The organism is Spirosoma arcticum, assembly GCF_054779955.1.
In genome coordinates this window covers 1-56,837 of the sequence record NZ_BAAGXG010000004.1, presented here as the reverse complement: position 1 = coordinate 56,837, position 56,837 = coordinate 1, and the positions used below count along the sequence as shown (strand labels likewise).

The following is a 56,837-nucleotide window of genomic DNA, read 5'->3' as shown; positions in this document are numbered from 1 at the left end:
AGCGTACCACCCTCGATCATGGGCCGCATGGCGTCGTAATTGAAGAAGAAGAACACCGGCCGCATAATGGTGTAGGGCAGGCCACTGGCCCGGACGTAATCCTCCACCTGAAACTTGCTGTCGAAGTGCGGGATGCCGGTTTGCCGTTCGGCACTCCCCACCGAACTGTACACGAAATGCCCGATGCCAGCCGCTTTGGCCGCGTCGACAACCGCCTTGCCCTGCTTAATTTCGACGTCCATCCCGTCTTGGATGCCCTGCATCGAAAAAACGCCGTAGCATCCCTGCATCGCCTGACGGAGGGAATTGGGGTCGTTGAGATCACCAACTACCAGTTCGGCACCCGCTTGCCGTAGGGCCTGCGCGAGGGGTTTGCTTTCCTCCCCGTCACGCACCAGCCCGCGCACGGCGAATTTTTTCCGTTGCAGGAGCTGATGAGCTATGGCATTACCCTGATGACCTGTTGCACCGGTGACAAGAATTACTTGTGTTGTTTCCATTTTTTTGTGTGTATGTTGAGTTAGTCGTTTTCGACCATAAACGGGCTGATTTAAGCCCGTTTATACATTATTTTTTGGTAAAAAAACGGGACCTGCCTGGTTCAGATAAACGAACGCCCGCCGTCGACGTTGAGCGTTTGACCGGTCATGAAGGCCGATTCGTCCGACGATAAAAACAGCACCGTTCCCACGAGGTCCTCAGCCGTCTGGCGTCGCTTCAGGGCACCCATCTTGGCAACCATGTCGATCATCCCCTCCGGAAACTCCTTTATGGCAGCCTCGGTAGCCACCACGCCCGGCGTAACGGCATTGGCGGTGATGTTGTATTGCCCCAGGGCGTTGGCCAACGCCCGAGTGAAACCAATGACGCCCGCTTTGGACGCCACGTAGGGTACCTGCTCGCCCGGCCCCGCGAAAATGCTGCCCGAACTGATGTTGACGATGCGCCCTGCTTTGCTTTCTTTCAGCAGGGGCAGCAGGGCTTTGGTGATCAGAAACTGACTGTCGAGGTTGATGGCCATCGTCGTGCGCCATTCCTCGTAGGTAGTTTCCTCAAACGGCTTGAAGGGAAATTTGCCCGCATTGTTGATGATGACATCAACCCGTCCCCATGTCTTCTTCACCTGATCGGCCATCTGCTGACAGCTTTCTTCCTTACTGACGTCGACCTGAATGGGCAGCAGTTCCCCGGACCCGCCCACCTCGCCCACTAATTTATCCAGCCCCTCGACCGAATAATCAACCGCGCAGACCCGCGCTCCTTCCGCCAGAAAGCGTTGCGTAAACGCTTTTCCGATGCCACCGGCGGCACCCGTAATGACGACTGATTTACCTGAAAGATTCATAACGTTGTTTTTTTATTGGTTGTAAATACGTGTTGATTAGCGGTTACTCTATGACTAATCAGTGCATCGTCTCCCCCGTTGGCTGGCTGGCCAGTTCCTGAATGTACTGGCGCAGGGTCCGGGGTTCGCGGCCCAGAATAGTCCGCAGCACTACCGCGTTGCCACCGGGAAAACCGTATTGGTCGTAGTGGGCATTCATGACCTGCAAGCCCTCACGCAGGGGACCTTCCGGCATTTTGGCCCGGTCAGCCCACTCGGCGAAGGGAGTTTCCCCCGCTTCGACTGGTCGCCCCAGTGCATCGCTCATCAGAGCGGCCATGTCCAGCCGGTTGATCATGCCGGGGGCACACAACTCGAACGTACCGTAATCCAGCATATCGCCGGTCAGGGCAAGGGCCGCTGTTTCGGCTACATCGCGGTAATCGACGTAGCAAACCCTGGCCCGTGTTGAGTAAGGCATGGCAATCCGGCCACTTCGGGCAACCGCAGGCCAGCCACTTTCGAGATTCTGCATGAACATGGCGGGCTGCAGAACCGTAAACACCATCCCCGACTCGTACAGGGCTTCCTCCACCGGCTGCTTGGCCGCGTGATTGCGCATTTTGGCAATGGAGGGGTGGTAGACGCTCGAAAAAACGAACTTGCGTACCCCGGTCGCTTTCGCGGCTTCGACCATCGCCACGCCCATCTCGTCCTCGTCGGGCGCGAAGGCCGGGTTGATGTGGAATACCCCGTCCATCCCCTCAGCCGCCTTTTGCAGGCTGTCAGGGTTGTGCAGGTCACCCATCACCGTCTCGGCAGCACCACGTTCACGGGCGGTTTGTACCTGTTGTTCGTCCCGCACCAAAGCCCGTACCTGCACCCCGCGTTTGGTTAGTTCGGGTACGACCAATCCGGCGTAGTTACCGGCTGCGCCAATCATTAATACCTTCATGAGTTAATTTTTGATGTTTACAAACTATCCGCTCAGTGATCCGGCGCGGGAATACTCCGCCCGCCTATCGACCAGAAACACGACCACCTGTGCCTGTTGGGGAGCCTGTATGCTTACTTGTTCGTCGGCTATAATCGCCGAATCGCCTTTTTGCAGGTCCGAAGCAACTCCCTCTATTGCTACCCTGCCGCTAAATACGTACAGGAAGGCCGTGTGACCTGGCAGGACCGGCAGCGGCAGGGTATGTTGGGTTAGCTGCGCATCATAAAGCCACACGGCACTTCGGATGGTTAGGGGATTGGCTTCTTCCGGCCCGCCAATTAACCGCCACGCATTGGGTGAATCTGCTGTTTCAAACCGATGAAACGCGACCTGCGGAGCAAGATCGGCCTGACGGGGACGCACAAAAATTTGCAGCATCTCCAGCGGTGCGTTGGCCAACTGCACCGATTCTTTGTGAGATGTCCCCTGCCCTGAACTCATCATCATCAGGTGAGTCGAGGTGAGCAGTTCCCGCCGACCCGTTGTGTCTTCGTGCATGACCGAACCCTGCCGGATGTACGACAGAATTTCGTCGTTGCGGTGTTCGTGCATCGGTACAACCACGCCCCCCTGCACTGTGGCGTGATCAACCAGGCCCAGCGGTCCCAGCCCGGCATCGTCCGGGAGGTTCAGGCGCAGGCCGGGGTGAATGCGCCGAATCTGGAACGCGCCACCTCCTAACTGCGGGTGATCCGATTGGCGGGATATGGTTAGCATAAATTTGGGGAGATAAACGGGCGTAACTGAACCCTATTTTTTGAGTTTGTCGAAGTAGTCCGGCGGGTAGAGTTTTTGGCCGTAGCGTTCGGCAATCGCCTGTAGCCGCTTCTGCTCATCGGGTCCCATCGGCGGGGGGTGCGGTAGTAACACATCGGGAGCTACGGGCTTGCCGATTTCCCCGAAAAATTCATCTAATCCCGAAGGAACCACCGTACACATCATGCGGGCGTTGGCACTCGACACGTTCTTGAAGCGATGAACGCCCCCACCCTTTGGAATGCTGACGAGTTGCCCCTTCTTCGCTGTTATTGATTTGTCTTCAAACTGAAACAGGACTTCGCCGTCGAGCACGTAATACGTTTCGTGAAAGCCTGCGTGTTCGTGCGGGCCGGGCCCGCCCCCCGGTGGAATCAGCATGTCGATCATGGCGTAGTCGCCATTGGTTTGTTTGCCGGTCACGATCAGGCGGTACGTATCGCCGACGACCGAGAGGGTCTGCCCTTCCTGCGGGGCGGCTGTGAGCAATTGGTTCGTTGTGGTTTCCATCGTTTTTTTAGTTGGGGTTTGTGATTGAGCGGTGTGGCAAACGAGCATCAGGGCCACCATGAGTTGGCCGAATACCCGGCCATTTCCGGGAGAAACCGGGTAGACCAGATCAGGCGATACCAGGGTGTCTTTCCTGCGGATCGGCACCGCTGCTGTTCGAGGTGTGTAATCGGCCCTGAGGGGTTGGGGTTTGCCGTTGACTGCCCAGTTGCAGGTCATAGAGGCCAGTGATGCCCGGTTGGGCTGTTCGGGCTTTCCCAGCGTAAACAGCTTGGGAAGCGGTGCATTTGTCGTCATAACGCCAGTTGGTTTGCTTACTCTTTACGGCACAAACAAGGGACAAAATGCGTCCCGACAGTAGGTACGAATGGGTATGCAAAATTGGCGGGCGAATGGATGACAAAATAGTCGTATCCGTCTGAAGATTAGTCCGATATAACCGAGTGAAGATTGAGGGCCAGTTTGTTGTCGTACCGTTTGACGGTTGCCTGGTAGCGTTTTGGGGCTAACTGGTGGTGCTTCTCGAACAGACGGATAAAATGACTGAGTTTACTGAAACCCAGCCGGTATGCCGTCTCCGAAACGAAAACCGGATGAGCAGGCGGGCGGCTTCGGTCATGTGCCCGGCCTGATAATACGTATAGATACTATCGCCAAATACCTGCCGGAACAGTCGGGTCATCTTTGTTTGGCTCAGGCCGAAATTATGGCTCAGTTGCGCCAACGGGGGCGTTACGCTTAAATCGGCCAGGACGGCGGTCCGCAGCGCGTGAATGGTTTCGGCATCTGTGGCGTCGATGGGTAGTAACTCAACCGACGGGCGGGCCAGCAGCCTGGTAAACAGTAGGCAAATAAGTTCCTGCGTCTTCACCTGATACAGCAAATGAGCCAGTTCACCCGTGCCGTTGATTCCGTTTAGCTGGGTAAACGTGCGCTGCATCTCCGGGGTCATTATTTCGTGAAAAACAAACGATTGATTCGTCGCCAGAATAGCGATCAGCGGATGACTTTCGTGGCCTACATGCAACATATTCAGGAGTGCTTGCCGGGCGATGGTAAGCGCGATGAAATTTACGTTCTCCTTGGAGGGAAGTGTAATCTGGGCAAACAGGTTGCTGGTCGCCAGTTGAATCGCGTATTCCCGGCTGCGAAAGGGGGCAAACGCATCCAGTTCGTCGCCTGCATCGACTTGTACCTTACTGCCGCTGAAGCGGATTGTTAGCCGGTCGTGCTGCGCTGACGTAGCCAGGCGCCGAAGGGTAAGCGGTTGCTTGAGGCAGTACCGATGGAGACAGAGCTTAAGACCGTTCTCCAGATAAACCTCCTTAATAAATCCGGTTCCGAGCGTTTCGGGCAGGCATACCTGATTGTTGACAGCATTTACCCCGAAGTAGTTGGCGAATGTTTGCGCAAAATCGAAACCTTTCTCTACTTTAAATTCCAGTTCAACAGCCATATTCTTCGCGAATGATACAGTTAACTACCTCACAGGTAGACTATTGGCATCAACGAGGACAGGCCAACGTGTGTTTTTGTTTACGCTCTTTAATTGAGCGAACGAGAACAGTACCGGCTCTGAAACGTCGGATGGTCGGCCTGGTCCTGTTCCCGGATGGTGGTCAGCCAAAGCGATTTCAAGGTAGTTAGCGCACCCGGCGGGCGCGGCCAAACCGGGCAGTCAACACACTCAACGTGTCGAACCGACGAGAGTCATAAGGCCTGATGATGGTGGTCATATATTCTTCACGGGTAGTGGCTTACGTTTGTGCGGCACGGAGAGTGTGCTGGAGAATTGAAAAAGGTGGGTGATAATGTCACTAATGACCCGGCGATCAGGGGCTTTATCTGTAATGGAATCGAAACGAATTACGCCCGGCGTTTTCAACGGGTATCCAGCGCTGAACAGGCCCGGAACGTTAGTACTGCTTATTAATAGACAATCATGGGAAATCTGTTCAAAGGCGGGCTGGAGACCCAGCCCAACGAAATCACCATCGACCAGCTACCGGTGCGGGGAAAGCTACCCGCCTGGTTGACCGGCGCACTCCTCCGCACCGGACCAGCCCAGTTTGAGGTAGGCCCCGATTCGTACCGCCACTGGTTCGACGGGCTGGCGATGCTCCATCGGTTCGCCTTTGCCGATGGCCGGGTGTCGTACCGCAACCGGTTTTTGCAGTCGCTCGCCTTCCGCGAAAATAACGCGGAAGGACGGATTAAGTATGCCGATTTTGCGACCGATCCCTGCAAGTCGCTCTTCAAACGGGTGGTGTCCCTATTTACCGAGCCGGACTACGGCGGCAATGGTAATGTCAACATCTCGAAGTTTGGAGCTGATTTTGTGACCCTGACCGAGTATCCGCTGGCGATGGTTTTCGACCCCAAAACGCTCGACACGCTGGGCGTATATGATTACGACGGCACCGATGCCCAAAACAGCACCGCCCACCCGCACCATGACCGGGAGCGGGATTTGGGGTTGACCTACGCGGCTAAGTATGGCATCACCAACGAATACCGCTTTTATAGTATGCAGGGCAAGCAGTTGACTTCCCTGAGCACCCTCAAGGTGGACCATCCCGCTTACGTCCACAGTTTTGGCCTCAGCGGACGCTACGTCATCCTGGCCGAATCAGCCCTGCGGTTGTCGAGTTCGGTATCGCTGGCCCTGAGCGGCAAGCCGTTTATCGAAAATTTTGAGTGGACACCCGAAGATGGCTCACGCTTTATCGTGATCGACAAAGTGAGCGGGCAGGTGGTGGCCGATGCGCCCACGGAAGCCTTCTTTGTGTTTCACCACGTCAATGCCTTTGAGCGGGACGATGAACTGATCGTGGACCTGATCGCCTACCCCAATGATGACTTTGTGAAAGCGACCTATCTGGATCACCTGCTGGCCGACGGAGCCGGGATTCCTGCTGGTGAACTACGCCGGTACCGCATCCCCCTGAACGGCAAACGGGCCACCTACGAACTACTGACAGCCGAAAACGTGGAGTTACCCCGCATTCACTACGACAGCTACCACACGCGGGGGGACTATAACTATGTGTACGCGGCCAGCGTTCGGCGTGACACGGCCGATTTCTACAACCAGCTCACCAAAGTCAACTTGGTCGCCGGGACGGTATCGGTCTGGCACGAGGACGGCTGTTATCCCGGCGAGCCAGTGTTTGTACCAGCCCCCGACGGGCGGGCCGAAGACGCGGGCGTGATCCTGTCGGTCGTATTCGACAGCCAACTGGCTACCTCGTTTTTGCTGGTGCTGGACGCGCAGTCATTCGGTGAAATTGCCCGCGCTACCGTACCGCAGCACATTCCGTTTGGCTTTCACGGTCAGTATTTCACCGAACCCAATTAACAACTCACGTTAAACCAATTCAGGCACATGTCCATCAACAAGCATTTATCCGGTTTGCCCGACAATGGCCGGACCATTGAACAAATAGTCATCAGCCGAGCCGCCCTGAGCGCATTGGCGGTGGGAGCCGGAGCGATTGGTGCATTGGCCATCGGTGCGCTGGCTATCGGGGCATTATCCATCGGCAACCTGCGTATCCGGCAGGGCTATATCCATAAACTACGCATCGACGAACTGGACGTGGACCGGCTCACCATCCGAACCACCGAACCCGGTGTGAAATCCGCGTAGGACGTAGCAAGAAACCTACATCACCCAATAACGGTGATGTAGGTCACCTTCAGATAGTTGTATGATTCTTACTCTACAGCACACATTATAAACGGCAACCACCAAAAATAGGACTTACGTTCGCGCAAACTAAAAAAGCAAAGCAAATGGAAACCCAGAAGAAAGATACACAAGCACACGGGATGCCCTGGGAAGCGCAATATGGCTACGCCCAGGGCCTCAAACAGGACGGAACCGTGTGGTTATCCGGGCAATTAGGGCACGACGAGCACGGTACAGTTGCCGGCGACATGGAAACGCAGATGCGCCAGACGTACGCCAACATCCAGAAATTACTGGTCGGCTTTGACATGACTATGGGCGATGTCGTAGACGAAGTGGTCTATGTACTCGATATCAGCACGGCGTTTGCGGCTCGTCAGAAGTTGGGGCGGGAGGTGTATCCAGACCCGATGCAGGTACCGAGTACCCTGATTGGCGTGGTGGGTCTGGGCATACCTACTCAACTGGTGGAAATCAAGGTTGTGGCTAAGAAGCCAAACGACGCATCTAAATAAGCGGTCTTGTCACGAACGAAAATTCAACCAGGAAACGGCAATTTATGCAGACAGTATTGATTACCGGAGCGACTTCAGGCATTGGTTTGATGATTGCTAACCAACTCTATAAAAACGGCTTCAGGGTAGTTGGTACCAGCCGCTTTCCAGATCAGCATCAGGCCAACGTTCCCTTTGAACTTTTGGCCCTGGATGTAACGTCCGAAGCGTCTATTCGTGACTGTATCGCGGCATTATCGGCTAAAACGACTGTTATTGATGTGTTGATCAATAACGCGGGCAATGGTGTTAATGGCAGTGCCGAAGAAACCAGCCCGGCGTTGGCCCGCAAGCAGTTTGAGACGAATTTTTGGGGAACGGTTAATATGACGAAAGCCGTTTTACCGATGATGCGACAGCAGCGGAGTGGTAAAATCATCACCATCGGTTCATTGGCTGGCCTGATCGGTGTCCCGTTTCAATCTTATTATGCCGCTTCCAAGCATGCATTAGAGGGCTTTTTTAAATCGCTGCGGTTTGAGGTCAAACCGTTCGGGATCAGCGTTTCTGTGGTTGAGCCGGGCTTTTTCAAAACGAATCTGGCGCAGGCCTTCGAATATGCCGAACCCAGTATCGCCGATTACGATGCAACCCGCACGAAGGCCTTGTCCGTTTTTTCGCGTTCGATTGAAACGGCTCCCACGCCGGAACCGGTAGCTGACACAGTGGTAAAGATACTTCGCTCCAAGAGTCCGCGATTCAGTTACCGGGTTGGCACCGATGCGCGAACCCTGCCCATCCTGCAATTTATGTTTTACCGCCTGTTCGAGTGGGGAGCCGCCCGAAAATTCAATGGTTGAGCAACTTCTACCCTTCCAATTTATATGGACCAGCCGCCGTCCACATTTAACGTAGCCCCGGTAATATAGCTGGCCGCTTCGCTGGCCAGGAAGGCCACGACCTGCCCCACATCTTGCGCTGTACCCAACCGGCCTAAAGCTATCGGGGAAAGCAGCGCGGCCAGCACCGTGGGGTCTGTTGGGGTTAAGTCCGTCTCAATGATGCCCGGCTGAATAATATTGACCGTAATGTTACGCGGAGCCAGGTCGCGGGCCCACCCGCGCGTGTAGGCTGCCAGCGCGCCCTTCGAGGCTGCATAGTCGCTGGACCCCGCAAACGCCGTACGAACATTTGACATCGACCCAATCGTAATAACACGCCCACCCGCCGGGAGGTGCGGCACCGTAGCGCGTACGGCCTGGGCTACCCCCCACGTGTTCACTTGCCACAAGTGAGCAAGGGCAGCCTCGTCGGGCGCAACCTCGTCAACCGGGCTGTTGACAAATACGCCAGCGTTGTTGACTAAAATGTCGAGCTGCCCAAAATGCTGCACTACCGCGTTGATGGCGTTGCGCACTTCGTCTTTATTAGCCATATCCGCCTTCAGGGCCAGTGTTGTGCCACCGTCTTGCTCAATAGCCGTAGACAGGGCTTGCGCCTGCTCAGCCCAAAGTAGAGTACCACCTGACCAGCCTGGGGCGTTCCATTCTACCCGTTATTGGCACCATGGAACAGTGGGGCAACGACCACCGGGCGGAATTAGAAAGAACCTTCGCTGAAGTGCTGTCCGTGGCGCAAAAAGAATAAAAGCGTAGAACGGGAACGAGTAAGGCGCGAATATCTCGTATAAAGCTGCTTTTGGTTTTCGCCGGATGGTAGTTAACAGGCTGCGCTACGGCTCGGTGAAGGTGATAGCGTTTCATGCTTACGGCTGTAGCGACTTAGCCAGGAACCCGTTCAGTTTCAATTTTGTAATAGTGTACATGGCGAAGATCGAGACACTGGCTGAGTTCTACCAGCATAAATTCAACGGGGCGGCCCCCCGCTGGCTACCCGACAACCTGCAACAGGATTTGGGGCATTTTAATGTCTTCCGCATCGAAGATCATGTTGGTGCGGGATCAGTTCCGGTTCAATATAACCGTCGTGATTTTTACAAGATCAGCCTGATTTGGGGCAACAATGTGTATCACTACGCCGACAAGAGCATCGAACTAAACGGCCCGACGCTCATGTTTTTCAATCCGCAGGTGCCTTACACTTGGCAACCTGTGTCAGGAGTTATCACCGGCTTTTTCTGCATTTTCAGGGAAGCCTTTATCACCGACAAGATTCGGGAAAACCTGCACGAACTACCCATGTTTCAGGTTGGTGGCAAACCCGCCTATGTTCTCAGCGAGCAGCAGGCAGGGCAGGTTACTAATCTGTTTGAGAAGATGTTAGCCGAAATTGATTCGACTTATTCGTTCAAATACGACCTGCTCAGAAGCTACGTGTTTGAGTTGATTCATTCGGCCCTTAAGATGCATCCTTCCGATACGCTCTACCAGCGTATCGATGCTAAATCACGCATGACGGCCGTATTTACTGAACTACTGGAACGGCAGTTTCCCATTGAGTCGTCCGCTCAGCGGTTCCGGCTGCGGTCAGCCAATGATTTTGCCAAACACCTGTCGGTTCACGTCAATCACCTCAATCGCTCGATCCGCGAAACGACCGGGAAAACAACGACTGAGCACATTGCCGAGCGGCTCATCAACGAGGCTAAAGCACTGCTGCGGCACACCGACTGGAATATTGCCGAAATCAGCTATTGTCTTGGCTTCGAGGAACCGGCCCATTTCACCAACTTCGTCAAAAAGCAAGTTGGCACTACGCCATCGGCTCTCCGAAATGGTTGAATTTTGTAAGTATCCGCTTGAATAGCGCAAGCCCCTCCTCCTCAACTTCCCGTAATTTTGTCTCAGTCAAACAAGCAGAATTATGGCAAATCAACCACAACAGCAGACCAAAGTATGGTTTGTAACAGGTGCCTCGAAAGGCCTGGGCTTACTTTTAGTCAAACAACTCCTGGCGCAGGGCTACAGCGTAGCCGCCACCTCCCGCAACGTTGGCGAATTACAGCAGGCCGTCGGTGGTGACGACGATAGCGATGCCTTCTTACCTCTGGCGGTAGACCTGACAACGGAATCGAGCGTACAAGACGCGGTTCAGGCTACGATCAATCAGTTCGGACGGATCGATGTGGTCGTTAATAACGCCGGGTACGGTCAAATTGGTAGTTTAGAAGAACTCTCCGACCAGGAAGCCCGCACTAACTTTGATGTCAACGTCTTCGGTTCACTCAACGTGATCCGCCACGTGATGCCGCACCTGCGGAAACAACAGTCGGGCCATATTATGAACCTGTCGTCTATTGGTGGTTTCTACGGCGAGTTTCCCGGCTTTGGTATTTATTGTGCTACTAAGTTCGCCGTTGAGGGACTTTCGGAGTCACTTTCCGCTGAAGCCAAACCGTTTGGTATCAAGGTGACCATCGTTGAGCCGGGCTATTTCCGCACCGAGTTCCTGTCATCCGGCTCATTGAGCGTACCCCAGCATCCAATCGATGCCTACGAAGCCGTTCGCCAATCGCAGCAGGCGCATCAGGACGAAATCAACGGTAACCAACCCAATGATCCGGAAAGGGGAGTAGCCGCGCTGATTCGAATCGCGCAGGAGGAAAACCCACCGCTCCATCTATTCTTAGGTCAGGATGCCTACGATATGGCCTACGTAAAACTGAACGCAGTGGCGGAAGGCCTGGAGAACTGGAAGTCGGTAACGCTTTCGACGGCTTTCGATCTACCCGAGCCTGAGGTCAATAGCTAAAAGTTAACGTGCCTCAACTTTTGCGTTTACCCAAAGAAGCTCCTTCCGCCACAAGTTATGAGACTCATCAACGTATCGCTCATGGCTGCTCTTATTGGCACGAGCACGCTGTCAACCTTAAATCTGTCAACTGCACCCATGAATCAAAATCCGATAGTACCGACTGAATCAGCCCCGCAAGCCACCCAAACAAACGCTTACGTGGGCATGTGGGTGACCAAAGACGGGCACATCCGCCATGAACTGTTGCCCAATGGCCGCTACGACGAAGCGCGGGGCAACCGAAAGAGCGCTTATCAGGGCCGGTACACCCTCACCGGCAATCACATCGACTACGTGGACGATACCGGCTTTACCGCCGACGGCGACTTTCGGGACGGGGTACTCTACCACGCGGGCATGATTCTCTTTAAAGAAAAATCCTGACTTGGCCGCTGACAGGATCTGTCCGGTTTACTGGATAAAATGCGGCATAACTTCACGTTTGAACCAATAAAAAAACGACATGGCACAGGAAACCAATGCTGCGATCATCCAGGGTTTGTATGACGCAGTCAATCAGAAGAATTACGATTACCTAATGAATTTAGGCCATTCGTCAAGCGAATGGTTAGACGTTCCCTTCGGTCTGACGACAACGGGTGAGTCGGCCATCATTGACCCCTGGAAAAGCTGGTTTGAGATTTTTCCCGATGCCACCTGCGAAGTCACAAGCCTGGTCGCGCTGGGCGATCATGTAGTGGCGATGGGAAAAGGCCGGGGCACCCATCAGGGTGTATTTCATTCACCGGCCGGCGATCTCCCGCCCAGTGGTGTGACGATGGAAACTGACTTCTGTGATGTGTACCGCCTGGAAAACGGTAAAATCATGCGGGCGGATTCTTATTTTGATTTTTATAAGTTACTCGGTCAACTGGCACCCGATAAAGTCAAATAAACTTTTGGGTTTGCCGCTTTATGCAGCCTGAGCGATCCGACTTAAAGCGTGTCAGGGATTTTTGAAGTGTTGATCATCAAACAGTCGAAATTCCCTGACGCGCTTTAAACGACTGTAAGCATTGGTGCTGGGTATGCAGAAAGTAGCTAATAGCGTCTTAAATCAACGTAAACAAATGAAAAGTAACCGACTGATAACAAAATTTATTGTGCCTGCTATTGTTCTGCTTACTGTTGGCTTTTCGAAGGTGGCAGACGCACAGACAACGGGCAAGGCATCCCAAAATAAGCGAATTATAAAGCAGGCATTTGACCAGTGGGCGAGTGGCAGCGGCAACTTCTTTGATCTGCTTACCGACGATGTACAATGGACAATTACGGGTAGTTCCCGATTCTCAAAAACGTACACCAGCAAAAAGCAATTCATCGACCAAACGGTCACTCCCCTAACGGTGCGGCTGGCTAAACCCATCAAACCTACGCTGCAAAGTCTATACGCCGACGGAGATGTAGTCGTAGCTATATGGGACGGGGCAACCACAGCCAAAGACGGTAAGCCATACCGTAACACCTATAGCTGGGCAATGACCCTAAAAAACGGACGCATCAATAGGGTCACTGCCTTCTTGGACCTGATTATGTACGAAGACGTGTTCAAACGCATACCTGCGGTAATTAAGTGACCAGGGTCCAACTTAATTTTATGGCAACAACGCCAACGGCCGCTTTGAGTCCCGAGACCGCCCCTATCTTCTTAGTCGGTTTATATATCAGACCCTACTTGTTTGCCTTGCTCTGATTCCGGGTATCTCGCTGCTGGTTAGTCTCGCCAATTACACCGATGCCCCTTTGTTCATCATGGAGCTGGATGAGCCGGTTCGGTTTACCCTCAATTTTTACACCCTGGCCCTCACACATTACAGCATTTCCAACGTCAAGACGGTTCTGCCAATCTGTTCAAGGTTCGGTATGGTTGCCATTGTCCCGGGACCATGCGTTTGCTCATTCCGACGGCTGACGAGCATCATAGTTCAGGCCATAATGGTCATCTACTTTTGTAGCGTTACGGCAGCAGACTCAACTCCTATTAGCATGGTGGTGAACAGCGTGAAGCAAATCCAAGAATTTGACCAAAGTATCTGGCTCGATTTTATTGACCGGAAATTACTCGACACCATCGCAACCCAGTGGGCTAAAGACCTGGCCTAATCCACATCGATTATGAAAACGCCTGAACTGAAAATTCTCCTGTTTGACATCGGCGGGGTGCTGCTCAACAACGGGTGGGGCCACGAGTCGCGCGAAAAAGCGGCCCAACGCTTCGCCATCAACTACGAGGAGATGAACGTGCTGCACACGTTCATCTTCAACACCTACGAAACGGGGAAGATCACCCTCGATGAGTACCTCGATACGGTGGTGTTCTCTCACCCGCGCTCGTTCAGCAGGGACGAATTTAAGGCGTTCATGTTTGCCGAATCCGTCGAACTGCCCGGTATGCTGGCCTGGCTGATGGAATGGAAACGTACCCGGTGCCACTTCCGGGTCATCGCCGTCAACAACGAAGGCCGCGAACTGAACCAGTACCGCATCGCCAAATTTAATCTGCACGAGGTGTTCGACGCCTTCGTTTCGTCGTGCGAGGTGGGCATGGTCAAACCCGATCCCGGCATCTGGCGGCTGGCAATGGGTATTGCACAGGCCAAACCGGAGCAGTGCGTGTTCATCGACGACCGGATCATGCTGGTCCGGGCCGCCCGTAAATTGGGTATCAAGGCGCACCACCACGAGACGTTTGAAATGACTAAACAACTACTCGAAGATTTAACGCATAATCCCCTCGCTCATTATGAACACCAACTCCTCCTCTGACCAGTCAGCGTTTGGTATAATCGGTCTCGGTGTGATGGGCCGCAACCTGCTGCTCAACATGGCCGACCACGGATTCGCCGTGGCGGGTTACAACAAAACCCCCGCTAAATTAGAACTGCTCAAAGCGGAGGTAGCCCGCATTCCGGGTGCGGTCGTGCCGGGTTTTGGGGACCTCGGCGCCTTCGTGAAGGGCCTCAAACGCCCTCGCATCGTCATGATGCTGGTGACCGCCGGAGAAGCCGTAGATGCAGTGATTGCCGAACTGCTGCCCCTGCTTGATACGGACGACATCATCATCGACGGGGGCAACTCGCATTTCACCGACACCACGCGCCGGGCGGTTGACCTCGAAGCACGGGGGTATCATTTTTTCGGGATGGGCGTTTCGGGCGGTGAGGAGGGAGCGCGACACGGCCCCTGCATGATGCCCGGTGGTGACGAAGCGGCTTATCAGGCGGTGAAACCCATCCTGGACGCCATTGCCGCCCAGGTGAACGGCGAACCCTGCGTGACCTATATGGGTACAGGTTCGGCAGGGCACTTTGTCAAGATGGTCCACAACGGCATCGAGTACGCCCTGATGCAGCTCATCGCGGAAACCTACGAGCTGATGCGCACCGGGCTGGCATTGGATAACGAAGCCATGCACACGGTGTTCAGCGGGTGGAATGCGGGACGGCTGCAATCGTTTCTGCTGGAGGTGACGAGCCAGGTTTTCGCCTACAAAGAACCCGGTTCGGCGGCTTTGCTGCTGGATGGCATCAAGGACGAAGCGAAGTCGAAAGGTACCGGCAAGTGGACCTCACAGGTCGCTATGGATTTAGCCACCCCCATCCCGGCCATCGACAGTTCGGTGGCCATGCGTGACCTGTCGAAATACAAAGCCCTGCGCGTCGAAGCGGCAGCGCTGCACAGTACCGGGCAACGGGTACTACCCGTCGACAAGGCCGAATTCTTAGTTCAGTTAGAGCAGTCGTTTTACTTTTCGATGGTGACGACCTACGCCCAGGGCATGCACCTGCTGACGTCGGCCTCGGCGGAGTACGGCTACGGATTGAATCTGACTGACATCACCCGCATCTGGCGCGGGGGCTGCATCATCCGGGCCGCTTTTCTCGATACCATGCTCAGTGCCTACCAAGCCGACCCGGTCCTAACACACCTGCTGCTGGCTCCGACCGTGCGGGACCTACTCGGGGAAACCCTGCCCGGCGTTCGGGCGGTGGTGACGGCGGCCATGACGGCGGGCATTGCCGTACCGGCCTACGCGGCTTCGGTGAGTTACTTCGACGCATTGGTCACGGCTGACCTGCCCGCCAACCTCATTCAGGCGCAGCGCGACTTCTTCGGGGCGCACACCTTCGAGCGGGTCGGGCAGGAAGGGGCCGTTCACGTTGACTGGCAGCGTCAGGTGCCGGTTCCCGTGTAGCATCAGCCCCGGCCAGCCATTTCAGTCCCCATTTCACCCCAACTCAACGTGTATGAGACTTCCCATCGAACGTAGCCCCAAAGTCGCGTACCCCGATATTAAGCGGGTCATCAACCGCTTCTTTTTCAACGGCGACGAGCGGGCCACCGATGTGATCAAACGTGTTATGGATCTGAGCGACGAGGCCGTTGCCCGCACCATCTCACCCCTTCTTCAGGAATACTCCAAACGACACCGGAACATCAGCCGGGAACTGGGCCAGAATTTCGACCGGCTGCCTCCGCTATTCGAGGGGTTGGGGATTGATCGGGACGGGATTGACCCTAACCGGAAGCTGCTGATCGGGGCATTCTTCACCAATGAGTATGCCATTGAATCGGTCGCCTTCTCGAATCCATCCATGATTGAGGACCCGGACCAGACCGAACTGGAGGCCGGAGAACGGCGCGTGATCGTCAGCCTCCGGGCCACTGGCGAAGGTCACATCTCGTCCATTGTATTCCGCCGGGCCCTGCTCGACGGAGAAGCCAATATTCGGCTGTTACCCACCGGGATTTACGTGGACGAGGCCCAGATTATTCGTAATGCGGTATTTACGAAGCAGGAGTTTTTTGACCGGGCCTGCTCCTGCCAACTCAACGAAGCGGTGCTGAGAATCGTTAAAGAACGGTTAGGGGACGAGTTTGACTACCCGACGCTGCGGAACGTAGTTACTGATGCCCAGGACGCGTTGCCGGATGAGACGCTTAAAAGCGACTACGAAAAAGTACTCTGGCTGGCCGATTCGACCTACGATCTGATCTTCTCCTTAGATACCGATCTGTCGGACCGGGTCATTTTTCCTGTCGGTGAGTTCGAGCGGAACGGTATTGAAGATGCCCGGTTTGTGCGCTTCACCGAAGACGACGGCCGAATTGTATACTACGCCACCTACACCGCTTACGACGGAGCCACGATTATGCCCAAACTGCTCCGAACCGACGATTTCCTCCGGTTTACGGTCATACCGCTCTACGGTGACGGGGCGCGTAACAAGAACTTAGCCCTGTTTCCCCGCAAGATCAACGGCCAGTTTGCCATGATTGGGCGGGTCGATGGCTGGCATAATTATATCATGTACGCCCATGACCTCAACGTGTGGCAGAACCCGATCCTGATTCCCCAGTCGGTAAACATCTGGCAATTCACCCAGGTTGGTAACTGCGGTTCGCCCATCGAAACCGAACACGGCTGGCTGGTGGTCACGCACGGCGTTGGCCCGATGCGCCGGTACTGTCTGGGGGCCAGCCTGCTCCGTCTGGACGATCCGTCGGTAGAGATCGGCCACTTAGCTGAACCGCTGCTGATTCCCGACAAAGAAGACCGGGAAGGCCACGTGCCGAACGTGGTGTACTCCTGCGGGTCCATCGTGCATAACGGAAAATTGGTGATTCCCTACGGCCTGTCCGATTACAGCTCCTCCTTTGTGAGGGTTGACCTGGCTTCCTTGCTCGATAAGCTCCTCGCCTAACCAGCAATGGTACCGGAACCTGCACCGAAGGGACGGCTGACGGAAAATGAGTATCCGATCCTACACCCTTAACGCCTGATCTGTGGATATCAACGAGTTAATCAGCACTACCCGCACGCTCATTGCCGGTGACAAGGGCCTGCTGGCGATGGACGAAAGTACGGCGACTTGCAACAAGCGATTCGCCAAATTAGGTATCCCCGAAACCGTGGACTTCCGGCGGGCGTGGCGGGAATTGATCGTTACCACGCCCCGGCTGGGCGATTGCATCAGCGGGGCCATTCTGTACGACGAAACCATCAGGCAGCAAACGCAGGCGGGCGTTCCGTTTATCGATGTGCTGGTCGGGGCCGGGATCATACCGGGAATCAAAGTCGATCTGGGGGCTAAACCGCTGGCTGGTTCGCCGGGCGAAACCGTCACCGAAGGACTCGACGGTCTGCGCGACCGCCTAACCGAGTATCGGCAGATGGGCGCGCGTTTTGCCAAATGGCGAGCGGTCATTACCATCGCCGATTCGGGTAACGAACGCCTGCCGACACCGGCCTGCGTGGAGGCCAACGTTCACGCGCTGGCCCGCTATGCCGCGCTGTGCCAGGAAGTTGGTTTAGTCCCCATTGTGGAGCCGGAGGTCCTGATGGAGGGCAGCCACACCCTGGAACGCTGCGGGGCGGTGACCCAGGCGGTGCTGGAAAATCTTTTTGTCCAGTTGTCCGTTCAGGGCGTTGCGCTGGAAGGAATGTTGCTGAAACCCAATATGGTACTGGCTGGCATCGATTCGCCCCAACAATTGGGCGTTGATGAGGTGGCCGATGCCACGGTGACGTGTTTACTGCGCTCTGTTCCGGCTGCGGTGCCGGGCATCGCGTTTTTGTCCGGCGGTCAATCGCCGGACCAGGCCTCCAGCCATTTGAATGCCATTCACCGCACCGACGGACCGACCCGGTTCAACGGGCGAATGCCCTGGGCGGTGACGTTCTCGTTTTCACGGGCCATTCAACAACCGGCCATGGACCTTTGGAAAGGGCAGGATGCCAACGTAGAAGCCGCCCAACAGGAGTTGCTTAACCGGGCGATGGCCAACTGTGCGGCCCGGCGCGGTCAGTACACGGCTAGCAACTCCCACGATGGAAAATTAGGCTCCCCTACCACTGAAGATAATTGAGGTTTTTTAGCATTAAACACGTACAATGCCCCTCGGCATATTATTATTTCAAGAGGACACGCTACTAAAAGATAAAATAGAAATTGCGGTTGTTCGTCAGTAGATGTTCCGACGTTAAGAAATTTACTTTGGCTTTTATTTTTGATCAGAACAAGGAAGTATGCCTTCACCGTTTTCCTTCGCAGAAATACCCCGGAGCTAATTTTTGCCTTTATTTTTTATCTATTTCTGTTTAACAATTCCTAATTGAAGAATGCTTGCCGCACAAGACAAAACACTTTCTTCTGGTTTGATAGGCTTCCAGCCCAACTCGTTCACGGCCTTTGAATTATTCATTTTTCGTTCAGTACCCAGGTCAAGCAAAACAGGCTTTAAGGTAGCATCAAAAAGCGAAAGGATATGTACGATAAAGTTGGGTAATTTAAGGGAAGGTATTTTCATTTCTGGATAAGCCTTTTTCAAGATCCCTGACATATCGCTAAATTCAAGATAGCCTGCCGAACCAATATATCGTTGATTGGCTGCCCGGGGTTGTTCCATAGCAAGAACCAATAAAGACGCAATCGACCGCACGTCAACCAGTTCGAACCCTAATTTAGGCAACGCAGGCATGCTGCCATCCAACAGTTTAACAACTATATTAGTAGAAGCATTAAACTCTTTCTGGAGCAGTGGGCCAAGGATAACTCCCGGACAAATCGCAACTAACTCTAAACCCGAATGGTCATTTTTCATAAAATCCCAGGCGGCTTTTTCAGCAATGACCTTACTTTTAAAATAAGGAGTTATATCCTCTTTGCTATTCACATCGGTCCAATGAGTTTCATCAAATGACCCGCTTCTTTGTTCTTTTGGCAGGCCATAATTGATAGCTGCCCCCGAACTAACAATCACTACTCGTTTAACCTTACAGGCTGCTGCCGCCGATAGTACATTCAAGTTGCCGTCGCGGGCAGGTTTTATTAATTCGTTTTCATCTTTGGGCATTACCTTAGGAAATGGAGAAGCTATGTGCTGCACATAGTCCACACCAATCATTAGTTTTTGCCAGATGCTTTCATCTTGAATGTCGGCTTCTACAAAGCTTAACTTGTCTGTGTTCGAGGTATGCCGGGCAATAATCTTTTTGATAGAATCTGCCTTTTTCATATCTCTTAATGTACCTGTCACCTGATAGCCTTTTTCAAGGAGTTGAATAGCCGTGTGTAAACCGACAAAACCGGTTATTCCTGTCAACAGGACTTTTTTGTTAGTTGCCATATTGGGTAGTGGCTTAACTGAGTCGTTTATGTACGTCTTTATTGTTGCCTTGTCAACCAGCCGGATTGCCTTGCTGACTCACAAAAAGGCCAGCAATTCGCGCAACCCAATTTCGGGTTACTGTTCTACCAGCCAGTGGCCGCTTTGAGGAACGCTGCCGTTCACTGACCCGCCGGTGACGTTCTGAGCTACGAGGGCAAACTGCTGAACAATAACAGGGCCTATACTCTCCTCGCCCCCCAGGGCCAGCACCGGCATAGTGAGCTTGGTCTGCGAAAACCGCTGATTGTCCAGCACATCGGTTGGGAAGCCGCGATACCACTCAAACCCGCCCCGTAGATTCTCCGCTCCGGTGTAGGCACTGACAAAAGCATCCAATTCGTCTGTCGTGAAAGGAATGCTCTGCCTGTACCCTTGCTTTTTGTAAAAGTCCTCCAGAGATGTCCGCTCTGTTCCCACCAGGGTATTCTCGTAGCCCAGTTGCTGAAACTGCGTATTGTGCGAAACTCTTGGATCGTTTTGGATAAAGCTCCACAGCGGTTCAATGCCCGGCAGGAACGCGTCCATCACCACTAACTTATCGACTTCATTGGGGTACAGTGACGCATATGCGTAAGCGACCATCATACCGATGTCGTGACCGACTAACCTGACTTTGCGGTAGCCGAGCTGTGTCACCAACTGATGAATGTCTTCGGCCAGCAGTTTCTTGTCGTAGCCATTCTGGGCCGCTGGTTTGTAGGACAACCCGCCACCCCGCAGGTCGGGCGCAATGACGGTAAACCGCTGTCCCAATTGGGGCATGATGCGAATCCACTCGTACCAGGTTTGCGGGAAACCGTGCAACAGCACCACCAGATCGCCCTGCCCGCCGATTACGTAGTGTAGCTTGACTCCGTTGGCGGTAGCAAAGGCATGGCGAAACCCGGCAGGAGCCGTCGGCAGCGGTTTGGGCGCGAGTTCTTTGTGATCCTGACAGGCCGCCAGTATCAGTAGCAAGCCGACCAGCAGTACGGAGCCGCTGCGCCGGGCAGAACAGGCTGCTGCTACCGCTACTATAGTGCGGGACGGCAGTGATGAAAAAGATAGTCTGTTCATGACAACTGCCAAATAGGTTGAAGGATGAGAATCAAAGAGGCTCCGTACGCTCTACGGCAAGCACCTTGACCACCCCGGCCTTAGCCCGCGAACCAGGCCGATTGCGCGTTGTAGCAGTGGTGTTACGAGCGGATCAAAAGTACCCGGCTCTACCCGATCATGCTATGACCGTCATCACCAAGCTCTATGATGGTTAGCATATTGGGCGTTTTGGGTTGTTTCAGCGACGGGTCCATCCCGGCACGGATTATGGTAATGAATGACGAGCCTGTGGTCACCCTGACGCAGTGGCGGGACGCGAGGCTACCTAACCGGTGGGTCGGCCAACCCAGTACGTCCGATGGGGTAGGTTACTCCAGCCGGTTTAGTGACGCTCGGTGAACAAGCTGAACTTAGTTCGTTCAGTACCTGCCAGCCTCATCGACATCGGTCGAAAAAGTACGGTCGTGGCCGAAGCGTACTTAGCCCCGGAGGCACCAGCATCTCGATCATAGCGTAGTCGCCACCGGTTTGTTCACCCGTTACCACCAGGCGGTAGGTGTCGCCGACGACCGAGAGGATTTGCCCTTCCTGCAGGGCAGTCGTCAGGAGGACTTTCGTTACGTTTTGCATAGTATTCGTTGTTTTTTAGTGAATTAATTACAAAAATGTCCGACCACCATCGACATTGATCGTTTGGCCCGATATAAAACCGGCATCGTCCCAGACCAGGAAAAGCATCGTACCCACCAGGTCGCCCGCCTGCTGTTTTCATTTTAACGCTCCGCTTTGGGACAGGTGTTCAATCAACTCCGCCGGGACGGCTTTGACCAGATTGGGTGTCACGGTCAGACCTGGCGTGATGGCGTTCACCGTAATATTAAAATCACCCAATGCAACGGCCAATGCTCTGGTCAGCCCAAGTACACCCGCTTTAGCTGACACGTAATGGGCCTGAACGGGTGGGTGGTGGGACGAATACCAAGCTGGAGCTAAGGTTGATGATTCGTCCCGCGGAGCTTTGCTTGATCGGCGTCAACAGGGCTTTGGTGACCAAACATGGCCCGTCAGGATTCACCCGGATCACCTGTTGAAACCGCAGCCGGTCAATTAACTGTTTATACGAATTGAGTCGTTATTTGTTGGGTACTTCAGTTGATTCCAAAACCGGATAATCCGTGTAGCCTTTGTCGCCTGGCGTGTAGAAGGTAGTTGGGTCGGGCTTGTTTAGGGTAGCCCCGGTTTTGATGCGCTCTACCAGATCAGGGTTGGCGATGAACGGGCTGCCGAACGCAACCAGGTCGCCCTGCCCGGCGTTGAGGTCGGTCTCGGCCTTGTCGGCGGTATAGCCTCCGTTCAGAATAAGTGTGCCACCGAACGCTTTCCGAATGGCGACCCGCGCATCGGCCGGCAGGCTGCTCGATATCAGGTGAACATACACGATGCCGATGGCCTTCAGGCCCACAGCCAACGCGTTGTACTGTTCTTTTTCCTGGGCATCAACGGCCATATCGTTAAACGTATTGAAAGGCGACAACCGAATACCTACCCGTTCGCGGCCAATAGCATCAGCGACGGCCTGGACAACCTCCAGTGGAAAGCGATTGCGGTTTTCGTAGCTTCCCCCGTAGTCATCCGTCCGCTGGTTGGCCGCCGGACTCAAAAACTGTTGAAGCAGGTAGCCATTGGCCCCGTGAATTTCCACGCCGTCGAAACCGGCCGCTATGGCTGTCTGAGCACTGAGAACGAACTCGGCAATGGTAGCCGGAATTTCGTCGAGGGCGATTTCTCTGGGTACGGGCAGGGGCTGCATGGCCTGCTGATCGGTATACATCCGGGTGACGGTAGCAGCAATAGGCGAGGGACCAACGACTTCGGCCCCGTCGGGCATATTCAAGGGGTGTGCAATGCGGCCTTTGTGCATGACCTTGCTGAAAACAACCCCATCCCTGGCGTGTACAGCATCCGTGACTGCTTTCCAGCCGCTTCGCTGCTCATCGGTATAGATGCCCGGTATGCGGGGATACCCCAACCCATTCGGCGAGGGGGCGGTACCCTCGGTAATAATCAATCCTGCTTCGGCCAGGTCGCGGTACTAGTCAACCATTAACGCAATGGGCAGGTACCCAACGGCGCGGCTGCGGGTCATGGGGGCCATGACGATGCGGTTTTGCAGCGATATAGCCCCATAGCCCCCAGCGTATAGGGGTTAAGCGATAGAGGATGCGATGAATCCATAACGAGAAATCAGTTGTGAGTAAGTTAAAGCGCCTATCGCGCTGATAACTCGACAAAGGTCACGGCTTGATGGGGCTATTTTAGCCCTATCAAGCCGCATAATAGTCCCATCCATCCGATTTAAGCGGGGGGAGCGTGGCTTTATACTGCTTGGGTTTCAGTTGAAAATGCCGCTCGAACAGGCGGGTAAAGTGGCTTAGGTTAGTGAAGCCTAACCGGTAACCCGTTTCCGAAACCGATAGACGGGCGAGCAGGCGGGCCGCTTCGGCCAGGCGGGCGGCCTGGTAGTAGTTGTAGAGGCTGTCGCCAAAAATCTGACGAAAAAGTCGATTCATTCGGGTTTGACTCATCCCAATCTGGCGGGCCAACTGGGGTAATTGCGGGGTCTGGCTCAGATCCGTCAGAATAATGGACCGGGCCATGTAGAGCTTCTGAGCATCGGCAGGGTCCACCGGCGTAACACGGACGACAGGTCGGGTGAGGAGTTTGGTGAATAATAAATAGATGAGTTCATGCGCCTTGTTCTGATAGAGCAGATGAGCGAGCGTAGTCGATTCATTAACAGCGCAAAGCTGGTTGAAGGTTTGCTCCATCTGGGGGGTCATGCCTTCGTGAAACACAAACGAGTTGGTATCCCGCAACGTGTCGCGCATAGGACCGGCCTGATCATCTAAGTGCAGTAAATCCAGCAACGCTTGCCGGGAGAGCGTGATCGCCAGGAATTTCACCGCCTGATCGGGGCTAAGTGTAATCTCGGCAAACAGGTTGCTGGTGGCTACCTCAACGGCGTAGTCAATCCCATAGATAGGTTCCTGCTCGCTCGGATGGACCGTTGATGTAACGGACGTTTTAGCACTGCTGAAGCGTAGCGTCAACAAGTTGGATTCGCCGGGAGAAGCCATTCGTTTGAGGACAAACGGTTGTTTCAACCGGTATTGATGGAAGCATAACCCCAGTCCGTTATCTAAGTAAACTTCTTTGATAGACCCCGTGCCCAGGGAGTCAGGCACCAATACCCGGTCGTGGTCAACGCTCAAATTGAAGCGGGCAGCGAATGCCTGCGCGAAATCGAATCCTTTCTCTACTTTAAATTCCAGTTCAACGGCCATAGTCGCGGCTGACGATTATCCGTATTGCTTTCGTTAACCATTCCTATCAACCGGGTCAGGCCGGTATGTGTTTGGATTATGTCGGTCAACTACCTGACAACCATCTTCGTCTGACAATCCCAACCGAAGCCCCGACTATTTCGGAGCTTTGGCTACGCCCGGTTAGTTTGCCAGCTTGTACTCGGTTATGTCTTTGTGAGTCATATGCGCCTGATAGATAGGACCGTGAAACGCATCCAGCCGGGCTATCAGTCTGCTTAGTTCGCGCTGTTCGGTTTCGGTCAGGTCGCCTTTGAAGAGCGCGGTAGCCTCGTTCATGGCGGGCTGAAAGGCCCGCAGCGTCGCCCAATCGGATTCGGTCAGGGTAAGCACGCGGGTATTAATAGCGCGTCCAATCAAGTTTAAAAGCATCCCGATAAGAGTCTTGGCACGGCGCAATTTAATCACTCATCTCCACTGGCTCACTTTCAGGGGTACACGATACGATTGAGACGACTGACTAAGCCAGCGGGCAATTATGTAAACTGGCCTCTCATTACCCGAATGTGCGACTTAGACTTAGGCAAAGCCGCTGTCTTATTGACTTTCAGTACCTGAAAGTTTGGCTTATACGGGAATGCCGACTTTGGCGATGTCATTGACGGGGTACTCGCTTTCACCGACCGGCGTTGCGATTTAGATTTTTTGGCTTTCATGATCAGATTTAGTTAAATGCTTGTGATCGGACAGGTAGTCGATTGTCATTATTGACAAGGATCGGCCCATTACTGGAAAGGGAAAGGGCAACGCCGATGTCCGATCAGGAAAGATTACCCCAGGCTTCGTTAGTACCCCATTAGGTTGCCAGCTTGTAGTCGGTAATGTCTTTGTGGTTCAGGTGCGCCTGATAAATCGGGCCGTGAAACGCATCCAACTGGGCCATCAGCCTGCTTAGTTCGCGCTGTTCGGTTTCGGTCAGGTCGCCTTTGAAGAGCGCAGTAGCCTCGTTCATGGCGGGTTGAAAGGTCCGCAGCGTCGCCCAACCGGATTCGGTCAGGGTAAGCAGGCGGGTACGCTTATCGGCGTTATCATCGGTCTGAGCCACGAACCCGCTGTTGATCAGTCGTTTAATGACCAGCATCCCCGACGCTTTCTCGTTGACGATGGCCGCCACCAAGTCGGTTTTGAACATACTCCCCCGTCCGGCTAAGTAGGCTAAAGCGATAAAATCATCGAACGAGAGCAGCGGGGCCGTCTCGAACGCCTTTTTGACATAGACCCGGAAATAACGGTACAACTTCGTCACTAAGTGGGTGAGCCGGGTTTGCAACACGGGTACGTCCGCCGAATAGTAGCGGTATCCCGTATCGGCCACTGCCGGACCGGAATGAATGGCCGACGCCCAGGCCAGAAAACCGGCTTTTGTTTGGTCGGCCGGGTCGGGGTGCGCCCGCTCGAAGGCATCGCCCAGATCAAGCAGGTCTTTCAATAAGGTCACGTTCATAACTGTACAGGTAATAGTTGACGTGATAGCCCTAACTAATTTTGTTGATTTATAAACAAAAAATAAATCAAACTAACCCTGATTAACAGGATTATAGGCTAAACCTGACAATAATCAAGCTAATTAATAAACTATTTTCCTGAAAATTAGGTTCATTAATTGACTATAAACTGATTCCTGTCCATGAATACGACTCTACGCCAACCCACGCGGTCAGCCGCCGACCGGATTCGGCACCTTTTGATTGAGTTCCGCCTGCCCGTTTCAATCCTGACGGACGAGGCCCACTTCACCCGCGATCTGGGGCTGGATGCGGTCGATCGTATAAACCTGCTGATCCGGGTCGAGGACGAGTTTGGCATCCGCATCACCGACCGGGACTGGCTTTCGCTGGGCACGATCGACGCGCTCACGGAGTACCTCCTCGTCGAAGAGGGGATCGGGACCATCCCCCGGCATTCGCAGCCCCTGATGATCGATTATTCGGTATGCTGCAACTGAGGATCGCCATGAAAACCAACCGCATCGCCGGGTTAGCCTTGCTCGTGGGATCACTGGCCGCTTGTCGGCTGGTGGCCCAACCAGCCGGGCCGATTGTCCAGGCTACCCAGGCGGGTTCGCTGATGACTTGTTCCCTGCAAAAAGGCACCTCCAGCAATGGAGGAACCAATCACAACCCAACCGGTATGGCTTATTACCATGGTTCAGGCCAACGCATCGACCGGGTTGAGATCCGGGGCGACTTCGCCGATTTCGGCACCGGCGACGCGGTTCTGGGGCGGGTGTTGAGGGTGACCCATTCCGAACTGCTTATTACCGGTGTGCTGCAGAACGAACCGGACGGGCAATTGAGCCTGGTCGGTTTGGTGCTGTTCGATGGCCACCGCTATCCGTTTTGCCAACCGGCGGAGGTAGCCGTACAGTGCAACCAACAGGTAATCGAGTGTATCATTAACCTCGTGTCGGTCAGTACGCCCAAAAAATTTGACTGGCTGTGGCGAGCCAAACCACGGCTACGGGTGGGGTTTATGGCCACCTTCATGGTGCCACCGGCACCCGGTTCGCTGACCCTGAATTGAGTTTGCCCGCCCATTGCCAGGCTGAGCGGCCGGTTACCATTCCCTCACTTAGTCGGGGGTGGCGACCGGCCGTTCCGCAGTGACCAATTTTTCGTACAACTCGCTGATGGACGTGTTCTTATCGTGTAAGAACAGGGGATTATGGAACTGATCCAGTTTGGTCAGCAAGTCCGCCAGCTCTGCCTGCTCACGCTCGGATAAATGGCCAACAAACAGGCTCATCGCCTGACTCATCACTGGTAGTACCTGCGCCAGCATATCCCGCCCTTTTTGCGTAATCGTCATTTGCCGAACACGGTGGTCGTGCAGGTCGTTGGTCTGGATCACAAATTCCTGGTCGAGTAACCGCTTAATGACCAGCATTCCCGATGCTTTTTCGTTGATGTTGGCCTCCACCAGACTCATTTTGGTCATACTCCCATTCATTACCAGCAGGACGAGGTAGATAAAATCATCGTAGGTAATCAGCGGAGTACCCTCCAGGGCCTTCTTTACGTGCTGCTTATGGTAGCGATAGTCCATCGACAGGTACTGTACTATATAGGTCGGCAACGTTGGCAATGGCGGCAGGTAGTTTCGGCCATACGCGCCCGTCTCCGTTATCGGCGTTTTGGGCGGCAGTTGCTGGCATAGCCAGTCCGAAAAGTTAGCGACCTGCTGATCGACCGGGTTGGGAAACTGCTGCTCGAAGGCGTTCTCCAGATCAATCAATTCCTTTAACAGCGTCGTGTTCATGTTCATATCGGGTTGGTGTAGTAGCAAATTTAGTTAATTCATAGACAAGCTGGACACGCTAAAAACTAAATTATAGAATAATTGAGAAAATAAAATTTTAGCTTCATCGACCCCTTTAGCTACATTCTATACGTCATATAAGTTTAATAAATAATAGTAAAATACTGATTATCAAATATTTGTGTTTTTAAATAAAACTTGAGACGGACGCAGCCGCTATAGCGTAAGGGCACTACCATTCACAGAAAATGTACTATGTAAAAAATATATTAGTTTATAAGTGAACAAAATAGAAGGCAACATAGTTTATTAATTGACAATCAAATACAACACCTGTCGACCATGAAAACAACGGTTTCCCTTCTGGCTCTGGCCCTCCTGCATGGGGTAGTCACCGCCCAAACGCCTGCCAAGACGTTGACGCTTGACGAAGCGGTGCAGTTAGCCCGGCAAAACAGCAAACCCCTTAAAACCAATGCCGCCGACCAGGGTGCCGCCCTCGCCCGCGTCCAGCAGGCCCGCGACCGTTACATGCCCAGCGTGACGGCCAACCTGAGTTACGTCCGTATCAGCGACAATATCCGCCCCTTTACCGTCTCGCTGCCCGACGTTGGCCCGGTACAGTTGAACCCCCAGATTCTCAATCAGTCGTATAATAACCTCGCAGTGCGGCAAACGATCTGGGCCGGTGGTCAGGTAAAGCTGGGGATTCGGGTGGCTGAACAGGAAGCCCAGGCCCTTAAACTGGAAGCCGGCCAGTATCAGTTACTGGCTGCGGATAACGTGACCGAAATATGGCAGAACCTGTACCTGCTGGAGACGTCCGAACGGCTGATCCGTCAGAATATCCGGCTGCTGACCGACCGTCGCCGGGAGATCGCAAATCTGGAGCGGCAGGGTATTATCCTCAAAAACGACGGGCTAAAAATTGATCTGGCCATTTCCAATCTCGAAGCGAATCTGGTCGACATTGAGGCCGGCCGGTCGATCAACACCTTCAACTTAGCCACGGCCATCGGCTATGGGGATACGCCCTTCGCCATCGATACTACCGGGTTCACCTTCCCCCAGAGCGTGGCTCCCCTGGGTGATTACCTACAGGAAGCCTTGGCTAACCGCACTGAAGTAAAAGCCCTGGGGATGCGCCGGGAAGCCGCCGTGATTGGGCAACGCATAGTCGTCGCTAACCGGCTGCCCACGCTGAGTCTGGCCGGTAGCTACGACTACAACCGGCCCAATCAGCGGGTGTTCCCTAATAAACCCGAGTTTACCGGCACCTGGCAGGTGGGAGCGTTGCTAAGCTTTAATATCGCCGGGCTGTATACCAACCGGGCCAAAGAAACCGAAAGCCGCTACGGTATCGAACGGCTCAACACCGCCCTCGACCAAGCGCGGGAAGGCATTCAGATGGAGGTCAATGCGGCTTACCAGACCTATGTAAAAGCCCGTCAACAGGTTCGGTTAGCGCAAACGGCCATCGGGCAGGCCACCGAAAACTTCCGCATCGAGCAAAACCGGCTCCAGGCCGGGGCCACCACGCCGACCGATTTTCTGGAGGCTAACACGCAGCAACTCCAGGCCCAGCTTAACCTGCGCTCAGCCAACGCCAGAACCTGGCTGGCCCTGTGGCAACTCCAGAAAAGCACCGGTCTCACCAATTGATTCATTTCCTGACAGTCTACTTTATTCTTTACAAACCAGTCTTTATAAACACAACAACACCCCATGAAAACCAACACATTTCTCCTGCTGAGTGCCCTTTCTCTAACGACGTTATTGACCGCCTGCGAATCGGGTCAGGAAACCGACAACGCCCAGCTTCAATCCGACATCAGCCCGGTCATTCCCAAGGTAAACGGAACGGTCATGGCCATTCGTACCGATGATAATCAGCACGTAAGGCAGGGCGATACGCTGGCCCTGCTCGATGACCGCGACCTCAGGCTGCGGGTGCAGCAGGCCGAAATCGCCCTCGAACAGGCCCAGGCCAACGTGTCGGTCGCCCGGCGCAACACCCAGGCCGCGTCGATTGGGACCGGACCGGTCAGCGACAATTCGGCAGCCGCTATCGCCAGCATCGCAGCCGCTCAGGAAGGGGTGAAAGCCGCCGACGTGCGGGTGCGGCAGGCCACGCTGAATTTCAACCGTCAGGAGCAATTACTGGCCCAGGAATCGACCCCCCGGCAAGTCTATGACAACGTGAAAGCCGAGAAAGAAGGGGCCGAAGCCGGATTGCGCGTGGCGCAGGCGCAGGTAGCGGTGCTGCAACGGCAGGCGAGTGCCGCCCGTCGGCAGGTAACCACGGCCCAGACGCAGGTCGGGGTGGTGGGCGAAGGCATTCGGGTGGCCGAGTTAGCCGTCAAACAGGCGCGAACTAACTTAGAAAATGCTCGGCTGCAGCTTTCCTACACCGTCATCACCGCGCCAACGGCGGGCATCGTCTCCGACAAAAGCATCCAGTTGGGTCAGGTGGTATCCGTTGGGCAGACGCTGTTGAAGGTAGCCGACGACCGGAAAACCTGGGTGGTCGCGAATTTTAAAGAAACCCAGATGGCCGAGATGCGAGTGGGTCAGCCGGTCGAGGTGAACGTGGATGCCTATCCCGACAAAACGTTCAGAGGCCGGGTCGAATCGGTATCCCCCGCTACGGGTGCCCGCTTTTCGATGCTGCCCCCGGACAACGCCACGGGTAACTTCGTCAAAGTTACCCAGCGCGTACCGGTCAGGATTGCCTTCGCTGAAGCCGCCGATGCCTCGACGCCCCTGCGGGCTGGTATGAGCGTCAGCGTACTGGTCAAAGACAAGATCTAATTCTGTTTGGCGACAGGATTCGCCTACCCCCAGTGAACACATCCTGATCCGGTCGGGCCGGGTAGCCAGCCCGACCGAATCAACCAACTCCTTCTTTCCAATCAACTCGCATGGAACTCTCTGTTGATACTGGCCACGAATTGGCCAAGTCCGAACCTGCCACCGCACCGACTTACGAAGTGGGTGCCCGCAAATGGCTGATTACGATTACCGTCATTACCTGCGCGATCATGGAGCTGATTGACACCTCCATCATCAATGTTGCCACCCGGCAGATTGCCGGTACGCTGGGGGCTACCATCGAAGAAACGGCCTGGGTCATTACAGCCTACGCCGTCTCAAACATCATCATCATTCCCCTGACGGGCTTTCTGTCGGATATCATTGGCCGGAAGGTGTATTTCACCGCATCGGTGGCCCTCTTCACCGTCGCGTCGTTTTTATGCGGTTCGGCCCAGAGCATCGAGATGCTGATTCTGTGGCGGTTTGTGCAGGGTATCGGCGGGGGTGCCCTGCTGGCCACGGCCCAAACGGTGCTGGTGGAGACCTTCCCGCCCGAAGAGTTGGACAAGGCGAACGGCATCTACGGGGCGGGTATCGTGATGGGACCCACGCTCGGCCCTGTGCTGGGGGGCTACCTGACCGATAATTTCCACTGGGGCTGGATTTTCTACGTCAACATTCCCATTGGGATTATTGCCACGATCCTGTCGTGGAAATTCATCAAAGGCACCAAAACGAAGCGGGAAGGCAAAATCGACTATCTGGGCATTCTGTTCATGATTGTCGGCATTGGCTGTCTACAGATATTTCTGGAAGAAGGCGAGCGCAAAGACTGGTTCGACAGCAACCTGATTACGACGCTGGGCATTGCCGCCGTGATTGGTCTGGCCCTGTTCATCTACCGCGAACTGACCATCAAAAATCCCGTCGTGGACCTGAAAGTGCTCAAAAACCGCAACGTGGCCGTGGGGTCAGTGCTGCGGGTGGCCTTCGGGGTGGGTATCTATTGCTCAGTGTTTTTGTACCCGGTGTTCGTGCAGGGGTTTCTGGGCTGGAACGCCACCCGGACGGGCTTGTTAATGCTGCCCTCGTCGTTGATTACGGGGATGCTGATGGGCGCTATGGGAGCCGCTATAGGCAAAGGGGTAAGCCCCAAACTATTAGTGATTATCGGCTTTGGGTTTGTGATTCTGTACGAAGTGATGACCTATTTCAGCGCGACGATGCAGGCGGGGGAAGCGGACTTTTTCTGGCCGCAACTGATTCGGGGGGTGGGCTTCGGCTTCATCTTCGTGCCGGTGGCTGGGCTGAGTCTGTCGGGCTTGAAAGGCAAAGACATTGCGCAGGCATCGGGCATTACCAATATGCTGCAACTCATGGGCGGGGCCATTGGCATTGCGGTGGTGAATACGTTCGTCACCCGCCGGATCAGCGTGCACCGGATGGATTTGCTGCCGAATCTGTCGCTGTCGAATCCGGCGGCAGTGGATCGCTTCCAGGGGTTGGTGATGCAGTTTCAGGCCGGGGGTCGTTCGCTGGCCGACGCGCAAAAGATGGCAACGGGAGCACTGGAAGGGGCGGTTTCGACGCAGGCCGCCGTGCTGAGCTACGCCGAAGGGTTTATGCTGATCGGCATCATCTGCGCGGCCGTGCTGCCATTAGTGCTGCTGGCGAAGATCAAAAAAGGCGAACCGATGGAAGTGAGTATGGGTCACTGACCCGACTATGGTCAGAAATGCTTCATAGAAGCATTTCTGACCGCTTTTTGCCAAATTTTTGTTATCGGTGGCGGTTTTTTCTGTCCGCCCTTGATTAGTTGAACGAAGCTTTAAACGCCAAAGGCGACAGGTTCGTTTTTGTCTTGAACAATTTGCTGAATGACTGAATGTGTTCAAAGCCTAAGGCGCAGGCAATTTCACTAACTGACAGGTCGGTTGTTGAGAGTTGTTCTTTTGCTTTTTCAATCAGCTTTTCATGAATGTGTTGCTGGGTATTCAGGCCCGTCAATGCTCTCAGCAAGCTGCTCAGATAGCCGGGTGACAGGTTCAGTTGGTCCGCAATATACTGAACCGTTGGAAGCCCTCCTCTGTCCCAGAAGTCACCATCAAAATAAGCATCTAACAATTCTTGTAACCGATCAAGTACCTGGTGATTCGCCTTTTCTCTGGTGATGAATTGCCGATGATAAAACCGTTCAGAATAACTCAGTAACGTTTCAAGTTGTGAGATAATAATCTGCTTGCTGAATCGGTCAATGTTAGCGTGATATTCCTGCTGAATATTTTGACTAATATTGTTGACAAGAGCTTCTTCTTTCGCCGAGAGCAACAAGGCTTCATGCAGTGAATAACTCCAGAAGTCGTACTGTCTGATGGTTTTGGCTAACGGCGTATTCCACAAGAAATCAGGGTGAATGTAGATCACCCATCCTGATTTTTTTACTTCTTCGTTTTTGTTGTCAACCGCAATGCTAAAGACCTGTTTGGGCGACATAAACGACATGATGCCTTCATTGAAATCAAACGATTGTTGACCGTAGGTTACGTTGACGTTGCTCATTCTTTTTACAGCAATGGAATAAAAATCCAATGCCATATTCATCGGCTCATCGCGATCAACATGCGGAACGGTGCCAACATCCAGTATACTAATCAGCGGATGCTGTGGTGCCGGCAGCTTCAGAAACCGGTGAAATTCAGGTATCGTTTCAATGTGTTTCATGCAAATTCATCCTCTTTAAAGACTTCCAACACCAGCTTACCCCGCACATGCCAGCTTTCGCTTTCCCGGTGGGCCTGGGCCACCTGTTCCAACGGAAACACGTTGCTGACAAGAACCTGCACGTCGCCTTCATCAATTAACAGTGCTATTTCCTGTAGCCACTCCTGCCTGGGCTGGTTAGGTGCCAGTTCACCTGTTGCGCCTTTCCTGGCAAGGGCTTCCATCACTTCATCATTAAACGGGAAATCCGTATTGACGGTTACCAATATTCCTCCTTCTTTTAATACGCTTACCGATTTCAGTCGCTCGTTGTTGTCACGAAGGGGCGAAGCCTCTAATACCACGTCAACATCGTGCACCAACTCGTCAAATTGCTGGGTTTTATAATCAATCACTTCATCGGCACCGAGTTGCCGGAGGTACTCAACATTCGTTGTGGAAGCCATTCCGATCACGTACGCTCCTTTCGCTTTGGCGAACTGTACGGCGAAACTCCCCACACCACCCGATGCACCCTGGATTAAAATGCGTTGCCCCGCCTGTAGCTTTCCATGAGCAAACATTCCCGTCCATGCCGTGAGAGCTGCCAAAGGCACACCCGCTGCTTCATTAAAGCCAATGCGCTTCGGTTTAAGGGCAAACTGAGTCGCTTTTGCCGCACAATATTCGGCGTAGCTTCCATCGCCCGGAAAGTTGGGAACACCATATACGGCATCGCCTTTGGTAAAGATGGTTACGTCGCTGCCTGTTTCCTCTACTACGCCTGCCGCATCCCAGCCTAATGTCATGGGCAATGACAGAAAAGGTCTCAACTTGTCATTTGCGCCATTGCGAATTACCCAGTCCACCGGGTTTACGCCACTGGCATACACTCTCACCAAAATTTCATCCGGTGCGGGAACAGGGCGTTCTATTTCTTCGATGTTCATGACCTCCGGGCCACCGAACTGGTGAATTCTGACTGCTTTCATAACAATCGGATCGCCGAAGCGATCGTTTTTTAAGTAATTGACAATGCAAAGGTCGTCACCCGGCCAAGAGCATACTTAGTGAGAATGCCTTTTGTTTTAGCCAAAACAGCCGGTCAACCCTGACCTGAACCCTTCCAATATTCCTCGTCCGTCACCTTCTCCCTGAACTCAACGATTGCGGATTCCTGGATGGCGACATAGGTCATTGCCTGATTGGGCATGGCACCCTCCCAGTGCCTTTGCCCGGGCGGAAACCAGACCAGGTCACCGGCTCGGATCTCGATAATCTCCTCGCCCTCACCCTGCGCCCAGCCTACTCCACTCGTCACGACTAGCGTCTGACCGAGTGGGTTGACCTTCCATGGCGTGCGTGAGCCGGGGGTAAAGGTGACAATCGCACCGGCCAGTCGGCTCGGCGTTGCACGCTGGAAATAACCGCTGATATAGACGTCGCCTGTGAAGTTCTTCTCGGGGGCCTTGTTAGTTGGTAGACTGCCCGATTGGTGAATCCTTATTGATTTCATAAAAATCAGTTTCTGTTTGTTGATGGTGCAAAGGTCATTACTGATTGGAAAACAGATTTAGCCAGAATGCCTTTTGTTTTAGCCAAAATAGCTGGTCAGCATTAGTGCGGTAGTTTTAGGCCGGAGGGCGTTCGCTGGTGGACGCGCAGAAAATAGCGACGGGGGCATTGTAAGGGGCCGTTTCGACCCAGGCGGCTGTATTGAGTTATGCCGAAAGATTCATGCTGATCGGGATTATCTGCGCGGCCGTGCTGCCGCTGGTGCTGCTGGCGAAGATCAAGAAAGATGAACCGATGGAGATGAGCATGGGCCACTAACCCGCCAAAATTGGGTAATTTTGTCCCCGTTGGTATAGGGGTAATAGTCTGCTAACCGGGACAAAACACAGACTATGATTTAGGTGGTTACGGGTAGTTCCGGTAGAATTCAATCCTTGATTTTGCTCACCCATCCGTTTGGATTTAATTCTCGTTACCAGCAGCATTCATTTAACCGAAACGGTACTTCAAAAACTCAATGAGCGCATTCGCGAAGACTGGTCTTCACGTAAATTTTAACTATAACAATCATGAAAAAAGTACTGATTTGGCCAGTACACTGTACCGGCGAAATCATATTGGGAGCTTCAGGTCACCGGAAACAGGCTACGCATGATCATGCGTAGCCTGTTTCCGTACTGTATGACAATATTCACCTGATTTTGATTTTAATGTCTATTAAGCGTAATCAGTAGTACACAAAACATCTCCCTGAAAAAGTTAATGGGATATTTTATTTACGCCTGGCCAGTCTTTAATTTGTCAATCAGAATGCACTGGCTCAAACTCAGAAATATAAAAACAGGACTTGATCGATGACCTTGATGGCCAAAATCTGCTGTAAGTCGTACGCCCGATCTCCTTAAGCCGAAGCTTTTTGTATACTGGGTCTGGGTGGGTGAAGGGGAACAAACATTCTTCCATGCTGCGTAGATTTACCCGTGAAATCGACATTGCCATCCCGCTAATCGGCATCCTTTTTATGTACGACCTTATTGTCAAGAACGTGCAGCGGAAGATTACGCTGACGACCGACGAAATTTCCCTGTTTACGACCCTGCTGACCTCTAAAAAACTGCGTCGGCGGCAGCACCTGCTCGAAGCGGGCGAAACCTGCGATTTTATGGCCTTCATCAGTCAGGGACTGCTTCGCTCGTTCACCACCGACGAGCGGGGCGGTGAACATGTGCTGCAACTGGCCCCAGAGGAGTTCTGGATCGGGGATTTGTACAGCTTTCTGACGCATCAGCCCAGCCAGTATACCCTTGAGGCCTTAGAGGATAGTAATGTCGTGCTGATTACGTACGACAATCTGGAGACGTTGTATGCGCGTGTCCCGGCTTTTGAGCGATTTTTCCGGCTCCTGATTCAAAACGGCTATATCACGGCTCAGCAGCGACTCATGTCTACCATTAGTTCGCTGGCTCAGGAGCGGTATCAGGAAATGGTCCGTCGGTATCCCAGCCTGGAGCAGCGGGTGGCGCAGCATCAGATTGCTTCCTATTTAGGCATCACGCCCGAATCACTAAGCCGCATTAAGAAGACCCTCTACGAAGGGCAGCCATAACCCGAATTAGTGCACTCTACCGGCTCAATCATGGCCCATCAACGATTCGCACCGGATCGTTGATGGGCCTTTTTGTTGACCTACATCAAAATAAAGTCTTACCAAATGTCAATGGAGGACGGCTCACTGACCAACGACCTTTGTCCCGTTGTTTGAGCATCAGCAACAAACGTGAACGCACTAACTATTAACTAATTGCACTATGCAAACATTGCAAGAATCTGTACACGAGCTGAATGGGCAAATCCTGGCGGGCGATATTCTGGGAGCCTTTGAGCGGTTTTATGCCGACGATATCGTCATGCAGGAAAACGAGAGCGAACCGACGGTGGGCAAAGCGGCCTGCCGCGCCCACGAAGAAGCTTTCGTGGGCAACATTACCGCCTTCCGGGGAGCGGAGGTCAAAAACGTCATCATCTCCGACGACATCACCGCTACAGAGTGGCACTTCGATTTCGACCATGCGCTTTGGGGAACCCGCAACTACAACCAGGTGGCCGTGCAACGCTGGCGCAACGGCCAGATCGTCAACGAGAAGTTTTACTACAACCAGTAGCGTCCGGAACTCAGGCACCGCTGAACCGCCGGTACACTAAACGTGGTGAACAGGTTTGCTACAGCCCGAAGCTATCCCCTGGTTTGTGCTTGTCTGTCAACCAGTCGTTCCAGTTTTCACCAGTCTAAATTCATTAACAACTATGTTCAATAACCTTCAAAAGCTGCTCCTATTACTGGTAGTCCTTATTCCAGTTACCATGGCCTGCGAGGATCACCAGACCGTACCCGAAACGGATGTACCAGCAGAGCAGCGGGCCATCCAGCAACTTCTGGATACCTACGGCGCAGCCCTCAATGGCTCGAATGCCGCCCAAATAACGCCCCTCTTCGCTCAGGATGGTGTGTTCGGTGCACCGGGAAACCCCACGGCCACGGGTCAGACGCAAATACGGGGAGCCTTCGAGGGTCTGTTCGGGGCGGTCAGTCTGACCCTGCAGTTCACCCCGGCACAAATCGTCGTGGCTGACGCGAACAATGCCTTTGCCACCTCGACATCGAGTGGTACGCTGACGGTGAAAGCCAACGGCCAGTCGGCACCCAGCGCGTACCGGGAGCTGTGGGTATTTGTCAAAGAGAATGGCCAGTGGAAGATCGCCCGCTACCTGTTTAACCAGTAGTCGTTCTCAAAGACGAAGAAGCCGACGGTTACCAAACCACATTGGCGCTGAATGGAGCAAAGCCATCCGCACCTATTCACTAATCAAACAACCGTTCTTTAAATTTTCACTGATGACAAAGTCCATCACATTTCGCGCCTTTTTGCTGGTAGCAGCGCTGATTGCTACCAGCGTAACCGTTCAACCAACGAACGCAGGTCCTGCTGACGATAAACCGGCGGAGCAGCGGGCCATTCAGCAATTGCTGGATACCTACGGCGCAGCCCTGAACGGCTCGGATGCCGCCAGAATTATCCCGCTCTTCGCTCAGGATGGTGTGTTCCTAGCTCCCGGCAACCCCACGGCTACGGGTCAGAATCAGATTAAAGGGGCTTTCGACGGCTTGTTCGGTGCGGTTACGCTAAAGCTACAGTTCACGCCCGCTCAGATTACGGTCGTTAATGACAAGTATGCCTACGCCACCTCAACGTCCAGCGGTACGCTGACGGTGAAATCCAACGGCCAGTCGGCACCCAACGCGTACCGGGAACTGTGGGTATTTGTCAAAGAGAATGGCCAGTGGAAGATCGCCCGCTACCTGTTTAATCAGCCGAATTAGTAAGCAACAACCGGGCTGAACGGGATGCGCGATTACGTACCCTGTAAGTATCTGTACTGGAATAATCAAACGTACACCACGCACATGGATATCAGCGGCAACTAATCCGTTTTCAACGCCATTGACCCCAACAGACGTGAACCGAACCGAATTCATTCAAACTATGCTCACTACCTCGCTGGCCACGTTCGACCTGCCCGCCCTGCGCCGGGTAACGGACGACTTTCCGGCCACGGACAGGATGCCCGCCCTGTTCATTGGCCACGGACACCCGATCAACGCCGTGCTCGACAACGCTTTCACCCAGCGGCTGACCCAACTCGGCGGGCAACTCGAACGACCCAGCGCGGTATTAGTCATCTCGGCCCACTGGGAAACCATCGGCACGTACGTTTCGGTCAATCCGGCCCCACAAACTATCTATGACTTCGGACCCTTCGATGATCGCCTGTTTCAGATCCGGTACGAACCCGTCGGGAGTCAGGCAATGGCACAAGCTGTGCAGCAGGCAGTCCAGTCGGTGGCCGTGCAGGAAGACGCCCGCATGGGACTCGACCACGGTGCCTGGGGTATCCTGAAATACATTTTTCCCAAAGCGGACGTACCGGTTTTCCAGCTCAGCATCGACTACCGGCAGCCGCCCGCTTTTCATTACCAGTTGGGCCGGGAACTGGCCCGGCTCCGGCGCAAAGGCGTGCTCATTATCGGCAGCGGTAACATCGTGCATAACCTGCGGGTGTTAGACTGGCATAATATCGATGCCCGTCCCCAGGATTGGGCGGTTGAATTCGATGCGCTGGCCAAGCAGGCCATCGACGGGTATCGTCACCAGGATTTAATCGATTATTCGGGTTTTGGCCCCTTGGCTCAACAGGCCATACCGACCAACGATCACTACCTGCCGATGCTGTACGTACTGGGGCTGCGGGAGCCGAATGAGCTGGTCCATCACCTCTACGAGGGCTTTCAGTTTGCCACCGTGAGCATGCGTAGCTTTCAAATCGGTTAGCCATGCAAAGCCTCAAAGGGGAAACCACCATTCTGCGCTATCGCCACCGGGCGGCTAATCAGGCCAATCCGCCCCTGCTGCTGCTCTTGCACGGCGTCGGCAGCAACGAAGAGGGACTGCTGGGGCTGTTCGGCGATGTAGACCCGCGTTTTTTGGTCGTATCTGCTCAGGCACCGTTTCCGATGGGGCCGGAGCGGTATGGGTGGTACGCTGTCGATTTCTCGTCTGGTTCACCCGTCATCAACGCCGAACAAGCCGACAAAAGCCGTCTGATACTCGTTCAGTTCATCAGCCAACTGGCCGAACGACACGGTATAAACCGCCAGCGAGTCTATCTGTTGGGGTTTAGTCAGGGGGGCGTCATGAGCTATCACCTGGCGCTGACAAACCCGGATCGGGTGGCCGGGGCCGTCGTGATTGGTGGGCGCATTCTGGACCAAACCAAACAACGAATTGCCCGGCCTGGATTGGCCGCGTCGGCGGACCACTCGACCGAAACGCTTAAAAAATTGACGTTATATGTGGCACACGGGCAGCAGGATACCGTTCTGCCAATTTGGAATACTCGGGATGCCCGTACGTATTTGAGCGATCTGGGCGTAGCGGTCCAGTATCAGGAATACCCCACCGGTCACCACATTACCGCCGATATTCAGCATGATGTGAAACAGTGGCTGGCCGACCGATGGGGCAAACTTGACTAATGGTGTACTCTACAATTCTTAATCTTATGAAAGCAGCTGTCACCATGAAACCCGGTCCGCCCGACGTCATTGACATCCAGGAAAAACCGAAGCCGAGTGCCAAACCGGGCTGGGTCGTCATTCGGGTCAGGGCGTTCGGGCTGAACCGCTCCGAACTGTACACCCGGCAGGGCCATTCGCCGGGAATCACGTTTCCCATCATCCAGGGCATCGAGTGCGTGGGCGAGGTGGCCGACGATCCATCTGGCCGGTACCCAGCAGGCCAGAAAGTGGCCGCCTGCATGGGCGGGATGGGCCGTCAATTCGATGGCGGTTATGCCGAGTTTGTGACGGTGCCCGCCGAGATCATTGTTCCCTTCGAGAGTGAACTGCCCTGGGCCACCCTGGGGGCCATTCCAGAGATGTTCCAGACCGTTTCGGGTTCACTCAACAGCGCGTTGGAAGTCAGAAAGGGCGAGACGCTGCTCATCCGGGGTGGTACCTCTTCCATCGGAATGCTGGCCACTCAGTTAGCCAAACACTATGGATTGACCGTTATCGCGACCACCCGTAACCCCGACAAGGAAACGTATCTGCGGGAAAACGGGGCGGATTACGTGTTTATCGACCAGGGTCGGCTTGCGCCGGAACTGAAGCGGTTGTTCCCCAACGGGGTCGATAAGGTGCTGGAACTAGTGGGTACCGAAACCCTGAAAGACTCATTGCAGTGCATCCGGCCCAAGGGAATCGTTTGCATGACCGGCATCCTGGGAAATAGCTGGACCATAGACGCCTTTACGCCTATGGGCGATATTCCCTCGCTGGGTCGTCTGACGGTTTATATGGGCGAAGCCAGCGATCTGACAAACGCGCTGCTACAGGATTTTATCGACTCGGTCACGGCGGGCACGATCAAACTGAGCATCGACCGAATATTCCGTTTAGACCAGGTATCCGAAGCCCATTGGTACATGGAAAATAACCAAGGCAAAGGCAAAATTGTCGTGGAGGTGTAGCCCCGTTTGTACCCTGACTTAAAATCACGACTCAGGATGCTGTTGAGCCGATGCGGCTGGTTCGGCGGGGCCGTTGTGGGGGAGCCGAATCAGTTTTTAGGTCCAGATCAAGGTGGGTGGTCGTGTTGGGGGTGGGTCGGTCCAGTCGCTGGCCCAACTCGCGCAACAACAAATTCTGTCCTACCTCATCGTGACGAATGACCAGATTATCCCCAATGTTGATCAGAACGGCCTGAATCAGTCCAATCAGGATGTTGTCGAAATAATTCCCGCATCGCAGGTACCACGTCTGCCTGGTATCGTTTTTGGGGAGTGTAACAACGTTGCCGTTCATAAGCGACACGGTTAAGTAGGCCAGTGCTTACTGGCGGGCTGTAGCGGTGAGCTACGCGGGCGTTTGTCGTGAGTTCTCCAAACAAAGATTACCTACGTTCAAAATCAGCCCAGCCGGTTGATAAATTAATGATCTGTAACCATAACAATACTAAAAAATCGCTGTTTTTTGACTAATAGTCAAAATTTGACTTAAAGTAATATTATTTATTTATAAACAAAACTAAGCAACGTTACCTACAGAATTAGCGTGATAGAGGATGGTCAAAGAACCATAATGAAGTATCCGAGCCGTTTCAACGACTGGATAAACCATGGATTTTGAACCGATTGTCTGCCTTGCATCAGTCTGCATTATTTCACTTAATATTTTGATTTAAAGGTATTTATATTTACAAGTATCTTTGTCATTAGTAGTTGCCTTGCTAAAGCGCTTGCCCTATGGGAAGTTTAGTCTCTAACGTCGGGGTTAGGTAGGGCCTCAATCAAGGTAAATTATTTAGTAAATTTATAAACTATTTTCCCTGTACTGTGTTTATCAAGTACATCTCCCTGATGTCAACGCCGGACCAAGCTCCGGGTGATCTATTTTTAAACAGCTAACCGATCCAAATTATGTCTACCGTGAAAGCTGAATCGCTGAGTACGGCTAATCCCATGCCGGAATGGACACAGGATGTGGTAGACAGGCAGGGCATGACGCTCGACCAGGCACGTGCGGCATTATGCGCCAAAGACCCCGTTATGCGCGTCCTGATTGACGCCAATCCTAACCTCGATCACCACGCCTGGCGGTCAACACTGCCAGTGCAGGGGCTGTTTGAAGCACTTCTCTTCCAGATTGTTGGGCAACAGATTTCGGTCACCGCCGGGAATGCAATTTTCGCCCGTCTGCGTACACTTTACTCCGCCGACCACAATCCATCGATTTTGGCGGAGCTATCCACCGACGAACTGCGGGCTACCGGACTATCAACGCGCAAGGCCGAATGCGTAAAAGACCTGGCTCGGCGGGCGAAAGCGGGCGAATTGGCCGGTTTGGAACACCTATCGCACGAAGAAGCACGAACACGACTGATTTCCTTTCGGGGTATCGGCCCCTGGACCGCCGACGGGGCATTGTTCATCGCCTTCGGCTGGGACGACGTACTTGTTTCGGGAGACCTGGTCTTGCGAAAGGCCGTACAACGGGCGTATAATCTCCCCGAAATGCCCTCCGAGAGAGAAGTGGAAGCCATCGGCGAACAGTGGCGACCGCACCGCTCTATGGCCGCTGGTTACCTCTTCGAGTATATGCAATCAGCCTGAAAACCTGACTAACCAGTTCATTCAGTTCAAAGAAATAGTATCAATTTAAAAAGTAAAAATCATGAACATCGTCGTAACCGGTTCGCTGGGGAACATTAGTAAGCCATTGACGGAGGAGTTAGTGCAAAACGGTCATTCGGTCACGGTCATCAGCAGCAAGCCCGATAAGCGGACTGCCATCGAGGCCCTGGGGGCTACGGCAGCTATTGGCTCCTTAGAAGACGCCCATTTTCTGACGGAGACCTTCGCCGGAGCCGATGCCGTTTACTGCATGATCCCGCCCAATTTTGCCGCTCCTGATCAGTTGGCGCATTACCAGGCCACTGGCCGCAGCTATGCCCAGGCCATTCGACAGTCGGGCATAAAGCGGGTGGTGCATCTGAGCAGTTGGGGGGCGCATTTGGCCAAAGGCACTGGGTTCATTGTCGGGTCGCACCACGTAGAAGAAATGCTCAATGAGTTGTCCGACGTGTCCATTACGCATTTGCGGGCCGGATACATCTACTACAATCTGTACAACTACATGGGCATGATTAAAAGCGCGGGGATGATCGGGGCCAACTACGGGGGCGACGATACGCTGGTCCTGGTGGCTCCTGCCGACATTGCCACTGCTGCCGCCGAGGAGCTGACCACTCCGACTACCGGACATACCATTCGCTACGTGGCCAGCGACGAACGGACCGCCAATGAGATCGCGCACAGTTTAGGAGCTGCCATCGGTAAGCCCGATCTGCATTGGGTCACCTTCACCGATGAGCAATTGAAAAGCAGCATGGAACAGCGCGGCTTGCCTGCCCACATCATCGCCAACTCAATGGAATTGGGGAATAGCATTCACAATGGTACCCTGCGGGAGAACTATGACCGCCACAAGCCCGCCGGGATGGGCAAGGTAAAGCTGGATGATTTCTCCAGAGAATTTGCCGCTGCCCTTCAAAAAGGGTGACTTCACCTGCCTGAAAGCACTTTTCTCGGGTAGCACTTTTCTGTTCAGTCAATTTTTTCAGTCAACCAATCAACAGTATGGAACCGATGAAGATTGTAGGTCTTGAAGAACACGTCGCTGTGAAGCCGCTCCTCGATGCGTGGGCGAAGGTGCCGGGGATGCCCCAGATCCCGGAACTGGGCTATGGCAATGAGCCGCTCGCGCTGCGGCTTCGGGACATCGGAGACCGGCGACTGGCCGAGATGGACGACCTCGGCGTGGACGTGCAGGTACTATCGTTGAGCACGCCAGGTGTTCAGATTCTGGCACCCGCCGATTCGGTGTCGGTTGCCCGTGAGTCGAACGACGCGCTGGCCGAAATCGTCAGCAGTAACCCGGCCCGCTTCCAGGCGCTGGCCGCCCTCCCGACCCCGTCACCGGAGGCAGCCGCCGATGAACTGGAGCGCGTAATAACCCAGCTTGGTTTTCGCGGTGCGATGATCTTTGGCCGCACGGGCGACCAAAACGCTGACGCACCCCAGTTCGACCCCATCTACGCCACTGCTGCGCGCCTGCGGGCACCGCTCTACCTACACCCACAGACGCCCCTGCCAGCCGTCATGCAGGCCTATTATACCGGCTACGGCCAGCAGGTTGACTATATGTTCGGGACGTTTGGCTTGGGCTGGTACTATGATAACGGCGTACAGTTGCTGCGGCTGATCTTCTCTGGCGTGTTCGACAGGCACCCTGATTTGCAGGTCATTGTTGGGCACTGGGGCGAGCTCGTTCTCTTTTACCTCGAGCATATCGCGACCATGCAGACGACCGGGCTACACCTCGAACGGCCACTGGCCGACTACTTCCGGCAAAACATCTGGGTAACAGGCAGCGGCCTGTTGAGCGAACGTTACCTGCGGTGGACGGCGGAGGTCGTCGGCGTGGACCGTATGATGTACTCGACCGACTACCCGTTCACCTACCAGACCCCCTACCCGCCATTGGATACGAGCCGGGGACGAGGACGACAGTTTCTCGAACAGGCACCGCTAACCGAAGCGGAGAAAGCGGCTTTCGGCTCAGGGAACTGGGAGCGACTAACCGGGCATCTCGCTATGCCGACCCGGTCCTGAACACATCAGGGATAATCCTCTCCGTAGTTATTTCAACTACGGAGAGGATACATGAATTGAGCCACACCGTGCCAGTTTAAGTGACGGGTAACGAGTTGAAGCAACCCTGATCTACCTACTCAGGAAAGTGCCTGGAACAGCGTCAACCAAAAAACCAAGCAAATCAACATGCCGACCATCCTGCTAACGACCGCCGACAACGGGGTCACGGAGTGGAAAACGACCTCGTGGAACCCTATGACGGGTTGTGACCGAATTTCACTGGGCTGCGATAATTGTTATGCCCTCATGTTTGCCGCCCGGCTGAAAGAAATGGGGCAGGCGCGGTATCAGCACGACGGCGACCCGCGCACTAGCGGCCCCGGTTTCGATCTGACACTGCACCCCGACACGCTCAACCTGCCCCGATCCTGGAGAAAGCCCCGACACATCTTTGTCGGCAGCATGAGTGATATGTTCCACCCCAGGGTACCGCTGGACTACATTCAGCAAATCGTGGAAACCATGCGGGCCACACCCCAACATACTTACCAGGTGCTGACCAAGCGGGCCAGACGACTCGCCAATCTATCGGAACACATCGACTGGCCGGGCAACGTCTGGGTGGGTACGTCGGTTGAAGAGGCCAGCCTGCTCCACCGCGCCGACGACTTGCGTAAAGTCAATGCCGCCGTTCGGTTCTTGTCGCTGGAGCCGTTGATTGGCCCGCTACCGGACCTAAACTTCGAGGGTATCGACTGGATTTCGCTGGCGGGCGAATCGGGGCCAAACGCCCGGCCAATGGCCATTGAGTGGGTGCGTGACATCCGGGACCAGGCCGTGCGGCATGAGGTTCCGTTCTTCTTTTTGCAATGGGGCGGGATCGCCCGGGGCGGTGGGCGAATCCTCGACGGACGGACCTGGAACGAAATGCCCGTCCGCCAGTCACGTCCAAGAGCCAATAGCTTTTCAGACAATCAGTTGATCCTAAAACAGAACCTGGTATGAGCAATTCCCTGACTACGGTAGAGCCGCCCGTTGCGTTTTACCCCAATTTCCTATCCCCGGCCGAAGCCCTCGACTGGTTTGAACAGTCGAAGGCCCTCGACTGGAAGCGGGACGAGATCAACATGTACGGCAAAAAAATTCCCGTACCGCGCGAAGAATCCCTGTTTGGCGACGATTTTACCTACGAATACCGGGGGAGTATTATCCAGGCCAAACCCTGGCCGGACTTCCTGCTGGAGACCCGCAACCGGATTCAGGCATTGAGCGGGCTGACGTTCAATTTTGCCGTTGGCAATCGCTACGTGACGGGCAAAGACTCCATCGGCTGGCACTCGGACAGTTTTCCGCAGATCGGGAAAAGCCCGGCCATAGCGTCGCTGAGTTTGGGCAGCACCCGACGGTTTAAGCTGCGCCACAACGAGACTCGCGAGGTGATTGACTACGATCTGGAAAGCGGGGCGTTACTGATTATGCTCCCCGGCTGTCAGGAGGACTGGCAACATGCGGTGCTGAAAACGTCCCGTCCTGTTGGCGAACGCATCAACTGGACCTTCAGGCCCCATCGGGACGCGCAAGCAAACATATCATGATAATCAGCAGCCCAATCCCATTACGATTCACCGGCGACTACGCGCTGGAAGCCAGCGTTTCGTTGTCGGCCACTGCCGCGTTTGTCGATGCGCTCCGGCCCGCCGATGGCGGGCCAGTACTTGATCTGGCCCTGCTGCTGGAAGGAGCCTGGAAAACGGTGGGTGTGCGGATCGACCAGTCTGACGGGGAGGTACGCGCCCACGTTTTTGCCAACCCTGACGAGGCAACGTCCGACGACATCCGCACCCAACTGGAACGGATGCTCTCGCTCGACATTGACGGGACGGGACTGGCCGAAGTAGCTACCCGCGATACCGTATTTTCCGACCTCCGGCAGCGGCAGCCGGGCATACGCCCCGTGCTGTTTCCTAGCCCCTACGAAGCCGCAGCGCGGGCCATCATTGGCCACCAGCTTCCGGTGCGGCAGGCCGCTGCTCTCAACAAGCGCATTGCCGAAGCACATGGCGTTCGGGTTGACGTCGGCGATCATGTGATGCACGGGTTTCCGGCCCCGGACCGGCTGGCCCAACTGCCCCTCATCCGGGGACTGGCCACCCGCAAGGTGGAGCAATTACGGGTTCTCGGTACCCAGGCTGCCTTACTTGAAAGTAGTCGGTTGCGGGCGATGACCCCCGACGCGGCCATGACGCACCTCCAGCAGTTGCCGGGTATCGGTCCCTTCTCCGCCGAATTGATTCTAATGCGCGGGGTTGGCGATCCTGATGCCTTTCCGAAGACCGAAAAACGCCTGCATCGGGCGATGGCTGCGGCTTATCACCTCGGCGACGAACCCGACCTCGGCACCCTCGAACGGATTGCCGACGGGTGGCGACCCTACCGGAGTTGGGTCGGGCTGCTGCTGCGGAATACTGTCAGTAAATAACAATCAATGGTTATTAATAAACCGTCTTTACCCATTTATCAACAACGTTTAAAACTCAACAAGCATGAAACGAATTGCAGTCATTGGTGCTACGGGTTTACTAGGTGAACCCGTAGCCCACGAACTGATTAACGCGGGGTTTACCATTACGATTCTCGCCCGCGATGAAGCCGGGGCTCGCAAAAAATTTGGTACAGGTGCGACGTACATAGTCGGCGATTTGGATGACGAAGCCACGCTGACTACGCTGTTGACGGATCAGGATGGGCTGTACATGAACTTGTCGGTGAATCCTGATTCATCAGAATCGGATTATCAACCCGAACGCGAGGGGATGCAGGTTATCCTGGACGTAGCCAAACGAGTTGGCCTGCCGCGCATCGGTTATCTGGTCGGTCTTATTCAGGAGTACCAGGGCATGGACGGGTTTGACTTTTGGCCCTGGGTCATTAAAAACCAAGCCGTTGCATCGATCAAACAAAACGGAATTCCCTACTTCATCTATCACGCGTCGTCGTTCATGGACAACTTCGACCGGGGTTCGCTCCGCAGCGACGATACCATCCGGTGGGCGGGCGACTCTAAGCAACGGATGTACTTTGCGTCAGCCTCGGATTACGGCAAGCAGGTAGCCAACTCGTTTAAGCTCGACGTGACCGAAAACAGAGAGTATATAATTCAGGGGCCGGAAGCCTACACGATGGACGAGACCGCAACGATCTTCATCGACAATTATCCAAAGCAAAAAATGGAGTACAGCCACGCTCCGCTGCCTCTGTTGCAACTTGGCGGTGTGTTTAGCAGTTCGATGGAGTACGTGGCTAAACTGAGCGAGTCGATGAATAACTACCCGGAGCAGTTTAGGGCGCAACCGACCTGGGACGAACTGGGCAAACCGACCACGACGCTGGCCGAATACGCCCGGCACGCCGATTGATCCCAGTCCGGTTCGGCGCAAACCCCGCCGAACCGGCATACCTTGTCTTCATAAACTTAACCGCAAATCGAACGTTTCACCCGCTTAGGTGCTTGCCGTTTGTGTGTATTAAATCGTTGGCAGAGTTCCACTTTTTACCAGTCAAATCATGAATAAAAAAGTACTGTTGAGTTTATTGATGATCGTCGTCAGTAGTTCACTGTCGTGGGCGCAACGGGTCGTCAGTGGTACCGTGACGGAAGAAGGCACCGGGGGTTTCGCCGGGGCTACCGTGTTGGTTAAAGGCACCGGAACGCCGGACCGCACGACAGCTACCCTGACGGATGCGAATGGGGCCTACCGGCTGACCGTCCCGCCCGCGGGCACGACACTGGTCTTTTCGGCGGTGGGGATGCAAACCGTGGAGGAAATAATCGGCGGGCGCGCGACGGTCAACGTGCAGCTCCGAACCGACACCCGGCAGTTAAACGAAGTTATCATTACCGCCCTCGGGGTGAAGGCCGAGCGCGACAAGTTTGCCTCGTCCATCTCGACCGTGGACGGGAAAAATCTGGTAAAAACCGGCGAAACGAGTCTGCTGACGGGCCTAAGCGGCAAAACTTCCGGCGTACTCATCACCCGCAACGGGGGCGACCCCGGCGCGGGGGCCTACATCCAGATTCGGGGGCAAAACACCATCAACGGCAACGCCCAGCCCCTGTTCATCGTCGATGGCATACCGGTCAGCAACGCCAGTGACAACACGGGTACGGCCGCCGGTAACGGGATTGTGCAGCAGTCGCGCATCAACGACATCAACCCCGAAGACATCGAGAGCCTGGAAGTGCTGAAAGGTGCTTCGGCGGCCGCTTTGTGGGGAACGCGGGCCGCCAACGGTGTGATTATTATTACGACCAAAAAAGGCAAAGACTCCCAGGGGAAGGTCAATATTACGTTTAAATCGACGGTGTCGTTCGACCGGGTGAACAAGATGCCTGCTTTGCAGCGCACCTACGGGCAGGGCCTGAACGGCTTTTACAGTCAGGGCAACCGCAACACGTTCGGCGACCTGATTGTCGGCCGGACGGGTGGCCCCGATACGTACATCACCGATCCCGGCGCACCGGGTTATCAGGGCATGGTCACCTTTCCCGACGGCACCAAGCGGTACGCCATTGCGCCTGGTACAGCGGCCAATCCGCACGGGGGCAAGAACGCCACTGATACCTACGACCACACCAATGATGTGTTTCAGACGGGCCATTTCACCGACAATAGTCTCAGTATCAGCGGGGGTAACAACCGGTCGACTTTCCTGATCAGCTACGGCAATCTGAACCAGGATGGCGTGATCAAAGCCTTCAGCAACTACCAGCGCAACACCGCCCGGATCAACGTAGCCAGCCAGTTTACCGAGTGGTTCCGCGCATCGGCGAACATGGGCTATACCAAAGTCTATTCATCCCGGACGCAGGAGGGCGACAACGTCGAGGGGATTATGCTGGGTGGCCTGCGTACGCCACCCGATTACAGTAATGCGGCCTACACGGGTACGTTCACCAACCCCGCCGGTCAGGTGTTCAACAACGCCCACGTGTCGTACCGCAATCCGTTGGGACGCGACTTGAGCACCCTGTATTCAAACCCCATCTGGAACATCAACAACAACCGCAACACCAGCGATGTGGATCGCCTGATTGGTACGCTTGAACTGGACATTACGCCCGCGCCGTGGCTGACCATTACGGGCCGCACGGGTATCGACAATTTTACGGATAACCGCCTGGAACGCTTCGCCCGCAACTCGGCCAGTCAGGCGAACGGCTACCTGTCGAAGAACTGGATTACGGAGAAGCAATTCAACACGGATGTGTTTGCCAACGCCAGCAAGACCTTCAGCAACAACTTCAGCGGGTCGTTGCTTTTGGGCGTGAACTACAACAGCCGCCGACGGGCCACGTTGTCGGACGCTATTACCAACCTAATTGTGCCGACGGCCCCCGATATTCTGACCAACGCGCTCAACTCGAACTTGTTGGCCAGCAACTATAACTCCCTGATTCGGACCTACGCGTACTACGCCCAGGCGGAGGTTCAGGCGTACAATCAGCTTTTCCTGACGTTGACCGGCCGGAATGAGAGTGCATCGACCTTCGGAGCCAACACCAACCCCAGCTTCTTTTTCCCCTCGGCCGCCCTGGCCTGGCAGTTCAGCAAATTGCCCGTCCTGGAAAGCAGTTCGTTGCTTAGTTTCGGCAAACTCCGGCTGACCTGGGGGCAGGTGGGCATTCAGCCGCAACCGTACCAGAACTTTACTGCCTTCGGCCCGGCGGCTTACGGGGATATTTTCACGAGGGGCGTATCTGCCGCCAGTTCGCTGTACGGCGGGGGCTACGTACGCAGCACTACGGCGGGTAACGATTTTCTGAAGCCCGAACGTAAAACCGAATCCGAAATAGGGGTCGATCTCCGCTTTCTCAAGAACCGGTTCAGCCTGTCGGCGACCGCTTACACCAACACCACCAAAGACGTAATCCTGTCGCTGAACGTACCGAACGAGACCGGTTACGCCATCCGCAATACCAACGCGGCCGAACTGGCCAACAAAGGGCTGGAGCTGGAAGCCGGTGCCGACCTGATTCCGCGCGGTGATTTCCGGTGGAACCTGTCGGCCAACGTTTCACTCAACCGTAGCAACGTGGTTTCGCTGGCCGGGGCTTCGGTGTACATCCTGCCCGACAGCTACATGCAAAACTCGTCGCTGATTCCGGGGCAACCATTCGGCATTTTTTACTCGACCGATTTTCGGAAAGATGAGTCGGGGAACTACATTCTGGATGCGAACGGGTTTCCGCAGGGTGGCATCAGCAACGAAATCATCGGCAACCCGAATCCGGCCTGGCGGGGCGGTCTGGGCAGCACGTTTTCATACAAAGGACTCTCGCTGTACGTCCTCTTCGACCGCGTGGCCGGGAATGATTTCTTCAACGGTACGCGCGGCTCCCTCTATAACTTCGGGGTTCACGGTGATCAGGGGAACACCGTGGTGGCTCCGGCGGGTGGACTACGCGACGCGAACGGCAACACGATTGCGGCCGGAACGTCCTTTCAGGGGCAGATCAGGGACTTTGGGGCCGGACCCGTCGCTATCAACCAGTTCTGGTGGCAGGGCAGGGGGTCGGCGTCCAATTCGGCTTCGTACAAGCAGTTCGTCGAAGACGGCAGCGTGTCGCGGCTGCGCGAGATCACCCTTTCATATAGCCTTCGCAGTCCAGCGTTTCGGCGCATAACCCGTCTCTCCAACGTCGATTTCAGCCTGACGGGGCGCAACCTGGTGTTATGGACCAAGTACACCGGCACCGATCCCGAAGTGAACATCACCGGCGCGGGCCTGTCGCGCGGGCAGGACTGGTTCACTAACCCGAATACGAAGTCTATTTTGGCTTCGGTTAGAATTACCTATTAAGCCGCCGGTTTAACCAGCTAAACGAAGACCAATCATGAAAAAATCAGTCGTACACAAAGTCCTTATCGCCTTGCTGGCGGTCCATTGCCTGAGCGGTTGCCAGCGTCTGTTTGAGGAACCCGACATTCAGCGCAACCCCAATGCGGTTACCGACGTGGACGTAACCACGCTGCTGGCCGGTACGTTGCTAGGCGTGTCGCTGCTCCACGAAGATACCGACGTGCGCATCGCGTCGATCTGGGCAGGCCAACTCGCCGGCCTGTCCCGCGCTCATCAGGGCTTCGGCCAGTACATTGTCTCGTCGCAAAGCTTCACCTGGGGTACGCTGTACCCGGTGGCGGGTCAGGCCCGGTTGATTCAAACCAAAGCCGACGCGGTGGGCGACAAATGGACCAAGGGCGTGGGGCAGGTGCTGGAAGCCCTGGTCATCGCCAAAGCCACCGACCTCTACGGCGACGTTCCGTACAGTCAGGCCTTCGACGAAGTGAGGTTTCCCACACCGGTGTTCGATAATCAGACGGATGTGTACGCGGCCCTGCAAACTACGCTCGACAACGCCATAGTCAACCTGTCGGCCACGGCGGGACTGCCCTTTACCACGCAGGACTTTATGTACCGGGGCGACGTAACGAAATGGAAAGCGGCTGCCAACACCCTCAAAGCCCGGCTGTATCTGCACACCGGCGAATACGCCAAAGCCGTAGCCAGTGCCGCATTGGGCATCGGCAGTACAGCGGGCGATATGCTCATTCCGCACGGCACGAGCCTGGGCGTCGATAATAACCAGAACTACGATTTCTTCCGGGTCAGTCGGCCGGGCGATGCGGGGTTCGACGGGGCGTATCTGACCACGCTGATGCAGTCCCGCAGCAGATCGACCAATACCAAGACCGACGAAACGGCGCTCTACAACCATTATGTCAAAGTAGGTATCACGGCCACGGGCAGTCTGGACCCCAACACCACCGACGGCGCGTTCACGGCGAATGCGCCCCACCCCATCCTGACGTACTACGAAAACCAGTTGATTATCGCCGAAGCGCAGGCTCGTTTGGGCGTTAATGACCGGGCGTTGGCCGCGCTGAATGCCGTTCGGGCCGGGCTGGCAACGGGCTACATCAATGGCAAAACCATATCGGCTACGGGCCGGAGGTATGATGCGTACACGCCGGATGATTTCGGCCCGGCCGGGCTGGCCAATCCCACCAAATCAGCGACCATGCAAACGGCCCTGCTGTACGAGATTGTCAGCCAGCGGTATATTTTCTTTCTGATGCAGTACGAAGCCTTCAATGATTACCGTCGTTTGGCGAAAGCGATACCCTTGGTGCAGTTGCCCATCCCGCTGTATGTCGGTACGAAAAAGCCGCAGCGGTTCATTTATCCGCAGGGCGAGGTGAACACCAACCCGAACGTGCCCAAACCCCTGCCCGACCAATTCACGAACGTGCCCATCTTTCAGTAAACCCTAACCCGCTTTTCCATGAATGCCGGCAATAAATTACCATCTCTTTCAGAAAATACCTTTTTACGGTATATCAATTTTATTGCGTTGTATTTTGCCGAAGGGCTGCACATGGGGATGCTGTTTGTCGGTATTCCCGCCTGGATGGCCATGAATGGCAAGACACCTGGCGAAATCGGAGGGTTTGCCGCAGCCTGCGCGCTGCCCTGGACGTTTAAATTCGTCGTAGCCCCGCTCATGGATCGCTACACCTATTTGCCCATGGGGCGCAAACGGCCCTGGGTGCTTTTCGGGCAAATCGGCCTGACGCTAAGTTTTATGGCGATGGGTTTTGTGCCAGCCCCCTTAAACAACCTGCGCCTGTTTATGGGGGCGGCTTTTGTCGTTTCCTTCTTTGGTGCGCTGCAGGATGGGGCTACCGATGGGATGGCGGTAGATAGTATTCCCGCTCACCAACAGGCGCGGGCCAACGGGTTCATGGGCGGGTCACGAATGATCGGCAGTTCGCTGGCCCTGGCTGTAGGTAGTTGGCTGTTAAGCACCTATAATTTTACGGTGGCCATGCTCGTGCTGTCGGTGCTGATTGGTTTAGTGACCCTGGTTCCGATTTTTTTACGCGAACAACCCGGTGAAAAGATAGCCCCCTGGACGGTGGGCGCAGCCTCGGCCGAAACGAACCGGATGCAGGTTGGGCGGTGGTCTACCATTCTCACCGCCCTGTACGGTGCGTTCCGGTTGCGGAATTCGTTAATTGTGGTGGCCCTGATGTTTGTGACGATGGGGTCGTACAATTATTTTGAGACCTTACTGCCCATTTTTGCCGTAAAAGTCTCCGGTTGGACCAATGTTTTCTATTCCCAGGCCTTCGCCACGGCGGACCTGATTGGTGGTGTCGGTGGCCTGTTTCTGGGGGGGTATCTGATCGAACGATTCGGCAAGAAGCGCATGATCGGCATTTACTTTTTTCTAATTATCAGCCTTACCTCCGCCCTGATTTTTTTAAAGGTGTACTGGGCCAACACCGCCTTCGTGTATGGGTTCATCATCGTCTACCGGTGGCTGAATGCCTTCGCCAAGATTGGCGTGTATGCGATTGCGATGCAGTGCTGCTCCCGGAAAATTTCGGCCAGTCAATTTACGTTTTACATGACGACGGGGGCCGTTGGTTCCATGGTCGGGGCCACGCTGATCGGTCCGATGAAAGAAAATTTCAGTTGGGAAATAACGTTTCTGTCGTTTGTTGGGATGATGGTTCTGGCCTGGTTTATCATGCAATTTCTGAATATTGACCAACAGGTAGAACAGATAACGGAACTGGATAAGGAAGCCGCTGAACGGGAAGCCCTCGTCCTGAATTGACCCGACCGATACCTGTATGAGTACACAGCAACGCAAAGCCCAGGAAAAAGAATACCGTCGTCAGCTGATTCTGGAAGCGGCCGAAGACTTGATGCGCGAATCGGGCACGCATGTACTCAACATTGATGCGGTGGCCGCCCGAACGCAACTGGCTAAGGGTACGATTTACCTCAATTTTAGCAGCAAGGAAGAAATTTTAGCCGCCCTAACGCTAAAATCCAGACGGTTGCTTTTTGATGAATTATCCGCGATGGCCATGAGCAAGCCCGATCCACTATCGGCCATCAAAGGTATCATTCTGGCCAACTACGCTTTTCTCAAGAAGAACCCCCTGCATTATGACTTGGTTTCGCGCTACGAAGCGAACCCAACGTTGACCGAAACCGATGAACTACAACAGGCTACGCAAAATATCAGGGACTTGGTCATCGGATTAATCGATCAGGCCAAAGCGACCGGTCAAATTCGTCCTGATCTAGATACCATAACGTTTTCGATGTATATGTGGGGCACGGTTACCGGTCTGATTCAGCTTATAAGAGGGCGTAAAGACTTGATAGAGACTGATGATCAGTTGGAGGACCAGAAAATCATTGATCTGTTTAACGGTATATTGGGTAACGGGGTTGCTCTATAACCTGACTTATGATGTAAGCCGTCGTGTAGTTGCCAACAACACAACTTCGGGCATACAGGGGGCTGGTTACATGATGGTAAGGGCCATATTTGACAGGGCAGAAGTGCGAACCATCCTTTTGACGATAAGATAAGCAAGCATTTTGATTCATAAATTTACCAAATAAATTAAAAAATAGTAAATTTATGAACAAAAAAATTCGCGGCTCTGTTTTAATAACGAACCGTTTATGCTAATCCTACCGTATGGCACAATCTGCTACGCTACTAGTTCCAGCCGGTTTAACGGCTACTAACAACGAGGCTCGGTCTGTTGAACACATTGAAGCTACCACAGACAGTCACACCACCTTTCGTGAACAGCCGAAGGAGACTTTAATGTCTTTCAAGGAAACGTTTAGTCAGGAAATAACCCGACGCAAACGCCAGCAGTCGGGTTTATTGGCCATTCTGTTTGCCTTAGGATTCGTTTTTCTGGGGGGCGGCATCCGGTTCGTCCTGCCGGATGAGTACGAAGCGACAACCGGCTACCAGGCTATTTCGGCGCAGGCCTTTCTGTACATGGGCGTGATGATGACCTACGAATTTCTGGCCTGGTGCACCGTACCGATCCGCCGTCGCCAACTGGTCTGGGTACCGACTTTTAATGGATTGGGCAACGCAGCCCTTGAGATAACGATCCTGAGTGTTGCCTTATGGCTCATCTCTCGAAATCTGGGCCACCCGGTGTTGATGCTTTTGTCACCGCTGACGTATCTGTATTTTATCTTCATCACCCTATCGACCCTTCGGCTGAGCGTAACGTTATCCATTTGGACTGGTTTGCTGGCTGCTGTCGAGTTTTTTGCGTTAAGTCTCTACCTCCTCGAAACGGAGCCCACCCAAGTGCTGGAAGTCAACTTTTACCTAACCCGTGCTTTTCCATATCTCATCAAAGCCAGTATTGTCCTGCTCACGGGTATCGGAGCGGCTTACGTAGCTCACCAAATTCGCCGAAGCATTCGACATTCGATTGAGCATCTAGAAACAAACGAAAAAATGCTAACACTGTTCGGTCAGCAGGTATCGCCGGAGGTCGCTCAGGCCATTATGGAGCAACACGGCGCACTAGATCCCCGACACCGCAATGTAGCCGTCCTTTTTCTGGACATTCGTAATTTCACCCGGTATGCCGACACCCACCCTGCAGAGGCTGTCATCGCCTACCAGAGTACGTTTCTGGGTATTGTGGCGCGGGTGGTGCAGCAACATGGCGGTATCATCAACCAGTTTATGGGCGACGGTTGTATGATTACGTTTGGCGCCCCCCTGATCCAGGAGAATCCCGCTAAACAGGCCGTTGCAGCCGGTATGGCCCTTCTGGACGCTATCCGCGACGCTAACTTGGCCAGCCTGATTCCTGCTACAACGGTTGGTATCGGCATTCAAACCGGCGATGCGGTGGTGGGTAATATTGGCACCGAAACCCGTCAGCAGTACAACATTACCGGCACAGTTGTCATTCAGGCGGCCCGAATTGAGCAGTTAAACAAAGAATATGGCTCGCAGATACTTGTTGGGCAGAACGTGCTCGATTTGTTACCGGCGGTACCCACGGGCACTAAACGGATGGGAGCTATCCACCTGAAGGGCATAGCTGAAGAGGTCGTGGTTTGGCAGGTAGCTTAAAAAGAACCCGTTTCATTAGCCATAAGTTAACAACCCAATTACGAAGCAGGTAGATTTGGTAAAAAGATGTGGGCAATGGCCGTAGGCTACTCAGTGGGTGGGATCAAACAAGTGATTTTACAAGGACAGCACTGCTCCGTTTCCTTCGAGTAAAAAATAGCTCCATAATTCCTCATCAAGCTTCTGGTATAGGTTGCGTCGCGTTTTCTTCACACAACAACCTGTTTATATTCGTACAAGATTCCCGCCTACTCAACCGGCCGTTTTCGGTTAATAAATGGGCAGCTAATGCTTTTTAATGAACTCGTTATTTTGCTGTCAATGAATGGTTTGTGTCAATTTCAGCTACCGCTGGAAATCGTTCAGAAAAACGTCCGTGACTGTTGCACAACTCTTTTGGGGTGAAAGTACTCTTGAATTAGCCCTTCCATAAGGGCAAAAAAAGATTCCTCTGGGTGCAAAGCCAACACCTGAGTAACTACCTTAGGCCAGCGCTTGGCCAATAGCCACTTCTTGAGATTGTAGGCCGTTGCCCATCACCATCCGCTTGTGCGCACCCGTTTTACCTTTGCCAAGAGTCCGGCCGGTCCGCCGGTGCGGCATCCCAAAGTAGTTTAGTAAGCTTCCGAAAACGGGCTCAACCACCGCACTCCGTCGCCTTTTCAGCCGCTT

General features: G+C 54.3%; 57 protein-coding genes and 3 pseudogenes (1 of these 60 running past the window's edge). 38 read left to right on the top strand and 22 right to left on the bottom strand.

From position 1 onward, the window contains the following. The 6 genes from ACYVHB_RS10115 to ACYVHB_RS10090 all read right to left on the bottom strand — a co-directional run. Positions 1–500: the 5' portion of an NmrA/HSCARG family protein gene (locus tag ACYVHB_RS10115; protein WP_461051599.1), read on the bottom strand. 376 nt of this gene lie to the left of the window's left edge; 500 of the gene's 876 nt are visible here — the first part of the coding sequence; its start codon is at positions 498–500; its stop codon lies off the left edge, out of view. Positions 501–601: 101 nt separating this feature from the next. Then, on the bottom strand, positions 602–1,345 hold the full coding sequence (locus ACYVHB_RS10110) for an SDR family NAD(P)-dependent oxidoreductase (RefSeq protein ID WP_461051598.1): 744 nt from the start codon (positions 1,343–1,345) through the stop codon (positions 602–604). A gap of 58 nt (positions 1,346–1,403) precedes the next feature. After that, complete coding sequence (locus ACYVHB_RS10105) at positions 1,404–2,279, bottom strand: SDR family oxidoreductase (RefSeq protein ID WP_461051597.1); 876 nt, start codon at positions 2,277–2,279, stop codon at positions 1,404–1,406. 24 nt (positions 2,280–2,303) lie between these two features. Beyond that, a complete protein-coding gene (locus tag ACYVHB_RS10100) occupies positions 2,304–3,038 on the bottom strand; it encodes a pirin family protein (protein ID WP_461051596.1) in 735 nt (244 codons plus the stop codon). Between the two features lie 33 nt (positions 3,039–3,071). Beyond that, a complete protein-coding gene (locus tag ACYVHB_RS10095) occupies positions 3,072–3,884 on the bottom strand; it encodes a cupin domain-containing protein (protein ID WP_461051595.1) in 813 nt (270 codons plus the stop codon). 208 nt (positions 3,885–4,092) lie between these two features. After that, positions 4,093–5,043, bottom strand: coding sequence for a hypothetical protein (locus tag ACYVHB_RS10090; protein WP_461051594.1), 951 nt, complete (start codon positions 5,041–5,043; stop codon positions 4,093–4,095). A gap of 486 nt (positions 5,044–5,529) precedes the next feature. Between ACYVHB_RS10090 and ACYVHB_RS10085 the strand changes: the two genes are divergently transcribed. The 4 genes from ACYVHB_RS10085 to ACYVHB_RS10070 all read left to right on the top strand — a co-directional run bounded on the left by ACYVHB_RS10085 (position 5,530) and on the right by ACYVHB_RS10070 (position 8,632). Continuing rightward, positions 5,530–6,945, top strand: a complete 1,416-nt coding sequence (locus ACYVHB_RS10085) for a carotenoid oxygenase family protein (protein ID WP_461051593.1) — start codon at positions 5,530–5,532, stop codon at positions 6,943–6,945. Between the two features lie 27 nt (positions 6,946–6,972). Then, positions 6,973–7,236, top strand: coding sequence for a hypothetical protein (locus tag ACYVHB_RS10080; RefSeq protein WP_461051592.1), 264 nt, complete (start codon positions 6,973–6,975; stop codon positions 7,234–7,236). Between the two features lie 146 nt (positions 7,237–7,382). Then, a complete protein-coding gene (locus tag ACYVHB_RS10075) occupies positions 7,383–7,793 on the top strand; it encodes a Rid family hydrolase (protein ID WP_461051591.1) in 411 nt (136 codons plus the stop codon). Positions 7,794–7,837: 44 nt separating this feature from the next. Further along, positions 7,838–8,632 carry an SDR family oxidoreductase gene (locus ACYVHB_RS10070; RefSeq protein ID WP_461051590.1) on the top strand — a complete coding sequence of 265 codons (795 nt, stop codon included), beginning with the start codon at positions 7,838–7,840 and terminating at the stop codon, positions 8,630–8,632. A gap of 20 nt (positions 8,633–8,652) precedes the next feature. Here ACYVHB_RS10070 and ACYVHB_RS10065 read toward each other — a convergent pair. After that, positions 8,653–9,264: pseudogene (locus ACYVHB_RS10065) on the bottom strand (SDR family NAD(P)-dependent oxidoreductase); the annotation flags it as partial. Between the two features lie 26 nt (positions 9,265–9,290). On the opposite strand from ACYVHB_RS10065, the pseudogene ACYVHB_RS10060 reads away from it, so the two are divergent. The 10 genes and pseudogenes from ACYVHB_RS10060 to ACYVHB_RS10015 form a co-directional block, all read left to right on the top strand. Continuing rightward, positions 9,291–9,419: pseudogene (locus tag ACYVHB_RS10060) on the top strand (hypothetical protein); the annotation flags it as partial. Positions 9,420–9,595: 176 nt separating this feature from the next. After that, positions 9,596–10,513 (top strand): helix-turn-helix domain-containing protein, encoded by a 918-nt coding sequence (locus tag ACYVHB_RS10055; RefSeq protein ID WP_461051589.1) that lies wholly within the window; start codon positions 9,596–9,598, stop codon positions 10,511–10,513. 82 nt (positions 10,514–10,595) lie between these two features. Further along, positions 10,596–11,483 (top strand): oxidoreductase, encoded by an 888-nt coding sequence (locus ACYVHB_RS10050; protein WP_461051588.1) that lies wholly within the window; start codon positions 10,596–10,598, stop codon positions 11,481–11,483. Between the two features lie 57 nt (positions 11,484–11,540). Further along, positions 11,541–11,909 (top strand): Atu4866 domain-containing protein, encoded by a 369-nt coding sequence (locus ACYVHB_RS10045; RefSeq protein WP_461051587.1) that lies wholly within the window; start codon positions 11,541–11,543, stop codon positions 11,907–11,909. A 79-nt stretch (positions 11,910–11,988) separates the two neighbouring features. Further along, positions 11,989–12,420 carry a nuclear transport factor 2 family protein gene (locus tag ACYVHB_RS10040; RefSeq protein ID WP_461051586.1) on the top strand — a complete coding sequence of 144 codons (432 nt, stop codon included), beginning with the start codon at positions 11,989–11,991 and terminating at the stop codon, positions 12,418–12,420. Positions 12,421–12,595: 175 nt separating this feature from the next. Further along, entirely contained in the window at positions 12,596–13,102 is a 507-nt protein-coding gene (locus tag ACYVHB_RS10035; protein ID WP_461051585.1) for a nuclear transport factor 2 family protein, read from the top strand. A gap of 538 nt (positions 13,103–13,640) precedes the next feature. Further along, positions 13,641–14,291: an HAD family hydrolase gene (locus ACYVHB_RS10030; protein ID WP_461051584.1), complete on the top strand. Its 651-nt coding sequence runs from the start codon at positions 13,641–13,643 to the stop codon at positions 14,289–14,291. After that, the gene (gene gndA / locus ACYVHB_RS10025; protein WP_461051583.1) at positions 14,269–15,720 is read left to right on the top strand and encodes an NADP-dependent phosphogluconate dehydrogenase; all 1,452 of its coding nucleotides are present in this window, start codon (positions 14,269–14,271) and stop codon (positions 15,718–15,720) included. The genes ACYVHB_RS10030 and gndA overlap by 23 nt, the downstream gene beginning before the upstream one ends. A gap of 52 nt (positions 15,721–15,772) precedes the next feature. Continuing rightward, complete coding sequence (locus ACYVHB_RS10020) at positions 15,773–17,230, top strand: glycoside hydrolase family 130 protein (protein ID WP_461051582.1); 1,458 nt, start codon at positions 15,773–15,775, stop codon at positions 17,228–17,230. Positions 17,231–17,312: 82 nt separating this feature from the next. Further along, positions 17,313–18,395: a class I fructose-bisphosphate aldolase gene (locus ACYVHB_RS10015; RefSeq protein WP_461051581.1), complete on the top strand. Its 1,083-nt coding sequence runs from the start codon at positions 17,313–17,315 to the stop codon at positions 18,393–18,395. 222 nt (positions 18,396–18,617) lie between these two features. Here ACYVHB_RS10015 and ACYVHB_RS10010 read toward each other — a convergent pair whose 3' ends face one another. The 9 genes and pseudogenes from ACYVHB_RS10010 to ACYVHB_RS09970 form a co-directional block, all read right to left on the bottom strand. Continuing rightward, positions 18,618–19,655: an SDR family oxidoreductase gene (locus ACYVHB_RS10010; protein WP_461051580.1), complete on the bottom strand. Its 1,038-nt coding sequence runs from the start codon at positions 19,653–19,655 to the stop codon at positions 18,618–18,620. A gap of 117 nt (positions 19,656–19,772) precedes the next feature. Beyond that, on the bottom strand, positions 19,773–20,753 hold the full coding sequence (locus ACYVHB_RS10005; protein WP_461051579.1) for an alpha/beta hydrolase: 981 nt from the start codon (positions 20,751–20,753) through the stop codon (positions 19,773–19,775). A 417-nt stretch (positions 20,754–21,170) separates the two neighbouring features. Continuing rightward, positions 21,171–21,365, bottom strand: a complete 195-nt coding sequence (locus ACYVHB_RS10000; RefSeq protein WP_461051578.1) for a hypothetical protein — start codon at positions 21,363–21,365, stop codon at positions 21,171–21,173. Between the two features lie 138 nt (positions 21,366–21,503). Further along, positions 21,504–21,689, bottom strand: a pseudogene (locus ACYVHB_RS09995) (SDR family oxidoreductase); the annotation flags it as partial. Next, entirely contained in the window at positions 21,667–21,834 is a 168-nt protein-coding gene (locus ACYVHB_RS09990) for an SDR family NAD(P)-dependent oxidoreductase (RefSeq protein ID WP_461051993.1), read from the bottom strand. The pseudogene ACYVHB_RS09995 and the gene ACYVHB_RS09990, both read right to left, overlap by 23 nt. 33 nt (positions 21,835–21,867) lie before the next feature. Then, a complete protein-coding gene (locus tag ACYVHB_RS09985; RefSeq protein ID WP_461051577.1) occupies positions 21,868–22,803 on the bottom strand; it encodes an alkene reductase in 936 nt (311 codons plus the stop codon). Positions 22,804–23,059: 256 nt separating this feature from the next. Next, the gene (locus tag ACYVHB_RS09980) at positions 23,060–24,079 is read right to left on the bottom strand and encodes a helix-turn-helix domain-containing protein (protein WP_461051576.1); all 1,020 of its coding nucleotides are present in this window, start codon (positions 24,077–24,079) and stop codon (positions 23,060–23,062) included. Between the two features lie 162 nt (positions 24,080–24,241). Beyond that, entirely contained in the window at positions 24,242–24,490 is a 249-nt protein-coding gene (locus tag ACYVHB_RS09975; protein ID WP_461051575.1) for a hypothetical protein, read from the bottom strand. Positions 24,491–24,914: 424 nt separating this feature from the next. Continuing rightward, the gene (locus tag ACYVHB_RS09970; RefSeq protein ID WP_461051574.1) at positions 24,915–25,562 is read right to left on the bottom strand and encodes a MarR family winged helix-turn-helix transcriptional regulator; all 648 of its coding nucleotides are present in this window, start codon (positions 25,560–25,562) and stop codon (positions 24,915–24,917) included. A gap of 183 nt (positions 25,563–25,745) precedes the next feature. Here ACYVHB_RS09970 and ACYVHB_RS09965 point away from each other — a divergent pair, with 183 nt between their 5' ends. Together ACYVHB_RS09965 and ACYVHB_RS09960 are read left to right on the top strand one after the other, a co-directional pair. Next, the gene (locus ACYVHB_RS09965; protein ID WP_461051573.1) at positions 25,746–26,063 is read left to right on the top strand and encodes an acyl carrier protein; all 318 of its coding nucleotides are present in this window, start codon (positions 25,746–25,748) and stop codon (positions 26,061–26,063) included. 8 nt (positions 26,064–26,071) lie between these two features. Then, positions 26,072–26,641 (top strand): hypothetical protein, encoded by a 570-nt coding sequence (locus ACYVHB_RS09960; protein ID WP_461051572.1) that lies wholly within the window; start codon positions 26,072–26,074, stop codon positions 26,639–26,641. A 48-nt stretch (positions 26,642–26,689) separates the two neighbouring features. Here ACYVHB_RS09960 and ACYVHB_RS09955 read toward each other — a convergent pair whose 3' ends face one another. Beyond that, complete coding sequence (locus ACYVHB_RS09955) at positions 26,690–27,376, bottom strand: MarR family winged helix-turn-helix transcriptional regulator (RefSeq protein WP_461051571.1); 687 nt, start codon at positions 27,374–27,376, stop codon at positions 26,690–26,692. A 342-nt stretch (positions 27,377–27,718) separates the two neighbouring features. On the opposite strand from ACYVHB_RS09955, the gene ACYVHB_RS09950 reads away from it, so the two are divergent. From ACYVHB_RS09950 to ACYVHB_RS09940, 3 genes are all read left to right on the top strand, one after another. After that, complete coding sequence (locus ACYVHB_RS09950) at positions 27,719–29,038, top strand: TolC family protein (protein ID WP_461051570.1); 1,320 nt, start codon at positions 27,719–27,721, stop codon at positions 29,036–29,038. A 63-nt stretch (positions 29,039–29,101) separates the two neighbouring features. Continuing rightward, on the top strand, positions 29,102–30,187 hold the full coding sequence (locus tag ACYVHB_RS09945; protein ID WP_461051569.1) for an HlyD family secretion protein: 1,086 nt from the start codon (positions 29,102–29,104) through the stop codon (positions 30,185–30,187). Between the two features lie 110 nt (positions 30,188–30,297). Next, complete coding sequence (locus ACYVHB_RS09940) at positions 30,298–31,908, top strand: DHA2 family efflux MFS transporter permease subunit (protein WP_461051568.1); 1,611 nt, start codon at positions 30,298–30,300, stop codon at positions 31,906–31,908. A 94-nt stretch (positions 31,909–32,002) separates the two neighbouring features. On the opposite strand, the gene ACYVHB_RS09935 is transcribed toward ACYVHB_RS09940, so the two are convergent. The 3 genes from ACYVHB_RS09935 to ACYVHB_RS09925 all read right to left on the bottom strand — a co-directional run bounded on the left by ACYVHB_RS09935 (position 32,003) and on the right by ACYVHB_RS09925 (position 34,406). After that, positions 32,003–32,911: a helix-turn-helix domain-containing protein gene (locus ACYVHB_RS09935; RefSeq protein WP_461051567.1), complete on the bottom strand. Its 909-nt coding sequence runs from the start codon at positions 32,909–32,911 to the stop codon at positions 32,003–32,005. Next, positions 32,908–33,882 carry an NADP-dependent oxidoreductase gene (locus ACYVHB_RS09930; protein ID WP_461051566.1) on the bottom strand — a complete coding sequence of 325 codons (975 nt, stop codon included), beginning with the start codon at positions 33,880–33,882 and terminating at the stop codon, positions 32,908–32,910. The genes ACYVHB_RS09935 and ACYVHB_RS09930 overlap by 4 nt, the downstream gene beginning before the upstream one ends. A 113-nt stretch (positions 33,883–33,995) precedes the next feature. Beyond that, the gene (locus ACYVHB_RS09925; protein WP_461051565.1) at positions 33,996–34,406 is read right to left on the bottom strand and encodes a (R)-mandelonitrile lyase; all 411 of its coding nucleotides are present in this window, start codon (positions 34,404–34,406) and stop codon (positions 33,996–33,998) included. Positions 34,407–35,366: 960 nt separating this feature from the next. On the opposite strand from ACYVHB_RS09925, the gene ACYVHB_RS09920 reads away from it, so the two are divergent. The 7 genes from ACYVHB_RS09920 (at position 35,367) to ACYVHB_RS09890 (ending at position 40,492) form a co-directional block, all read left to right on the top strand. Further along, positions 35,367–36,011: a Crp/Fnr family transcriptional regulator gene (locus ACYVHB_RS09920; RefSeq protein ID WP_461051564.1), complete on the top strand. Its 645-nt coding sequence runs from the start codon at positions 35,367–35,369 to the stop codon at positions 36,009–36,011. Between the two features lie 202 nt (positions 36,012–36,213). After that, positions 36,214–36,567, top strand: coding sequence for a nuclear transport factor 2 family protein (locus ACYVHB_RS09915; protein ID WP_461051563.1), 354 nt, complete (start codon positions 36,214–36,216; stop codon positions 36,565–36,567). A gap of 142 nt (positions 36,568–36,709) precedes the next feature. Beyond that, positions 36,710–37,186, top strand: coding sequence for a YybH family protein (locus ACYVHB_RS09910; RefSeq protein WP_461051562.1), 477 nt, complete (start codon positions 36,710–36,712; stop codon positions 37,184–37,186). Between the two features lie 112 nt (positions 37,187–37,298). Next, positions 37,299–37,784 carry a YybH family protein gene (locus ACYVHB_RS09905; RefSeq protein WP_461051561.1) on the top strand — a complete coding sequence of 162 codons (486 nt, stop codon included), beginning with the start codon at positions 37,299–37,301 and terminating at the stop codon, positions 37,782–37,784. A gap of 136 nt (positions 37,785–37,920) precedes the next feature. After that, a complete protein-coding gene (gene ygiD, locus ACYVHB_RS09900; protein WP_461051560.1) occupies positions 37,921–38,793 on the top strand; it encodes a 4,5-DOPA-extradiol-dioxygenase in 873 nt (290 codons plus the stop codon). Between the two features lie 2 nt (positions 38,794–38,795). Beyond that, a complete protein-coding gene (locus ACYVHB_RS09895) occupies positions 38,796–39,497 on the top strand; it encodes an alpha/beta hydrolase (protein WP_461051559.1) in 702 nt (233 codons plus the stop codon). Positions 39,498–39,523: 26 nt separating this feature from the next. Continuing rightward, positions 39,524–40,492 (top strand): zinc-binding alcohol dehydrogenase family protein, encoded by a 969-nt coding sequence (locus tag ACYVHB_RS09890; RefSeq protein ID WP_461051558.1) that lies wholly within the window; start codon positions 39,524–39,526, stop codon positions 40,490–40,492. A gap of 31 nt (positions 40,493–40,523) precedes the next feature. On the opposite strand, the gene ACYVHB_RS09885 is transcribed toward ACYVHB_RS09890, so the two are convergent. After that, on the bottom strand, positions 40,524–40,826 hold the full coding sequence (locus ACYVHB_RS09885) for a hypothetical protein (RefSeq protein ID WP_461051557.1): 303 nt from the start codon (positions 40,824–40,826) through the stop codon (positions 40,524–40,526). Between the two features lie 614 nt (positions 40,827–41,440). Between ACYVHB_RS09885 and ACYVHB_RS09880 the strand changes: the two genes are divergently transcribed. The 12 genes from ACYVHB_RS09880 (at position 41,441) to ACYVHB_RS09825 (ending at position 56,165) form a co-directional block, all read left to right on the top strand. Continuing rightward, positions 41,441–42,133, top strand: coding sequence for a DNA-3-methyladenine glycosylase family protein (locus ACYVHB_RS09880; protein WP_461051556.1), 693 nt, complete (start codon positions 41,441–41,443; stop codon positions 42,131–42,133). Positions 42,134–42,194: 61 nt separating this feature from the next. Beyond that, positions 42,195–43,082, top strand: a complete 888-nt coding sequence (locus ACYVHB_RS09875; protein WP_461051555.1) for an NmrA family NAD(P)-binding protein — start codon at positions 42,195–42,197, stop codon at positions 43,080–43,082. Positions 43,083–43,159: 77 nt separating this feature from the next. After that, on the top strand, positions 43,160–44,194 hold the full coding sequence (locus ACYVHB_RS09870; RefSeq protein ID WP_461051554.1) for an amidohydrolase family protein: 1,035 nt from the start codon (positions 43,160–43,162) through the stop codon (positions 44,192–44,194). Positions 44,195–44,362: 168 nt separating this feature from the next. Then, positions 44,363–45,181, top strand: coding sequence for a DUF5131 family protein (locus ACYVHB_RS09865; RefSeq protein WP_461051553.1), 819 nt, complete (start codon positions 44,363–44,365; stop codon positions 45,179–45,181). After that, entirely contained in the window at positions 45,178–45,771 is a 594-nt protein-coding gene (locus ACYVHB_RS09860; protein WP_461051552.1) for an alpha-ketoglutarate-dependent dioxygenase AlkB family protein, read from the top strand. Before ACYVHB_RS09865 ends, ACYVHB_RS09860 begins: the two co-directional genes overlap by 4 nt. Then, positions 45,768–46,655, top strand: a complete 888-nt coding sequence (locus ACYVHB_RS09855) for a DNA-3-methyladenine glycosylase family protein (protein ID WP_461051551.1) — start codon at positions 45,768–45,770, stop codon at positions 46,653–46,655. The genes ACYVHB_RS09860 and ACYVHB_RS09855 overlap by 4 nt, the downstream gene beginning before the upstream one ends. A 64-nt stretch (positions 46,656–46,719) precedes the next feature. Continuing rightward, complete coding sequence (locus ACYVHB_RS09850; RefSeq protein WP_461051550.1) at positions 46,720–47,592, top strand: SDR family oxidoreductase; 873 nt, start codon at positions 46,720–46,722, stop codon at positions 47,590–47,592. A gap of 148 nt (positions 47,593–47,740) precedes the next feature. Next, on the top strand, positions 47,741–51,037 hold the full coding sequence (locus tag ACYVHB_RS09845) for a SusC/RagA family TonB-linked outer membrane protein (protein ID WP_461051549.1): 3,297 nt from the start codon (positions 47,741–47,743) through the stop codon (positions 51,035–51,037). A gap of 34 nt (positions 51,038–51,071) precedes the next feature. Further along, on the top strand, positions 51,072–52,502 hold the full coding sequence (locus tag ACYVHB_RS09840) for a SusD/RagB family nutrient-binding outer membrane lipoprotein (protein ID WP_461051548.1): 1,431 nt from the start codon (positions 51,072–51,074) through the stop codon (positions 52,500–52,502). Between the two features lie 18 nt (positions 52,503–52,520). Next, positions 52,521–53,861, top strand: coding sequence for an MFS transporter (locus ACYVHB_RS09835; RefSeq protein WP_461051547.1), 1,341 nt, complete (start codon positions 52,521–52,523; stop codon positions 53,859–53,861). Between the two features lie 16 nt (positions 53,862–53,877). Then, positions 53,878–54,498, top strand: coding sequence for a TetR/AcrR family transcriptional regulator (locus ACYVHB_RS09830; protein WP_461051546.1), 621 nt, complete (start codon positions 53,878–53,880; stop codon positions 54,496–54,498). Positions 54,499–54,875: 377 nt separating this feature from the next. Next, the gene (locus ACYVHB_RS09825; protein WP_461051545.1) at positions 54,876–56,165 is read left to right on the top strand and encodes an adenylate/guanylate cyclase domain-containing protein; all 1,290 of its coding nucleotides are present in this window, start codon (positions 54,876–54,878) and stop codon (positions 56,163–56,165) included. A gap of 483 nt (positions 56,166–56,648) precedes the next feature. Here the strand turns inward: ACYVHB_RS09825 and ACYVHB_RS09820 are convergent. Next, positions 56,649–56,837, bottom strand: a 189-nt coding sequence (locus ACYVHB_RS09820; RefSeq protein WP_461051544.1) for a hypothetical protein, incomplete at its 5' end; no start/stop codon positions are given.

Coding starts and splice junctions, on each gene's coding strand:
- ACYVHB_RS10110 (WP_461051598.1), bottom strand. CDS start 1,345: ATGAATCTTTCAGGTAAATCAGTCGTCATTACGGGTGCCGCCGGTGGC.
- ACYVHB_RS10105 (WP_461051597.1), bottom strand. CDS start 2,279: ATGAAGGTATTAATGATTGGCGCAGCCGGTAACTACGCCGGATTGGTC.
- ACYVHB_RS10100 (WP_461051596.1), bottom strand. CDS start 3,038: ATGCTAACCATATCCCGCCAATCGGATCACCCGCAGTTAGGAGGTGGC.
- ACYVHB_RS10095 (WP_461051595.1), bottom strand. CDS start 3,884: ATGACGACAAATGCACCGCTTCCCAAGCTGTTTACGCTGGGAAAGCCC.
- ACYVHB_RS10090 (WP_461051594.1), bottom strand. CDS start 5,043: ATGGCTGTTGAACTGGAATTTAAAGTAGAGAAAGGTTTCGATTTTGCG.
- ACYVHB_RS10085 (WP_461051593.1), top strand. CDS start 5,530: ATGGGAAATCTGTTCAAAGGCGGGCTGGAGACCCAGCCCAACGAAATC.
- ACYVHB_RS10080 (WP_461051592.1), top strand. CDS start 6,973: ATGTCCATCAACAAGCATTTATCCGGTTTGCCCGACAATGGCCGGACC.
- ACYVHB_RS10075 (WP_461051591.1), top strand. CDS start 7,383: ATGGAAACCCAGAAGAAAGATACACAAGCACACGGGATGCCCTGGGAA.
- ACYVHB_RS10070 (WP_461051590.1), top strand. CDS start 7,838: ATGCAGACAGTATTGATTACCGGAGCGACTTCAGGCATTGGTTTGATG.
- ACYVHB_RS10055 (WP_461051589.1), top strand. CDS start 9,596: ATGGCGAAGATCGAGACACTGGCTGAGTTCTACCAGCATAAATTCAAC.
- ACYVHB_RS10050 (WP_461051588.1), top strand. CDS start 10,596: ATGGCAAATCAACCACAACAGCAGACCAAAGTATGGTTTGTAACAGGT.
- ACYVHB_RS10045 (WP_461051587.1), top strand. CDS start 11,541: ATGAGACTCATCAACGTATCGCTCATGGCTGCTCTTATTGGCACGAGC.
- ACYVHB_RS10040 (WP_461051586.1), top strand. CDS start 11,989: ATGGCACAGGAAACCAATGCTGCGATCATCCAGGGTTTGTATGACGCA.
- ACYVHB_RS10035 (WP_461051585.1), top strand. CDS start 12,596: ATGAAAAGTAACCGACTGATAACAAAATTTATTGTGCCTGCTATTGTT.
- ACYVHB_RS10030 (WP_461051584.1), top strand. CDS start 13,641: ATGAAAACGCCTGAACTGAAAATTCTCCTGTTTGACATCGGCGGGGTG.
- gndA (WP_461051583.1), top strand. CDS start 14,269: ATGAACACCAACTCCTCCTCTGACCAGTCAGCGTTTGGTATAATCGGT.
- ACYVHB_RS10020 (WP_461051582.1), top strand. CDS start 15,773: ATGAGACTTCCCATCGAACGTAGCCCCAAAGTCGCGTACCCCGATATT.
- ACYVHB_RS10010 (WP_461051580.1), bottom strand. CDS start 19,655: ATGGCAACTAACAAAAAAGTCCTGTTGACAGGAATAACCGGTTTTGTC.
- ACYVHB_RS10005 (WP_461051579.1), bottom strand. CDS start 20,753: ATGAACAGACTATCTTTTTCATCACTGCCGTCCCGCACTATAGTAGCG.
- ACYVHB_RS10000 (WP_461051578.1), bottom strand. CDS start 21,365: ATGCAAAACGTAACGAAAGTCCTCCTGACGACTGCCCTGCAGGAAGGG.
- ACYVHB_RS09980 (WP_461051576.1), bottom strand. CDS start 24,079: ATGGCCGTTGAACTGGAATTTAAAGTAGAGAAAGGATTCGATTTCGCG.
- ACYVHB_RS09975 (WP_461051575.1), bottom strand. CDS start 24,490: ATGCTTTTAAACTTGATTGGACGCGCTATTAATACCCGCGTGCTTACC.
- ACYVHB_RS09970 (WP_461051574.1), bottom strand. CDS start 25,562: ATGAACGTGACCTTATTGAAAGACCTGCTTGATCTGGGCGATGCCTTC.
- ACYVHB_RS09965 (WP_461051573.1), top strand. CDS start 25,746: ATGAATACGACTCTACGCCAACCCACGCGGTCAGCCGCCGACCGGATT.
- ACYVHB_RS09960 (WP_461051572.1), top strand. CDS start 26,072: ATGAAAACCAACCGCATCGCCGGGTTAGCCTTGCTCGTGGGATCACTG.
- ACYVHB_RS09955 (WP_461051571.1), bottom strand. CDS start 27,376: ATGAACACGACGCTGTTAAAGGAATTGATTGATCTGGAGAACGCCTTC.
- ACYVHB_RS09950 (WP_461051570.1), top strand. CDS start 27,719: ATGAAAACAACGGTTTCCCTTCTGGCTCTGGCCCTCCTGCATGGGGTA.
- ACYVHB_RS09945 (WP_461051569.1), top strand. CDS start 29,102: ATGAAAACCAACACATTTCTCCTGCTGAGTGCCCTTTCTCTAACGACG.
- ACYVHB_RS09940 (WP_461051568.1), top strand. CDS start 30,298: ATGGAACTCTCTGTTGATACTGGCCACGAATTGGCCAAGTCCGAACCT.
- ACYVHB_RS09935 (WP_461051567.1), bottom strand. CDS start 32,911: ATGAAACACATTGAAACGATACCTGAATTTCACCGGTTTCTGAAGCTG.
- ACYVHB_RS09930 (WP_461051566.1), bottom strand. CDS start 33,882: ATGAAAGCAGTCAGAATTCACCAGTTCGGTGGCCCGGAGGTCATGAAC.
- ACYVHB_RS09925 (WP_461051565.1), bottom strand. CDS start 34,406: ATGAAATCAATAAGGATTCACCAATCGGGCAGTCTACCAACTAACAAG.
- ACYVHB_RS09920 (WP_461051564.1), top strand. CDS start 35,367: ATGCTGCGTAGATTTACCCGTGAAATCGACATTGCCATCCCGCTAATC.
- ACYVHB_RS09915 (WP_461051563.1), top strand. CDS start 36,214: ATGCAAACATTGCAAGAATCTGTACACGAGCTGAATGGGCAAATCCTG.
- ACYVHB_RS09910 (WP_461051562.1), top strand. CDS start 36,710: ATGTTCAATAACCTTCAAAAGCTGCTCCTATTACTGGTAGTCCTTATT.
- ACYVHB_RS09905 (WP_461051561.1), top strand. CDS start 37,299: ATGACAAAGTCCATCACATTTCGCGCCTTTTTGCTGGTAGCAGCGCTG.
- ACYVHB_RS09895 (WP_461051559.1), top strand. CDS start 38,796: ATGCAAAGCCTCAAAGGGGAAACCACCATTCTGCGCTATCGCCACCGG.
- ACYVHB_RS09890 (WP_461051558.1), top strand. CDS start 39,524: ATGAAAGCAGCTGTCACCATGAAACCCGGTCCGCCCGACGTCATTGAC.
- ACYVHB_RS09885 (WP_461051557.1), bottom strand. CDS start 40,826: ATGAACGGCAACGTTGTTACACTCCCCAAAAACGATACCAGGCAGACG.
- ACYVHB_RS09880 (WP_461051556.1), top strand. CDS start 41,441: ATGTCTACCGTGAAAGCTGAATCGCTGAGTACGGCTAATCCCATGCCG.
- ACYVHB_RS09875 (WP_461051555.1), top strand. CDS start 42,195: ATGAACATCGTCGTAACCGGTTCGCTGGGGAACATTAGTAAGCCATTG.
- ACYVHB_RS09870 (WP_461051554.1), top strand. CDS start 43,160: ATGGAACCGATGAAGATTGTAGGTCTTGAAGAACACGTCGCTGTGAAG.
- ACYVHB_RS09865 (WP_461051553.1), top strand. CDS start 44,363: ATGCCGACCATCCTGCTAACGACCGCCGACAACGGGGTCACGGAGTGG.
- ACYVHB_RS09860 (WP_461051552.1), top strand. CDS start 45,178: ATGAGCAATTCCCTGACTACGGTAGAGCCGCCCGTTGCGTTTTACCCC.
- ACYVHB_RS09855 (WP_461051551.1), top strand. CDS start 45,768: ATGATAATCAGCAGCCCAATCCCATTACGATTCACCGGCGACTACGCG.
- ACYVHB_RS09850 (WP_461051550.1), top strand. CDS start 46,720: ATGAAACGAATTGCAGTCATTGGTGCTACGGGTTTACTAGGTGAACCC.
- ACYVHB_RS09845 (WP_461051549.1), top strand. CDS start 47,741: ATGAATAAAAAAGTACTGTTGAGTTTATTGATGATCGTCGTCAGTAGT.
- ACYVHB_RS09840 (WP_461051548.1), top strand. CDS start 51,072: ATGAAAAAATCAGTCGTACACAAAGTCCTTATCGCCTTGCTGGCGGTC.
- ACYVHB_RS09835 (WP_461051547.1), top strand. CDS start 52,521: ATGAATGCCGGCAATAAATTACCATCTCTTTCAGAAAATACCTTTTTA.
- ACYVHB_RS09830 (WP_461051546.1), top strand. CDS start 53,878: ATGAGTACACAGCAACGCAAAGCCCAGGAAAAAGAATACCGTCGTCAG.
- ACYVHB_RS09825 (WP_461051545.1), top strand. CDS start 54,876: ATGTCTTTCAAGGAAACGTTTAGTCAGGAAATAACCCGACGCAAACGC.